At 65.5% G+C, this 57,269-nt stretch carries 55 protein-coding genes (2 of these 55 running past the window's edge); 12 read left to right on the forward strand and 43 right to left on the reverse strand.

Annotated features, from left to right (window positions below; translation table 11 throughout):
• From E3T31_RS12825 to hrcA, 4 genes are all read right to left on the reverse strand, one after another.
• A protein-coding gene (locus E3T31_RS12825) for an HIT domain-containing protein (RefSeq protein ID WP_134469023.1) crosses the window boundary here: on the reverse strand, positions 1-244 show its 5' portion. Its footprint begins 134 nt before the window's first position; the window shows 244 of its 378 coding nt (coding positions 1-244); the start codon lies at positions 242-244; its stop codon lies off the left edge, out of view.
• 51 nt (positions 245-295) lie between these two features.
• Positions 296-1,036, reverse strand: a complete 741-nt coding sequence (locus tag E3T31_RS12830) for a 16S rRNA (uracil(1498)-N(3))-methyltransferase (RefSeq protein ID WP_134469024.1) — start codon at positions 1,034-1,036, stop codon at positions 296-298.
• A gap of 1 nt (position 1,037) precedes the next feature.
• On the reverse strand, positions 1,038-2,144 hold the full coding sequence (gene dnaJ, locus E3T31_RS12835) for a molecular chaperone DnaJ (RefSeq protein WP_134469025.1): 1,107 nt from the start codon (positions 2,142-2,144) through the stop codon (positions 1,038-1,040).
• Between the two features lie 83 nt (positions 2,145-2,227).
• The gene (gene hrcA / locus E3T31_RS12840; RefSeq protein ID WP_134469355.1) at positions 2,228-3,247 is read right to left on the reverse strand and encodes a heat-inducible transcriptional repressor HrcA; all 1,020 of its coding nucleotides are present in this window, start codon (positions 3,245-3,247) and stop codon (positions 2,228-2,230) included.
• A gap of 238 nt (positions 3,248-3,485) precedes the next feature.
• Here hrcA and E3T31_RS12845 point away from each other — a divergent pair, with 238 nt between their 5' ends.
• Both E3T31_RS12845 and E3T31_RS12850 read left to right on the forward strand, forming a co-directional pair.
• Positions 3,486-3,959 carry a DUF4870 domain-containing protein gene (locus E3T31_RS12845; RefSeq protein WP_134469026.1) on the forward strand — a complete coding sequence of 158 codons (474 nt, stop codon included), beginning with the start codon at positions 3,486-3,488 and terminating at the stop codon, positions 3,957-3,959.
• A gap of 171 nt (positions 3,960-4,130) precedes the next feature.
• Positions 4,131-4,538, forward strand: a complete 408-nt coding sequence (locus E3T31_RS12850; RefSeq protein ID WP_241977891.1) for a DUF4870 domain-containing protein — start codon at positions 4,131-4,133, stop codon at positions 4,536-4,538.
• A gap of 9 nt (positions 4,539-4,547) precedes the next feature.
• Here E3T31_RS12850 and hemW read toward each other — a convergent pair whose 3' ends face one another.
• From hemW to lepA, 3 genes are read right to left on the reverse strand one after another with little or no spacing between them, the layout of a single operon-like run.
• On the reverse strand, positions 4,548-5,771 hold the full coding sequence (gene hemW, locus E3T31_RS12855) for a radical SAM family heme chaperone HemW (RefSeq protein ID WP_134469027.1): 1,224 nt from the start codon (positions 5,769-5,771) through the stop codon (positions 4,548-4,550).
• A gap of 20 nt (positions 5,772-5,791) precedes the next feature.
• Positions 5,792-6,442, reverse strand: a complete 651-nt coding sequence (locus tag E3T31_RS12860) for a DUF1990 family protein (protein WP_134469028.1) — start codon at positions 6,440-6,442, stop codon at positions 5,792-5,794.
• Between the two features lie 5 nt (positions 6,443-6,447).
• Positions 6,448-8,298 carry a translation elongation factor 4 gene (lepA, locus tag E3T31_RS12865; protein ID WP_092448495.1) on the reverse strand — a complete coding sequence of 617 codons (1,851 nt, stop codon included), beginning with the start codon at positions 8,296-8,298 and terminating at the stop codon, positions 6,448-6,450.
• A 102-nt stretch (positions 8,299-8,400) separates the two neighbouring features.
• On the opposite strand from lepA, the gene E3T31_RS12870 reads away from it, so the two are divergent.
• Both E3T31_RS12870 and E3T31_RS12875 read left to right on the forward strand, forming a co-directional pair.
• Positions 8,401-8,622, forward strand: coding sequence for a TraY domain-containing protein (locus tag E3T31_RS12870; RefSeq protein ID WP_134469029.1), 222 nt, complete (start codon positions 8,401-8,403; stop codon positions 8,620-8,622).
• A 10-nt stretch (positions 8,623-8,632) separates the two neighbouring features.
• Positions 8,633-8,905 (forward strand): type II toxin-antitoxin system RelE/ParE family toxin, encoded by a 273-nt coding sequence (locus E3T31_RS12875; protein WP_134469030.1) that lies wholly within the window; start codon positions 8,633-8,635, stop codon positions 8,903-8,905.
• Positions 8,906-8,918: 13 nt separating this feature from the next.
• Here E3T31_RS12875 and E3T31_RS12880 read toward each other — a convergent pair whose 3' ends face one another.
• Entirely contained in the window at positions 8,919-9,881 is a 963-nt protein-coding gene (locus E3T31_RS12880; protein ID WP_134469031.1) for an amidohydrolase family protein, read from the reverse strand.
• 50 nt (positions 9,882-9,931) lie between these two features.
• Between E3T31_RS12880 and E3T31_RS12885 the strand changes: the two genes are divergently transcribed.
• The gene (locus E3T31_RS12885; RefSeq protein WP_134469032.1) at positions 9,932-10,660 is read left to right on the forward strand and encodes an alpha/beta fold hydrolase; all 729 of its coding nucleotides are present in this window, start codon (positions 9,932-9,934) and stop codon (positions 10,658-10,660) included.
• A gap of 373 nt (positions 10,661-11,033) precedes the next feature.
• On the forward strand, positions 11,034-11,297 hold the full coding sequence (gene rpsT, locus E3T31_RS12890; protein WP_092448491.1) for a 30S ribosomal protein S20: 264 nt from the start codon (positions 11,034-11,036) through the stop codon (positions 11,295-11,297).
• Between the two features lie 262 nt (positions 11,298-11,559).
• On the opposite strand, the gene holA is transcribed toward rpsT, so the two are convergent.
• The 4 genes from holA to leuS form a co-directional block, all read right to left on the reverse strand.
• On the reverse strand, positions 11,560-12,615 hold the full coding sequence (holA, locus tag E3T31_RS12895; protein ID WP_241977893.1) for a DNA polymerase III subunit delta: 1,056 nt from the start codon (positions 12,613-12,615) through the stop codon (positions 11,560-11,562).
• Between the two features lie 39 nt (positions 12,616-12,654).
• On the reverse strand, positions 12,655-15,231 hold the full coding sequence (locus tag E3T31_RS12900) for a ComEC/Rec2 family competence protein (protein WP_134469034.1): 2,577 nt from the start codon (positions 15,229-15,231) through the stop codon (positions 12,655-12,657).
• On the reverse strand, positions 15,228-15,920 hold the full coding sequence (locus tag E3T31_RS12905; RefSeq protein WP_134469035.1) for a helix-hairpin-helix domain-containing protein: 693 nt from the start codon (positions 15,918-15,920) through the stop codon (positions 15,228-15,230). Before E3T31_RS12905 ends, E3T31_RS12900 begins: the two co-directional genes overlap by 4 nt.
• Positions 15,921-16,057: 137 nt before the next feature.
• On the reverse strand, positions 16,058-18,643 hold the full coding sequence (gene leuS, locus E3T31_RS12910; protein ID WP_370304575.1) for a leucine--tRNA ligase: 2,586 nt from the start codon (positions 18,641-18,643) through the stop codon (positions 16,058-16,060).
• 201 nt (positions 18,644-18,844) lie between these two features.
• Here leuS and E3T31_RS12915 point away from each other — a divergent pair, with 201 nt between their 5' ends.
• Positions 18,845-19,480, forward strand: a complete 636-nt coding sequence (locus tag E3T31_RS12915; RefSeq protein ID WP_092450475.1) for a DedA family protein — start codon at positions 18,845-18,847, stop codon at positions 19,478-19,480.
• Here the strand turns inward: E3T31_RS12915 and cydC are convergent.
• From cydC to E3T31_RS12935, 4 genes are all read right to left on the reverse strand, one after another.
• Entirely contained in the window at positions 19,477-21,168 is a 1,692-nt protein-coding gene (gene cydC, locus E3T31_RS12920; RefSeq protein ID WP_134469037.1) for a thiol reductant ABC exporter subunit CydC, read from the reverse strand. The two genes, E3T31_RS12915 and cydC, sit on opposite strands and share 4 nt — an antisense overlap.
• Positions 21,161-22,831 carry a thiol reductant ABC exporter subunit CydD gene (gene cydD, locus E3T31_RS12925; protein ID WP_134469038.1) on the reverse strand — a complete coding sequence of 557 codons (1,671 nt, stop codon included), beginning with the start codon at positions 22,829-22,831 and terminating at the stop codon, positions 21,161-21,163. Before cydD ends, cydC begins: the two co-directional genes overlap by 8 nt.
• A 65-nt stretch (positions 22,832-22,896) precedes the next feature.
• Entirely contained in the window at positions 22,897-23,901 is a 1,005-nt protein-coding gene (cydB, locus tag E3T31_RS12930; protein ID WP_134469039.1) for a cytochrome d ubiquinol oxidase subunit II, read from the reverse strand.
• A gap of 22 nt (positions 23,902-23,923) precedes the next feature.
• Complete coding sequence (locus E3T31_RS12935; protein WP_134469358.1) at positions 23,924-25,336, reverse strand: cytochrome ubiquinol oxidase subunit I; 1,413 nt, start codon at positions 25,334-25,336, stop codon at positions 23,924-23,926.
• A gap of 143 nt (positions 25,337-25,479) precedes the next feature.
• On the opposite strand from E3T31_RS12935, the gene E3T31_RS12940 reads away from it, so the two are divergent.
• Positions 25,480-25,866, forward strand: coding sequence for a BlaI/MecI/CopY family transcriptional regulator (locus E3T31_RS12940; RefSeq protein ID WP_134443094.1), 387 nt, complete (start codon positions 25,480-25,482; stop codon positions 25,864-25,866).
• A gap of 27 nt (positions 25,867-25,893) precedes the next feature.
• A complete protein-coding gene (locus E3T31_RS12945) occupies positions 25,894-26,844 on the forward strand; it encodes a M56 family metallopeptidase (protein WP_241977895.1) in 951 nt (316 codons plus the stop codon).
• Positions 26,845-26,909: 65 nt separating this feature from the next.
• Here E3T31_RS12945 and E3T31_RS12950 read toward each other — a convergent pair whose 3' ends face one another.
• The 5 genes from E3T31_RS12950 to E3T31_RS12970 form a co-directional block, all read right to left on the reverse strand.
• Complete coding sequence (locus E3T31_RS12950; protein WP_134469041.1) at positions 26,910-27,836, reverse strand: ABC transporter substrate-binding protein; 927 nt, start codon at positions 27,834-27,836, stop codon at positions 26,910-26,912.
• A gap of 29 nt (positions 27,837-27,865) precedes the next feature.
• On the reverse strand, positions 27,866-28,573 hold the full coding sequence (locus E3T31_RS12955; RefSeq protein ID WP_092450489.1) for an ABC transporter permease: 708 nt from the start codon (positions 28,571-28,573) through the stop codon (positions 27,866-27,868).
• Complete coding sequence (locus tag E3T31_RS12960; protein WP_134469042.1) at positions 28,570-29,256, reverse strand: ABC transporter permease; 687 nt, start codon at positions 29,254-29,256, stop codon at positions 28,570-28,572. Before E3T31_RS12960 ends, E3T31_RS12955 begins: the two co-directional genes overlap by 4 nt.
• Positions 29,253-30,167: an ABC transporter ATP-binding protein gene (locus E3T31_RS12965; protein WP_134469043.1), complete on the reverse strand. Its 915-nt coding sequence runs from the start codon at positions 30,165-30,167 to the stop codon at positions 29,253-29,255. Before E3T31_RS12965 ends, E3T31_RS12960 begins: the two co-directional genes overlap by 4 nt.
• Before the next feature lie 184 nt (positions 30,168-30,351).
• Positions 30,352-31,029: a TetR/AcrR family transcriptional regulator gene (locus E3T31_RS12970; RefSeq protein ID WP_134469044.1), complete on the reverse strand. Its 678-nt coding sequence runs from the start codon at positions 31,027-31,029 to the stop codon at positions 30,352-30,354.
• Between the two features lie 148 nt (positions 31,030-31,177).
• Between E3T31_RS12970 and E3T31_RS12975 the strand changes: the two genes are divergently transcribed.
• The gene (locus E3T31_RS12975) at positions 31,178-32,200 is read left to right on the forward strand and encodes an App1 family protein (protein ID WP_092450735.1); all 1,023 of its coding nucleotides are present in this window, start codon (positions 31,178-31,180) and stop codon (positions 32,198-32,200) included.
• A 54-nt stretch (positions 32,201-32,254) separates the two neighbouring features.
• Here the strand turns inward: E3T31_RS12975 and E3T31_RS12980 are convergent, their stop codons facing one another.
• The 7 genes from E3T31_RS12980 to hisD all read right to left on the reverse strand — a co-directional run bounded on the left by E3T31_RS12980 (position 32,255) and on the right by hisD (position 39,120).
• Positions 32,255-33,064, reverse strand: coding sequence for an ABC transporter permease (locus E3T31_RS12980; protein ID WP_134469045.1), 810 nt, complete (start codon positions 33,062-33,064; stop codon positions 32,255-32,257).
• Entirely contained in the window at positions 33,061-33,873 is an 813-nt protein-coding gene (locus E3T31_RS12985; protein ID WP_241977897.1) for an ABC transporter permease, read from the reverse strand. The genes E3T31_RS12980 and E3T31_RS12985 overlap by 4 nt, the downstream gene beginning before the upstream one ends.
• Positions 33,870-34,706 (reverse strand): ABC transporter ATP-binding protein, encoded by an 837-nt coding sequence (locus tag E3T31_RS12990; RefSeq protein ID WP_241977954.1) that lies wholly within the window; start codon positions 34,704-34,706, stop codon positions 33,870-33,872. The genes E3T31_RS12985 and E3T31_RS12990 overlap by 4 nt, the downstream gene beginning before the upstream one ends.
• A 125-nt stretch (positions 34,707-34,831) precedes the next feature.
• Positions 34,832-35,923 (reverse strand): ABC transporter substrate-binding protein, encoded by a 1,092-nt coding sequence (locus tag E3T31_RS12995; RefSeq protein WP_134469046.1) that lies wholly within the window; start codon positions 35,921-35,923, stop codon positions 34,832-34,834.
• 206 nt (positions 35,924-36,129) lie between these two features.
• Complete coding sequence (locus tag E3T31_RS13000) at positions 36,130-37,167, reverse strand: quinone-dependent dihydroorotate dehydrogenase (RefSeq protein WP_134469047.1); 1,038 nt, start codon at positions 37,165-37,167, stop codon at positions 36,130-36,132.
• Positions 37,168-37,186: 19 nt separating this feature from the next.
• Complete coding sequence (nrdR, locus tag E3T31_RS13005; RefSeq protein ID WP_134469048.1) at positions 37,187-37,729, reverse strand: transcriptional regulator NrdR; 543 nt, start codon at positions 37,727-37,729, stop codon at positions 37,187-37,189.
• 80 nt (positions 37,730-37,809) lie between these two features.
• A complete protein-coding gene (gene hisD / locus E3T31_RS13010) occupies positions 37,810-39,120 on the reverse strand; it encodes a histidinol dehydrogenase (protein WP_134469049.1) in 1,311 nt (436 codons plus the stop codon).
• A gap of 121 nt (positions 39,121-39,241) precedes the next feature.
• Here hisD and E3T31_RS13015 point away from each other — a divergent pair, with 121 nt between their 5' ends.
• Complete coding sequence (locus tag E3T31_RS13015; RefSeq protein WP_134469050.1) at positions 39,242-39,811, forward strand: flavin reductase family protein; 570 nt, start codon at positions 39,242-39,244, stop codon at positions 39,809-39,811.
• Between the two features lie 80 nt (positions 39,812-39,891).
• Here the strand turns inward: E3T31_RS13015 and E3T31_RS13020 are convergent, their stop codons facing one another.
• From E3T31_RS13020 to E3T31_RS13065, 10 genes are all read right to left on the reverse strand, one after another.
• On the reverse strand, positions 39,892-40,674 hold the full coding sequence (locus E3T31_RS13020; RefSeq protein ID WP_134469051.1) for a 1-acyl-sn-glycerol-3-phosphate acyltransferase: 783 nt from the start codon (positions 40,672-40,674) through the stop codon (positions 39,892-39,894).
• Between the two features lie 53 nt (positions 40,675-40,727).
• Positions 40,728-44,195, reverse strand: coding sequence for a DNA polymerase III subunit alpha (gene dnaE, locus E3T31_RS13025; RefSeq protein WP_134469364.1), 3,468 nt, complete (start codon positions 44,193-44,195; stop codon positions 40,728-40,730).
• Between the two features lie 142 nt (positions 44,196-44,337).
• The gene (locus E3T31_RS13030; RefSeq protein WP_134469052.1) at positions 44,338-45,270 is read right to left on the reverse strand and encodes an RluA family pseudouridine synthase; all 933 of its coding nucleotides are present in this window, start codon (positions 45,268-45,270) and stop codon (positions 44,338-44,340) included.
• Positions 45,267-45,902, reverse strand: a complete 636-nt coding sequence (gene lspA / locus E3T31_RS13035) for a signal peptidase II (RefSeq protein WP_134469053.1) — start codon at positions 45,900-45,902, stop codon at positions 45,267-45,269. Before lspA ends, E3T31_RS13030 begins: the two co-directional genes overlap by 4 nt.
• Positions 45,892-46,506, reverse strand: a complete 615-nt coding sequence (locus tag E3T31_RS13040; protein ID WP_134469054.1) for a DivIVA domain-containing protein — start codon at positions 46,504-46,506, stop codon at positions 45,892-45,894. The genes lspA and E3T31_RS13040 overlap by 11 nt, the downstream gene beginning before the upstream one ends.
• A gap of 189 nt (positions 46,507-46,695) precedes the next feature.
• Positions 46,696-46,989 (reverse strand): YggT family protein, encoded by a 294-nt coding sequence (locus E3T31_RS13045; protein WP_241977903.1) that lies wholly within the window; start codon positions 46,987-46,989, stop codon positions 46,696-46,698.
• Positions 46,990-46,997: 8 nt separating this feature from the next.
• The gene (locus E3T31_RS13050; RefSeq protein ID WP_134469055.1) at positions 46,998-47,531 is read right to left on the reverse strand and encodes a cell division protein SepF; all 534 of its coding nucleotides are present in this window, start codon (positions 47,529-47,531) and stop codon (positions 46,998-47,000) included.
• A gap of 32 nt (positions 47,532-47,563) precedes the next feature.
• Positions 47,564-48,262: a YggS family pyridoxal phosphate-dependent enzyme gene (locus E3T31_RS13055; RefSeq protein ID WP_134469056.1), complete on the reverse strand. Its 699-nt coding sequence runs from the start codon at positions 48,260-48,262 to the stop codon at positions 47,564-47,566.
• Between the two features lie 90 nt (positions 48,263-48,352).
• Positions 48,353-49,555 carry a cell division protein FtsZ gene (gene ftsZ, locus E3T31_RS13060; RefSeq protein WP_134443110.1) on the reverse strand — a complete coding sequence of 401 codons (1,203 nt, stop codon included), beginning with the start codon at positions 49,553-49,555 and terminating at the stop codon, positions 48,353-48,355.
• A gap of 311 nt (positions 49,556-49,866) precedes the next feature.
• The gene (locus E3T31_RS13065) at positions 49,867-50,694 is read right to left on the reverse strand and encodes an FtsQ-type POTRA domain-containing protein (RefSeq protein WP_134469057.1); all 828 of its coding nucleotides are present in this window, start codon (positions 50,692-50,694) and stop codon (positions 49,867-49,869) included.
• Between the two features lie 145 nt (positions 50,695-50,839).
• Here E3T31_RS13065 and E3T31_RS13070 point away from each other — a divergent pair, with 145 nt between their 5' ends.
• Positions 50,840-51,094: a hypothetical protein gene (locus E3T31_RS13070; RefSeq protein ID WP_134469058.1), complete on the forward strand. Its 255-nt coding sequence runs from the start codon at positions 50,840-50,842 to the stop codon at positions 51,092-51,094.
• Between the two features lie 147 nt (positions 51,095-51,241).
• Here the strand turns inward: E3T31_RS13070 and murC are convergent, their stop codons facing one another.
• The 5 genes from murC to mraY form a co-directional block, all read right to left on the reverse strand.
• Positions 51,242-52,663 carry a UDP-N-acetylmuramate--L-alanine ligase gene (gene murC / locus E3T31_RS13075; RefSeq protein ID WP_134469059.1) on the reverse strand — a complete coding sequence of 474 codons (1,422 nt, stop codon included), beginning with the start codon at positions 52,661-52,663 and terminating at the stop codon, positions 51,242-51,244.
• A gap of 74 nt (positions 52,664-52,737) precedes the next feature.
• A complete protein-coding gene (locus E3T31_RS13080; RefSeq protein ID WP_134469060.1) occupies positions 52,738-53,811 on the reverse strand; it encodes a glycosyltransferase in 1,074 nt (357 codons plus the stop codon).
• Positions 53,808-55,145, reverse strand: coding sequence for a putative lipid II flippase FtsW (ftsW, locus tag E3T31_RS13085; protein ID WP_134469061.1), 1,338 nt, complete (start codon positions 55,143-55,145; stop codon positions 53,808-53,810). Before ftsW ends, E3T31_RS13080 begins: the two co-directional genes overlap by 4 nt.
• A gap of 5 nt (positions 55,146-55,150) precedes the next feature.
• Complete coding sequence (murD, locus tag E3T31_RS13090; protein ID WP_241977907.1) at positions 55,151-56,665, reverse strand: UDP-N-acetylmuramoyl-L-alanine--D-glutamate ligase; 1,515 nt, start codon at positions 56,663-56,665, stop codon at positions 55,151-55,153.
• Positions 56,665-57,269, reverse strand: the 3' portion of a protein-coding gene (mraY, locus tag E3T31_RS13095; protein ID WP_092450543.1) for a phospho-N-acetylmuramoyl-pentapeptide-transferase. 487 nt of this gene lie beyond the right edge of the window; 605 of the gene's 1,092 nt are visible here — the last part of the coding sequence; its start codon lies off the right edge, out of view — the gene reads right to left on this strand; the stop codon is at positions 56,665-56,667. The genes murD and mraY overlap by 1 nt, the downstream gene beginning before the upstream one ends.

Here is a 57,269-nt window from a genome sequence, read left to right on the forward strand (position 1 = left end):
TGCGTTCGGCCGCGATCTGCTCGGCCACGGCGACGAGTTCGGCGAGCAGGGTGGGATTGCCGGCGGCGAGCTCGACCACGTTCTGATACTGAGGGTCTTTCGTGGTGACAACAACGTGCACCGGGGCTTTGGGTGCAATGTCGAGGAAGGCGATGATGTGCTCGGTTTCGGCCACGATCGTCGCCGGAATCTCACGCGCGATGATGCGGCTGAAAATGGTCGGTTGGGCGACGGAAGAAGACATACCTCTATCTTAAGCGGCGCTATCAGCGGCACGCACTACCAGCGGCACGCTCTACCAGCGACCCAAAGTCGCATTGAGGATTGCGAGGGCGGCTGGCCCCGCGGTCGATGTGCGCAGCACGGTGTCGCCGAGGCGTACCTGGCTCGCGCCGGCCTGCTCGAGCAGGAGCAGTTCGGCCGGCGTTATTCCGCCCTCGGGGCCGACGACGAGCAGAATGTCGCGGTCGTCGGTGGGGACGGCCACCTCGGTGAGGCGACCGGTCGCGGTCGGGTCGAGCAGCAGCATCCGTGTCGTGGCGGCCAAAACGGCCAGCTGCTTGGTGCTGGTCAGCTGGGCGACATCGGGCAGCCAAGCTCGGATCGACTGTTTGCTGGCCTCACGCACGATGCTGCTCCAGCGTTCGTGGCCTTTGGCGATCTTCGCGCCGTCCCACTTGGTGATGGAGCGGGCTGCGGACCACGGGATGACGCCGTCGACGCCGAGTTCGGTGGCGGCCTGAACGGCCAGTTCGTCCCGGTCACCCTTGGCGAGGGCCTGCACCAAGCGGATGCGCGGCGTCGCCGCCGCCGTCTCGCTCGCGTCATCGACGAGGAGGGTCAACTGCAGAGCGTCCGCCGTCAGCACGGCTCCCTCCAGCAGCAACCCGGCCCCATTACCCAGGCGGAGCCGGTCCCCGGGGCGCACCCGGCTCACCGTGACCGCGTGCCGCGCCTCGGCGCCGTCCACGGTGACCACCTGCCCCGGGCGGCACTGCGCCGCCCGGAGCGTTTCCTGCAGGTAGAAATGTGCCACGTCAGCCGAGGAACCGGTCGCGCAGCTTCGCGAACAAGCCCTGCTGGTACTGGCTCAGGGTCGGTGCCGGAGCCGCGTAGCGGGCTGCGAACTGTTCGATCAGGTCGCGTTCCTTGTGGTCGAGCTTGGTCGGAGTGAGCACGTGGATGCCGACCTTGAGGTCGCCGCGGCCACTGCCGCGCAGCTTAGTGATGCCGCGATCCTTGATCGTGAGTACCTCTGAGCTCTGCGATCCGGGGCGAATCTCCACCTCGATGTCACCGTCAAGAGCCTTGACGGTGACGGTGGTGCCGAGAATCGCACTGGTCATCGGCACGTCGAGCGAGCACATCAGGTCGTCGCCGTCACGGCTGAACACGTCGTGATGGCGCACCTTCATCTCGAGGTACAGGTCACCATTGGGACCGGCAGCCGGGCCGGCTTCGCCGCTGCCGGGCATCTGCAGGCGCAGGCCGGTGTCGACGCCGGCCGGAATGTCGACCGGAACGGTGCGGCGGGCGCGAATGCGGCCCTGACCGGAGCAGGTCATGCACGGGGTGGCGATGATGGTGCCGTAACCGCGGCAGGAACCGCACGGGCTTGACGTCATCACGTTCCCGAGCAGGGAGCGCACGGCGCGCTGGATGCTGCCCGTGCCGTGGCAGATGTCGCAGGTGATCGGCGAGGTGCCGGGCGCACAACAGGAGCCCTTGCAGGTCTCACAGACGATCGCCGTGTCGACCTCCAGGTCGCGGTGCGTGCCGAAGATGACCTCGTCGAGGTCGAGGTCGACTCGAATCAGGGCGTCCTGGCCGCGTTCGCGGCGCGAGCGCGGACCACGGCTGCTGCCGCCGCCGCCGCCGAAGAAGGTCTCGAAGATGTCGCCGAAGTTGCCGAAGTTCTGCCCGTCGAAGCCGCCGTTCTGGCCGCCGCCCTGGTCGTACTTTTGGCGCTGCTTGGCGTCGCTCAGCACGTCATAGGCGTGCGTGATGCTCTTGAACCGTTCGGATGCTTCGGCGCCGGGGTTCACGTCGGGGTGCAGCTCGCGGGCGAGGCGACGGTAGGCCTTCTTGATTTGGTCGGTGGTCGCGTCGCGGTCAACGCCAAGCGCTTCGTAATGGTCAGCCAAAGGTGGCTCTCCTTGATTTTTTGATGATGGTTGTTCGAAATGGCACAGAGCCTAAATGGCACAGAGTCTAAATGGCACAAAGTTCAGGTCTCGCCGAGCAGGCGGGAGAGGTACCGGGCGACGGCGCGTACGGCCGCCATATTGTTGGAATAGTCCATGCGGGTCGGCCCGAGCACGCCCAGCCGGGCCAGGTTGCCGCCTGCGGTATAGCCGCTGGTCAGCACGCTCGCTTCCGGCAGGCCGAAGGCCGCATTCTCCCGGCCAATACTCACCGAAACGCCGTGCTGGTCGGTCTCCATCTCGCCGAACAGCCGCAGCAGCACGACCTGTTCTTCGATAGCTTCGAGTACCGGATAGATGCTGCCGGAGAAGTCGTCTTCGGTGCGCACCAGGTTTGCGGCCCCGGCCATGACGAGCTTCTCCTGACGGTTGGCTCCGACCTGGTCGGCGACGGTTCGCGTGATCAGGTCGACGATCGGCTGCAGCGCCGGCGATCCCGGCCAGACGCTCGCGGCGAGGGCGACGCTCGCCTCGGCCATGCCCAGTCCAACGACCGTGACATTGAGTCGGGCGCGCAGTTCGCCGAGCGTCTGTTCGTCGAATGCCCGCGGCAGGTCGATGACCCGCTGCTCGACCCCGCCAGAATCGGTGATCAGCACCGACAGGATGCGCGTCTCGGTCAGCGGCACGAACTCGATGTGCCGAACCCTGGCGCGGGACAGCGAGGGGTATTGCACGAGCGCGACCTGGTGGGTGAGCTGCGAGAGCAAACGCACGCTGCGCACGAGGACCTCGTCGAGGTCGGCAGAGTGACCCAGGAAAGTTTCAATGGCCTGACGCTGGGCCGGGGTCAGCGGACGCAGGTCGGCCAGATGGTCGACGAAGACCCGATAGCCCTTATCGGTCGGGATACGCCCCGAGGAGGTGTGCGGCGCCGCGATCAGCTCTTCTTCTTCGAGCAGGGCCATGTCGTTGCGAATGGTCGCGGCGGAAACACCGAAGGAATGCCGGTCGACGATGGATTTGGAGCCGACGGGTTCGCGGGACGCGACGTAGTCCTGCACGATGACGCGCAGCACATCGAGCCCACGGTCGGAAACCATTTCGCCCGCCTTCCTCTTTTTCCGGTCCAGCTTCAATTGAGCGGATGCCCCGGGTCGGCGCGCCTCGAGCACGCCGGAACGCAGGTTTGCCGGCACGTCGTTGGCACTCGCATCCACTGACTGCCAATACTATCGCGACCGGCCGTGTTCCGGCTGAGCGCACCCATTGCCAGTATCGCGAACCGAGCGTTTAATTACCGCTATACGCTCCTTCCGGAGTTCAGTGAAAGGCACGATCATGAGCGATCCACAGGCACAACCTCCCGGTGATTCCAACTACCGTGACCCTAATGCTGGGCAGCCGCCGTATGGCCAGCAGCCCGGTACGGGCAGCCCATACGGCCCCCCTACAGCCGCAGCCCCACTCTCGGAGGCCGACGACCGGCAATGGGCCTCGTTTGCGCACCTCGGCGGCATCCTGAGCTTTCTTCCGTCGCTGATCATTTGGCTGGTCTTCAAGGACCGCGGCCGCCTCACCAATACCGAGGCGAAGGAGGCGCTTAACTTTCAGATCACCCTCGTGATCGGATACGTCGCAATAAATGTCGTCTCGTTCATCCTGGCGATCGTCACCTTCGGAATCGGCGGCCTGCTCATCGGCCTGACCTGGCTGCTCTGGGTGGCCGGAGTCATCTTTTCGATCATTGGGTTTCTGAAGGCCAAGGACGGCCAGAACTACCGGTATCCGGTCGCGATTCGCCTGATCAAGTAGCGCGCGGCCCGGTCCAATACGCATCTCGGACGGTTAGTCTGGAGGGGTCTGGCTTGGCTTGTCCGACCCCACACAGTGCTATTGCACGCAATGGTTCTTCCCTGGATGTCGTCGGCAACCCATCGCCAGATCCACCGCGTCCAGACCGACCACGCTCGAACAGGAGACCGCATGTCCGAGAACGATTCACGCACAAATCCGTATGAATCCACCCCGCCGCAAAACCCGTACGCGCAGAGCGTCCCGCCGACGCCGATGAGTCCGGCCGACGAGAAGATGTGGGCGACCCTGATTCACGTCGGCGGCATCCTCTTCGCCTTTGTTCCCGCACTCATCGGCTATCTCGTGCTGCGCGATCGTGGGCCGTTCGTTCGTGCCCACAGTGCGACGGCTTTGAACTTTCAGATCACCCTGATGATCGTCTATGTGGTGGGCACCGCGTTGACGGCGATCCTGATCGGCTACCTGATTGTGCCGGTGGCCTGGGTGCTCGGCATCATCTTCTCGATCCTCGCCGCACTCGCGGCCAACCGCGGCCAGGGGTATTCCTACCCGCTGACCATCAGATTTTTCAGCTAGCGCACGCTCTTAGTCGCTCAGCCGCCGCACCACGGCGTCGGCCAGAAGCCGTCCGCGCAGGGTCAGTTCAATGGTCCCGGCGAGGGCAGCTTTGGCGTTGACGAGCTCGTCCGCGATCAGGCCGGCCACCTCTCGGCGTCCGTCCGCTGACAGCGATGCGACCGGGATACCGGTGCGGATGCGGCTCTGCAACAGGATGCCCTCGAGTTCGCGGGTGGGCGCGTCGAGCGTTTCGCGACCGGCTGCCGGGGACAGGCCGCCGAGCATCCGCTCTGAATAGGCTGCGGGATGTTTGACGTTCCACCAGCGCACCCCGCCGATGTGGCTGTGGGCGCCGGGGCCGATGCCCCACCAGTCCTGGCCGGTCCAGTAGGCGAGGTTGTGGCGGGAGCGGTGCACGTCGCTCGTAGCCCAGTTGCTAACCTCGTACCAGTCATAGCCGGCGGCGGCGAGCAGTTCGTCGGCGAGTTCGTAGAAGTCGGCCTGTTGGTCGTCGTCGGTCGGGGCGATCTCGCCGCGGCGAATCTGCCGCGCGAGTTTGGTGCCGTCTTCGACGATGAGCGAATAGGCGCTGAGGTGGTCTGGGTGCAGGCTGAGCGCCTGTTCGAGGCTGGTGCGCCAGTCGGCGAGCGACTCTCCCGGCGTGCCGTAGATGAGGTCGAGGCTCACGTCGAGGCCGGCGGCGCGGGCCCAGTCCACCACGAGGGGCACCCGCTCCGGGTCGTGGGTGCGTTCCAGGGTCGCCAGCACGTGCGGCACCGCGGACTGCATGCCGAAGGACACCCGGGTGAAGCCGGCCTCGGCGAGGGCGCCGAGGTAGGCGGCATCGACCGAGTCGGGGTTCGCCTCGGTGGTCACTTCGGCGTCGTCGGTCAAGCCCCACTGGTCGCGCACGGCGCCGAGCATTTTCGCAAGGTCGGTGACCGGCAGCAGCGTGGGAGTGCCTCCCCCGAAGAACACCGTTGCCACCGGGCGTTCGGGCACGCCCGATGCGGTGAGGATGCGGCTGGCGGCCTCAACCTCGAGCACGGCTTGGCTGGCGTAGTCGCTCTGCTTGACGCCGCGCAGTTCGGTCGCGGTATAGGTGTTGAAATCGCAGTAGCCGCAGCGCACCCGGCAGAACGGCACGTGCAGGTAGACGCCGAAATCGCGTTCAGCGGCGTTGACGGCTGCCGAGGCCGGCAGAAGGCCGTCGTCGGGTGCCGGGTCGCCGATGGGGTGGGGTCCGGCCATGGGTGGTGCTCCAGTACGTTCTATTTGATCGCACCCGCGGGGTGCAAAGCCCGCAGATACAACTTGGTGAATTTGGCCTGCTGAAAGCGCAGCACCGGCCAGGCCAGTCGGTAATACCAGGTGCTCGGCCGCGAAAAGGAGCGGATCGTCAACCAAACCGAGTCGTCCTCACGGTGCTCGACGATGAACGATTCCTCACCACTCTCCGGGTGACCGGCCAGGGTACCGTAGGCGAACCCGATGCGGGCGGCCTCGTCGATCACGTAGACGACCCGCACCGGCGCGGTCACGTGGATCGGTCCAACCCGCATCTGGAGTGTGGCCGTCATACCGTTCGCAATATACGGGGTGCCATCCTCAGCGAAGGTCGCTTCATTGACCGGATGCTGCTGCCCACCCGCCGGCGTGCCGTCGGGTTGAAAAGTCACCGGCGTGTACTGCACGCCGGTTCCGTTTTCGAGGTCGGTCACCTCCATGCCGCTGCCGCGCTGGATTCCCCACGTCATCAGCAACTTCGTCGCGGCTTCAAAGCGTTCCGGCGAACTGCCGAGCCTGACGCTCTGCTCCATCGGCCGGTAGCCCTTGGGCGGATAGCTCATCAGGTCGGGCGCCAGCGTACCGCCGATGGCAGCGTAGCTGACGGCGGCGTCGGTGAAGGTGGCCCTGCGCATCCGCTTTACTTCTTGTCTTTGGTCTCGATGTCGCCGCTGAGCGCGGCGATGAAGGCTTCCTGCGGCACTTCGACCCGGCCGACCATCTTCATGCGTTTCTTGCCCTCTTTCTGCTTCTCCAGCAGCTTACGCTTGCGCGAGATGTCACCGCCGTAGCATTTGGCCAGCACGTCTTTACGCATCGCCGAGATACTTTCGCGGGCGATGATGTGCGCGCCGATCGCGGCCTGAATGGGCACCTCGAACTGCTGGCGCGGAATCAGCTTGCGCAGGCGCCCGGTCATCAGCGCGCCGTAGGCGTAGGCCTTGTCCCGATGCACGATGGCAGAAAACGCGTCGACCTGTTCGCCCTGCAGCAGAATGTCGACCTTGACCAGGTCGGCCTCCTGCTCGCCGGAGGGTTCGTAGTCGAGCGAGGCGTAGCCGGCGGTGCGGCCCTTGAGCATGTCGAAGAAGTCGAACACGATCTCACCGAGCGGCATCGAGTAGCGAATCTCGACCCGGTCTTCGCCGAGGTATTCCATACCGAGCAGGGTGCCACGGCGGCTCTGACAGAGCTCCATAATGACGCCGACGTAGTCTTTCGGCGCGAGAATCGCGGCCTTGACCATGGGTTCGAGCACCTTGGCGATTTTACCGGTGGGGTACTCGCTCGGGTTGGTCACCGTGATGGTGCGCTTGTCGTCGGTGGTGACCTCGTAGGGCACGCTCGGCGCCGTGGTGATGAGGTCGATGTTGAATTCACGTTCGAGGCGTTCGGTGATGATCTCGAGGTGCAGCAGGCCGAGAAACCCGCAGCGAAATCCGAAACCGAGGGCGACGGATGTCTCCGGCTCGTAGCCGAGGCTGGCGTCAGACAACTTGAGTTTGTCCAGTGCTTCGCGCAGCGCCGGATAATCGCTGCCGTCGATCGGGTACAGGCCGGAGAACACCATGGGCTGCGGTTCGTCGTAGCCGGGCAGCGCGTCGGTAGCCGGGCGCACAGCGGTCGTGATGGTGTCGCCGACCTTGGACTGGCGCACGTCTTTCACACCGGTGATCAGGTAGCCGACCTCGCCGACCTTGAGGCCCTTGCTCTCCACGGGTTCGGGCGAGATGACGCCGATCTCGAGGATCTCGTGGGTCGCCTTGGTCGACATCATCTGAATTTTTTCGTGGGCCTTGAGGTGGCCGTCGATCATGCGCACGTAGGTGACGACGCCGCGGTAGCTGTCGTAGACCGAGTCGAAAATCATGGCGCGAGCGGCGGCATCCGGGTTACCCTTCGGCGCCGGAATCATCGTCGTGGCGAGGTTCAGCAGCTCTTCAACACCGGCGCCGGTCTTGCCGGAGACACGCAGCACGTCTTCGGGGCGTCCGCCGATGAGGCTCGCGAGTTCGCGGGCGTACTTCTCCGGATCGGCGGCCGGCAGATCGATCTTGTTGAGCACCGGAATGATCGTGAGGTCGTTCTCGAGGGCGAGGTAGAGGTTGGCGAGGGTCTGGGCTTCGATGCCCTGGGCCGCGTCGACCAGCAGAATGGCGCCCTCGCAGGCGGCGAGGCTGCGGGAGACCTCGTAGGTGAAGTCAACGTGGCCGGGGGTGTCGATCATGTTGAGGGCGTAGGTGACGCCGTCCATTTCCCACGGCATGCGCACGGCCTGGCTCTTGATGGTGATGCCGCGTTCCCGCTCGATGTCCATGCGGTCCAGGTACTGGGCCCGCATGGAACGCTCGTCGACGACGCCGGTGATCTGCAGCATCCGGTCGGCGAGGGTCGACTTGCCGTGGTCGATGTGGGCAATGATGCAGAAGTTGCGGATGAACTCGGGGGCCGTGGCGGCCGGTTCCAGCGCGTGAAGGGCTCTCGGTGACATAGTTCGTCTATTCTTCCATGCTCGGCCGTGTTGTACCGTCTCCACACTGGTACCGGAGACATCCGACGCATACAATACATGTATCGCAGAGAGGATTTTTTCATGGCCATTTCGATCAGACTCTCACCCAAAGACGAAGCCCGGTTGCAGGCCCTCGCCACGAAGACCGGTCGCTCCAAGACCTTTTACGTGCGCGAAGCCATCCACGAGCACTTGGACGACCTCGAGGAGCGTTACTGGGCCGACGGGGTGATTCGAACATGGGAGGCGTCGGGCAGAGAAACGCGTCCGGCAGCCGAGCTCTGGGTTGAACTCGGCCTATGAGCCATCGCGCATGAAACGCTGGCGGCTGGAGACCACGCCGGAGTTTGACCGTGCAGCACGTAAAATCGACCGCCAGTCGCTCCGACGCATCAAGGACTACCTGGACGATATTCTCGAACTCGACGACCCGCGCGACCGCGGCAGGGGGCTGACCACGAATCTCTCTGGTTATTGGCGTTATCGAATCGGAGACTATCGAGTGATCGTCGAATTCCACGACGACGTGCTCGTCATCGTTGCGATCGGACTCGGTCACCGATCCGACATCTACCGAAACGACTGACCCTGGCCCCGGGTCAGGCTGAGGCGCGGTCGGCTCGTTCGACGACCTGGCCGAAGCCGTCGCTGTGCCGGTAGACCGGGGTGCCGTCGATGAGCACCAGTTCTGCGCGGGAGCCAAGGTCGAGCGGGTCGCCAGACCAGATCACGACGTCGGCGTCGAGGCCAACGGTGAGGGATCCGACCCGGGAGTCGAGCCCGAGAATCACGGCCGGGTTGACCGTGAGGGCCTCGAGCGCCGTCTGCGCCGGCAGCCCTTCCTTCACGGCCGGGGAGGCCTGGTGCACGTGCTGGTCCCAGGCGAGTTCCCCGGAGAGTACCCGGGCCAGGGCCTCCTGGCCGAGGTCGCGGGTGAAGGTATCGCCCTTTTCGGCGGCGGCATCGCGCGCCTGCACGTAGTTCCGGGCATCGACGACGGCCTGGCGGATGATCAGACTGACGCCGAGGCGGGTGCTCGGGGTCTGCTTCTTCTCACCGTAGATCCGCTTCGGGTTCTCTCCGCGGGCTCTCTTGATGCTCACCGAGTCGCTGATCACCTGCTCGTCGATGGTTCGACCGCCCGAGCTCTTGATTGCAACCGACTGGCCGCCGATCGGATTGCCGGAGCCGGGCTTGACCACGATCGTGCTGACTCCGCCGGAGATCGCGTCGCGAAAGCCCTCGTCATCGGTGTTGATGGCGTCGATGGCACGGACAGCGGTCATGTTCGGGCCGGTCATTTCGTTGGTGTCGTTGCCGGCCCATCCATTCGCCGCTTCGTGGATTCCCACGTGGCCGTGCGCCTCGATGAAGCCGGGCAGCACCCACCTGCCGGTCGCATCGATGACCTGCGCGCCGATTGGAACGGTCAGGTCGGCGCCGACAGCGCTGATGCGACCGTTCTCGATTAGCACGGTGCCGTTCGCGATCGTTTCGCCGATTACCGGCACGACGCGAGCATTGATGATGGCGGTCAACGTGGTCGTGAGTGCAGATGTCATCGCTCCAGCCTCGGCATGCGCTGTGATCGGGGCTGACTAGGCTCGCGGGCATGGAGATTCCCGAGTCACGCGTACCAATTTTGCTCGTTCACGGTATCCGTGCCTCGGCCACGATGTGGCGGTATCAGGAGAAGAAGCTGCGTGCCGCCGGGCACCGGGTTCTCGCGATTGATCTGCCCGGCCACGGGCAGCGGATGACGGAGCCGTTCACGGTGCCGGCCGCGCTCGCCGCCATCGACGACGGGGTGGCGGCGCTCGGTGGCAGTGTGCTGCTGGTCGGGCTCTCGCTCGGCGGCTACTACGCCGTCGCCTATGCCGCAGAGCACCCCGATCGAGTAGCCGGGCTGATCGCTGCCGGCTGTAGTGCAGTTCCCAGGGGCGCTTTGCTCGAGGGGTATCGGCTGCTGGCCCGAATGATTCACCGCCTGCCCGATCGGGGCTTGTGGCTGCACGAGGGTCTGGCGCGCCTCCTTCTACCTGCGGCCGGGGCGCGCGATGTACTCGCGGGCGGCGCCGCGCTCGACGTGATGGATTCCGGCCTGCAGGCGACCTCGACGCTGACTCCCCTGGCCAGCCTCGCGGCGTATCCCGGCCCGGTCTGGTTGGTCAACGGTGCGCTCGATCACTTTCGGCTGGACGAGCGGCGCTTTCTCTCCGCCTGCCGCAACGGGACGGTCGTCGTGGTGCCGGGAGCAACGCATCTGTCGAGCCTGGCCCAGCCGGAGCGCTTCACGGCGATCCTGTTGGGGGTCGCCGGACAGGTGTCGCGGGCAAACTGAGGCCGCGGCATCCGCTTGCCGCGGCATCCGCTTGCCGCGGCATCCGCTTGCCGCGGCCGAGCTGGGTGCCCGAATGCACTCATGGCACGCCGCACCCGCGTGAGCGCGCCCGATACCGGTGCGCGCTACGGCAACCGGCGTAGCGGTTACCCACATTGGGCGCGGTCATGCGCACGGAGGGTGCAGCGGCATCCGCTCGCGCGAGTGAAAAGGGGTTTCCACCGACCGGGCGGGTTTTGGGGCGGGGCGAATTGCTGGTAGCGTTAGTGGTTGGCTTGCGTGTTGGGTCCCACCCCGCACGATTTTCGCCGCAGAAGCGCCCTCTACCGCTGAGCGGCTGTCCGTACTAGAACCTAACGAAAGCGTAAAAAACGTGGCAAATATCAAGTCGCAGATCAAGCGAATTGGCACCAACAAGAAGGCCCAGGAGCGTAACAAGGCCGTCAAGAGCGAGTTTAAGTCCGCTATCCGCGCGACTCGTACCGCAATTGCCGCTGGTGACAAAGACAAGGCCGTCGTCGGTCTCGCCTTTGCCTCCAAGAAGCTCGACAAGGCCGTCAGCAAGGGTGTAATCCACCAGAACCAGGCTGCGAACAAGAAGTCCGCCATCGCGAAGGCTGTCGGCGCACTCGTCTAATCGACGCTGGATCCACCCGCACCTGGTGTCTGCGTCGGCTCGTGAGAGCGGATGCTGCACCTCGTGGCACATAAGCCCCCGCCCCTCGGCGGGGGTTTTTGTGTCCCTGGCAACCCGTCCGGGCAGCAGTGGCGCTGTCCCTGGGTCTCGAATTGACCACAAACTCTGTGACGCAGTGGTCCATTACTCGGCGTGTATTGCGGTCAACCGCGCAGGTTGAACCAGGCTCAGCAGCCCCGAGACCCGCTCGTTGCCGGTGGCGCTAGCCCTCGCCGCGGCGGGCGATCACGCCGATGAGTCGCTCGAGAGCGTAGACCGGGTCGCGACCCGCACCCTTCACCGCGGCATCCGTTTCGGCGAGCACGAGGATGCAACGGGCAAGGCCCTCGTCGCTCCAGCCGCGCAGGTCCTTCTGGGCGCGCTCCACCTGCCAGGGGGCCAGACCGAACTGGGCACCGAGCTGGGCAGAGCCGCCGCGGGCTCCGAAGACCTTCGCCATGGTGCGAATCTTCATGGCGAAGGCCGCGACGATCGGCACCGGATCGGCCCCGGAGGTGAGGGCGTGCCGCAGGGTGACGAGGGCCTCGCCATTGCGGCCGGCGATGGCCCAGTCTGCGACCTTGAAGGCGTTGGTTTCAACCCGACCGCCGTAGTAACGGTCGACCGTGGTTTCGGTGACCTCGCTCGTCGCGTCCGCGATGAGCTGCTGGCAGGCGGCGGAGAGTTCGGCCAGATCGTCGGAGAACGCGGCGACAAGCTGCCGCAGCGCACTCGCGGTGACGCGTTTGCCGGCTGCCTTGAACTCGTTCGACGCGAATTCGTACTTCTCGGTGTCTTTCTTGAGCTCGGTACAGACCACCTCGATGGCCCCACCGATTCCGCTGCGAATGGTGTCGAGCAGCTTCTTGCCCCGTACTCCCCCGCCGTGTCGCAGCACGACGTAGGTGTCGTCGGCCGGGTTCTCGAGGTAGTCGAGCGCCTCGGCGAGAAAGGTGTCGCTGCACTTCTCGACGTTGCTGACCCGAATCAGCCGCGGCTCGCCGAACAGGGACGGGCTCGCCAGGGTGAGCAGCTCACCGGGGGCGTAGCTGTCGGCCTGCACGTCGCTGATTTCAAGACTGGGATCTTCAAGTTTGAGAAAGTCGCGGAGCTGACGGATGGCGCGTTCCGCGAGAAACGTTTCGGTCCCCGAGACGAGCACGATCGGTGCCGGACGCACCTGGTGCCAGCCGAGCTGGGGAATGACGGTGCCCTTGGCCGCGCGGGCGGGGGCTGCCTTGCCGGAGCGGGAGCCGGTCGTGGCGGGTCGTGCGGCCAAAGCGCTCTCCTTGGGTGTCATGCGGGTGGTCGATCAAGCCTAACGCGCACGACTGACCCTCCCGGCAGCATCCGAGGCAGCCGTCGGCGGCGCGGGCGGCCCGCGGTCGGTGATCTTCTCCGTCCAGAGCACGAGGGTGCCGTTGTCCCCTGGCGCAACCACCGCCATCCCCTCCCGGTCGGTGCGCACGGTCACGGTTTTCACCGAAGCGAGAATGTTGAGCAGCGCGTCGGTGGGATGCCCGTAGGTGTTTGTCGCGCCGACCGAGATCAGCCCCACCCGGGCCCGCAGCTCGGCGTACAGCTCGGGGCTCTGATCGGCCGAGCCATGGTGGGCGACCTTCACGACGTCGACCCGGCCGGGCGGCGAGACCCGCCGCAAGGCATTCTGCGATTCCTCGCCGAGATCCCCGAGAAAAATCGAACGGATGCCCCGCCCTTCGAACACAATGGTGATGCTTCCCGGGTTGCCCGCCTGCATCGTCGTGGCTCCACGGACGGGCCAGAGTATGTTCCAGCGCAGTCCGCCCAGCGTGCCGGCATCACCCCGAGCCGTCTGACGCACGACGGCTCCACCAGCGGCGAGACGCTCGTGCAGGCGTTCGTCCTGCGCGTTCTCCGGCTGCCCGACCAGGGCGGTATCGACCTTGCCGATGACAGCATCCAGCCCGCCGATATGGTCGAGGTCGTAGTGGGTAAGTACGAGCAAATTGATGCGACTGATGCCAAGGGTCGCTAGGCAGCTCGCGAGCAGTTTCGGGTCGGGACCGACGTCAACCAGACCGTACCGATCACCGTCGCGCACGACGACGGCGTCGCCCTGCCCAATATCGCAGGCCGCAATCTGCCAGTTCGCCGGCAAGGAGGCGGCCCGGCCGATTCCGGTGCCGATCAGCGACCCGGCGTAACCTCCGAAGCCGACCAACAGCACGGCGAGGACCGCCGCCGGCCAGCGGGCGGGGCGAGCTGCCGGGCCGCGCAGGACGACCACGAGCGTGAGCAAGGTGACGACTGAGAGCAGCAATACGCCGGGCACTCCGCCGGGCCACGGCAGGCGGGTGCCCGGCAGCGTCGACGTGGTCTGGGCCACGGCGGCGATCCACGCCGATGGCAGCCAGGCCAGGGCGAGCAGGCCCGACGCTACGCCCGGGAGCACCGGCAGGGTCAGGCAGGCGATCAGCCCGACCACCGTGGCGACCGGCGCGGCGGGACCAGCGAGAATGTTGGCCGGCACCCCGTACAGCGGCAGGCTGGGGCTCAACAGAATGAGCACGGGCTGGCAGGCCAGTTGGGCGGCCAGGGGAATGGCAATGACGGCGGCTAAGGCCAGCGGCATCCACTGGCTGAGCAGCCGGCTGAGCGGACCGGCCAGAATGAGGAGCCCCGCGGTCGCGAGCACGGACAGCGCAAAGCCGTAGTTGCGGGCCAGCCACGGGTCGCTCGCGAGCAGTCCGATCACCACGATGAGCAGGGTGGGCACGCCTCGACCGGGCCGGCCGGCGCCGATCGACGCGAGAGTGAGGGTGGCCATGACCGCCGAGCGCAGCACGCTCGGCTCGGGTGTGACCAGCACGGTAAAGCCGAGCAGCGTCGCCAGTGACAGCAGAATGCGCCAGCTGCGACCGAGCCGCAGGTAGCCGCCGAGCAGCATGATCGAGGCGATGACGATGGCACAATTGGCGCCGGAAACGGCGGTCAAGTGGCTCAGGGAGCTGGTTTTCATGGCTTGATCGAGGTCGGGGCTGACCGCGCTCGTGTCGCCGATCGCCAGGCCGGGGAGCAGGTCTCCCCCGTCACCGGGGAGGCTCGTCGCGGCCGCCGCGAACCGAGCGCGGAGCTCGTTCGCCCACTGCAGCCACCAGGGCGGAGACTCGGCTACCTGAGCGGGGTCGGTGGCAAACAGCAAGGCAACCGCCGCGTCACCCGGATCCGTCGGGCGCAGGGTGCCGCGCAGGCGCAGGCTGGTGCCGATCTCGGGTTCGTCGCCTCCCCCGGCCGCCTCGGCGAACACCACCACCGGGGTCGACACCCTCGTCGATTCGCCGCGCAGGTCCAACTGCGTGAGCGTGGCCCGGTAGCGCACCCGCCCCGACGTACCGCCGCCGATGAAAGCTTTGGCTGGTACCGGAACCGACCAGACGGTGACCGCGACCGTGAGCGTCGCGTGCGACTCCGCGGCGGCGCGCACCTCCGGCGGCAGGCGCACCGGCGCCCATACCCCGACGGCAGTGGCGACAAGAGCCGCCGCCGCGCAGCAAAGCACGATGCTGCCGCCCAGCGTCTGCCAGCGGCCGCCCGGCCGAGGTGACGTTCCGGGGGTAGTACGACCCCGCCGACGGGACGCTGCATTCTGCTCCAGGACCCGCCGAGCAGCACGACCGCTGGCCAGCACAGCGCTCGCACGATCGGTTGCCGATCGAACTGGCTGCGGCGCATCGGCCCCCAGCACGACGGAATGCACCGGCATGCGTTTCATCACGAGGATGCCGGCCGTCACCCCGGCCGCTGCCCACAGGACCAGGGCGATGGACCAGGCGCCCTCTGGCGCTCCGATCAGCAGCCCTGCAGTGAGCCACGCGGCCAGGGCCGGAAGCGCCAGCCGCAGGTCGAGGCTCATACCGTAATGAGGTCTTTGAGCGCCTCGAACGTTTTATCGCCGATTCCCGTGACATCGCGCAGGCCGTCCACGCTGGTGAATCGCCCGTTAGCCGTGCGAAAGTCGATGATGCGCTGTGCCATGGTTGGGCCGATGCGGGGCAGGGAGTCGAGATCGGCGAGCGTCGCCGAGTTGAGGTTGACCTTGGCGGCGGGCGCGCCAGCTCCCCCGGAGACGGCCGCCGCTGGGACGCCCGGCGGCACCTCGCCCTGCCGCGGCACGTAGAATTGCTCGCCATCGCTCACGACCCGGGCAAGATTAACCCCGGCAGGGTCGGCCTCGGCGCTCAGCCCGCCGGCGGCGGCGATCGCATCCATGACCCGGGCGCCGTCCCGCAACTCGAACAGGCCGGGCCGGGCGACCGCCCCCAGAACGTGCACGAAGATGATCGCGTCCGTGGCAGAGTCATTCGGCGCTGTGCTCTCACCGGCATCAAACGGCTCGAGGCTGCCGCCCGTGGGGATCGATAGCGTTTCCGAGCCGACCGTGCGCTGCCCCGCCTGCTGGCCCACCGCCGACACGATGACGGCGACCACGAGGGCGAGCAGCAGGAGCACAACGGCCGCTCCCACGCCGACTCGCAGTCGGGGACGTCCCCGCGCGGCCGGAGCGAGGCGCTCCAGATCGAGGGGGAACCGGTCGGGCTGCATGCTCGCAGGCTAGGCCGCGCGACGCATCCGTTTCTGGTCGGATGCCCCATCTGTGCGCAGAGAAAGCAGGACGGGCCTGTGGAGAAGACCCCGGCCGATCCTGCGGGGGATCGACCGCGGCCCGATTTTGCCCCGGGCTATGGGCGGGTGACGAAGGAGACGAGCTTCGGCACGCGCACGATCACCTTGATGATCTCGCGATCACCGATCGAACGGATGACCGCGGCGGCTTCCCGCGCCATCTTCTCCAGGTCTTCGCTCGAGATTTTCGGCGATACCTCGAGGAGGGTGCGCATCTTGCCGTCGACCTGGACGACCGCGGTGACCGATTCCTGCACGAGCAGGGTCTGCTCGGCCTTGCGCCACGGCACGAGGGCTATGCACGGCTCGTAGCCGAGGTGCTCCCACATGTCCTCCGCGGCGTAGGGGGCGAACAGGTTCAGCGCCATGGCGGTGGCTTCGGCGGCTTCGCGCACGGCGGCATCCGCTGGCCCGGCACCGGTATCGATGACCTTGCGGGTCGCGTTGACGAGCTCCATCAGGCGGGCGACGACGACGTTGAACTTGAACGACTCCACCAGGCCGGGTGCGTCGGACAAGAACCGGTGGGTGACACGGCGCAGGGTGACGTCGCCCGTCTTCCACTCCACATCGGGCGCACTCGTGACGTCGCGGGCGACGCGCCAGGCGCGGGCCAGGAACTTGGCCGAGCCGACCGGGGAAACGTCAGACCAATCGATGTCGTCTTCGGGCGGGCCGGCGAAGGCCATCGTGAGGCGTACGGCGTCAACGCCGTGGCGTTCGATCTCCTCGGTGAAGTAGACCAGGTTGCCCTTGCTCTTGCTCATCTTGGCGCCGTCGAGAATCACCATGCCCTGGTTGAGCAGCGCGGTGAACGGCTCGGTGAAGCTCACATAGCCCTCGTCGAAGAGGAACTTCGTAATGAATCGCGCGTACAGCAGGTGCAGAATGGCGTGCTCGACGCCGCCGACGTACTGGTCAACCGGTGCCCACTTTTCGGCGTCCTTCGGGTCGAAGGCCTTGGTGTCATCACTCGGGTTCAGGAACCGCAAAAAGTACCAGGAGCTATCGACGAAGGTGTCCAAGGTGTCGGCGTCGCGTGTCGCCGGAGTGCCGTCTATCGGGTTCGGCACGTTGACCCAGTCGGTCGCGCCGCCGAGCGGCGACGTTCCCCGGGGCTTCAGGTCGAGGCCCTCTGCCGGCGGCAGCAGCACCGGCAGCTGGTCTTCGGGGACCGGGATCTCTGCGCCATCGGCGCCGTGGATGATCGGGATCGGAGCGCCCCAGTAACGCTGCCGGGAAACCAGCCAGTCGCGCAGACGATAGTTCTTAGCCGACCGGCCGAGCCCGTCGGCGGCGAGCTGCTCGACGATGCGCTTGATCGCGGTGATCTTGCTCAGGCCGTTGAGCGGACCGGAGTTGATGAGGCGGCCCTCGCCCGCCAGAGCGATGCCGGTACTGAGCGGGTCGAGCGCCGGCAGCTCTTCGGTGCCGTCGAGCATGCCCTGGGTGATCACCGGGATCATGCCGGTAGCCGGCGAGTTGGTATCGACGACGACGCGCACGGGCAGGTCGAAGGCGCGGGCGAAATCGAGGTCGCGCTGGTCGTGGGCCGGCACGGCCATGATCGCGCCGGTACCGTAGTCGGCAAGCACGTAGTCCGCCGCCCAGATCGGGAGGCGTTCCCCGTTGACCGGGTTGATCGCGTAGCGGCCGATGAACACGCCGGTCTTGGGCCGGTCGGTGGCCTGACGCTCGATCTCGGTGCTGCGCTGAACCTGCACGAGGTAATCCTGGAAGGCTTCCTGAACCTCGGGCGTCGCCTCGGCGACGAGTTCAGCGGCGAGGTCGCAATCCGGGGCGACGACCATGAACGTCGCGCCGAACAGCGTGTCCGGCCGGGTGGTGAACACGGTAACGCGTTCGGTGCGTCCCTCGACCTGGAAGTCGACATCCGCTCCGATGGAGCGGCCGATCCAGTTGCGCTGCATATTGAGCACCTTGGCCGGCCAGGTGCCCTCGAGCTGATTGAGGTCATCCAGCAGACGGTCGGCGTAGTCGGTGATCTTGAAGTACCACTGGGTGAGTTTCTTCTTCACGACGACGGCGCCGCTGCGGTCGCTCGTGCCGTCGGCCAGCACCTGCTCGTTGGCGAGTACGGTCTGGTCGATCGGGTCCCAGTTGACCCAGCTGTCCTTGCGGTAGGCCAGGCCCTTCTTGTACAGCTGCAGGAACAGCCACTGGGTCCACTTGTAATATTCGGGGTCGCTCGTATGCAGTTCGCGGTCCCAGTCGAAGCTGGTCGCGTAGAGCTTCATGCTCTTCTTCTGCTGCTTGATGTTGTCGTAGGTCCAGCCGCGCGGGTCGATACCCCGCTTGATGGCGGCGTTCTCGGCGGGCAGGCCGAAGGAATCCCAGCCGATCGGGTGCAGCACGTTGAAACCCTGGTGACGCCAGTAGCGGGCGACGACGTCGCCGAGCGCATAGACCTCGGCGTGGCCCATGTGCAGGTCGCCGGAGGGGTACGGGAACATATCGAGCACGTACTTGCGCGGGCGGGTGTCGCCCTCACCGCTCGTCTTGAACGGAGCGAGCTCCTCCCAGATGGGTTGCCACTTCGCCTGGATCGCGGCGAAGTCATACACTTCTTCGTCGCTCTCAACGCTCGAATCGATGCGGACGCTTTCGTGCTCGTGAACCACGTGACTCTCATTCATTGCAGGGGTTAGACATGATTGATACGAGGTGCACGCGCAACAAAGCGCCGGTGTACCCCCCCCCTTAGATTACTAGGACGCAGCGACTCCAAGGTCGCACGAGGCACGAAGCCTTCGCAGCTGGCCGCCCGGGCCGCCAGAGAGCCCGGCCTTGTTGATTCAGGCGTAGCACGTAGGCTGAGCGAAATGAATGACATCCTCACGTGGATCCTCGACACCGTATCCAGCGTCGACCCGGTCGTTCGAACACTCCTGGCCTTTTTGGGCATGCTGCTGGAAACTTCCGTGCTGGTCGGCCTGGTCGTTCCCGGCGACACCATAGTGATCGTCGCCAGCACGGCGGTCTCCGGCCCGGTCGAATTTGTCACGCTCGTGCTCGCCGTGATCGTCGGCGCCCTGGGCGGGGAGAGCATCGGCTTCGCGCTCGGCCACCACTTCGGACCGTTCATCCGTGCAAGCCGGCTGGGCCGCCGCATTGGCGAACACAACTGGATTCGCGCCGAGAACTACCTCGACCGGCGCGGTGGTTTGGCCGTGTTCATCTCCCGGTTTCTGCCGGTGCTGCACTCCCTCATTCCGGTCACCGTCGGAATGAGCCATATGCGCTACCGCACCTTCATGGCCTGGACCGTGCCCGCCTGCGTTATCTGGTCACTCGCCTATGTCACCGTCGGGTCGGCGGCGGCCGGCGGCTACCGCGAGCTCAGCGGCAGCCTGCACTTCGCCGGCTACCTGTTCGTCGGCGTGATCGCACTGTTCGTACTCGCGGTGTTCCTGATCAAGAAATGGCTGCACCGCCGCGAGCTGCGTCACATGGACTAAGCCCGGGCGGACAGGGTCACCCGGGCCGTCACCAGGTCGTCCGGCACCGGCGTGTGGGAGATGAGCAGCACGGCCCGGTGGGCGTCGGCCGCAGCTCTCAGCAGGTCGCGCACGAGGGCATCCGCCTGGGCACTGTCGACGTTCGCGGTGGGTTCGTCGACGATGAGCACCGGAAAATCGGCCAGCAGGGCCCTGGCCAGGGCAATCCGCTGAGCCTGTCCGCCGGAGACCAGAGCACCGCGCTCCCCGACCCGGGCATCGAGGCCGCCGCGCGCTGCGACCCATTCGGCCAGTCCGACGCGGGCCAGCACGGCCAACAACTCGGCGTCGGTGGCAGCATCGCGGGCAAACAGCAGATTTTGACGGATGCTGTCGTCAAATAACCACGGGCGCTGCTCGCACAGTCCGACCACCCGCCGCACGTCGGTCTGGGCGAGCAGGCGGGCTTCGACCCCGTTCAGACGGTACGAACCGGTGTAGTCCAGAAACCGCACCAGGGCCTGCGCGAGGGTGGTCTTGCCGGCACCACTCGGTCCGGCCAGGTGCACCCGGTCCCCCGGCGCGAGCCGAAGGGCCACACCGGCCACACCCGGTTCGGTCTGGCCGGGCCAGCTGGCCCCCAGGTCGGTCAGTTCGAGCACGACCGGGGTTGCCCGCAACGGCCGGGGGTTCGGAACATCGACGGGAATCTCAGCCGGTGGCGAAGCCGGAACAACCTCGGCGACGCGCCGCGCGCTCACCCGCACCTGGCGCCAGGCCGAGGCGGCGAGCGGAATCATTCCGAACACCTCGAATACGGCCAGCGGCACGAGCACGGCGACGATGAGGGTCGGGCCGAGCAGGTCCGGGCTGAGGAGTCCGCCGCCGCCATCGAGCGCGGGAATGCCGAAGTAGAGCGCGCCCAGCGTTGCCGCACCGGCAAACAGCGCAACGACGGCCGATTGCACACCCACTCCGACCGAGCGGCGCAAGGTGGCCCGACGCAGGCGCTCATCGGTGCGGGCGAGCGCGGCGAGACGCGGCCTGAGGGCGTCGAAGGCGGTGAGCACGTCGAGGTTTTCCACGATTTCGAGCACCTCATCGGCGAGGGTGCCGCGGAGCGGTGCGAGCTCCCCCTCCGCCCGGGCGGCCAGGCTGCCGGAGACGAGGGTGCCGAGCACTCCGGCCAACAGCAGGCAGACGAGCAGGGTGAGGCCGGCGGCCGGCACGATCAGCCAGATGCCGATCACGCTGAGCAGGGCGGTGATTCCCGCGACCAGCAGCGGTTGCACAACCCGCAGCGGCAGGTCTTGCAGGTCATCGACGTCGCGCACGAGGCGGGTGAGCAGATCGCCGCGCCCGGTCTGGGCCAGGCCGGCCGGGGCGACCGGAACGATACGACGAAAGATGCCCAGGCGTAGTTCGGCGAGTTGCCGGAATGCGGCATCGTGGCTGGTCAGGCGCTCCAGGTAGCGAAACACGGACCGAAAGATGGCGAAGGCACGCACGCCGACGACGGCCATGCCCAGATAGGCCAGGGACGGCATTTCGGCGGCGCGGGTAATGAGCCAGGCCGAGCAGGCCAGCAGCGCCACCGCCATGACGGCGCTCGTCACGCCGGCCAGCAGGCCTGGAGCAAACCAGCGCGGGCGCGGCTGGGCGAGCCGCAGTACGTCGCGCGCGGCCGGGGTCGGCGTCCGGTCAGACATGAATCAGCTCCTGCAGTTCGATCATATGGTCAGCTGCGGCCAGGACGCCCGGACGGTGGCTGACCACGATCACGACGCGGCCCTGATCGGCCAGTCGGCGCAGCCCGGCGAGCAGGCCGGCCTCGGCGTCGACGTCGAGCGCCGAGCTGGGTTCGTCCAGAATCACGACCTGGCACTCGGTCGCGAGGGCCCGGTAGATGGCCCGCGCGACGGCGACGCGCTGCGCCTGCCCGCCCGAAAGCCCGTCGCCGTTGACCCCGAGCACCGTGGCCGGTGAAACCTCAGCGGCCCCCGCCCAGTCGAGCGCCTGAGCGACCAGAGTGCCCGTGGGCGTGCCCAGGCCAGTGGATGCCGCCCCCAGCGCCACATTCTCGGCCACCGTTCCCCGGAACAGGCCGGGTCGCTGGCCGGCCCAGGCCAGCCACGGCCGACTCGGCCCGGCTGCCACGGCAACGCCGCCGAGCGTCACTGCGCCGGTCAGGGGAACGAAGCCGAGCAGGGCGGCGACGAGGGTGGATTTACCTACTCCGCTCACGCCGCGCAGCACGCTAATTTGCCCGGAGGCGAATTCGGCGTCCAGCCGGTCGATCACGACGGTGTCGCCGCGCCGAATAGACACGTCGACCAGGCGCAGCGCGCCGGCACCGAGGCCTCCCAGCGCGACCGGCGCAGCCGCAGGATCGACCGGCGCCGGGGCATCCGCTTTATTGAAGTCGTCGTCGAGAATCTTGAACAGCTCTTCGGCAGCGGCCAGGCCGTCGGCCGCGGCGTGAAATTGCGCTCCGACCTGGCGCACCGGCAGAAACGCCTCGGGGGCCAGCAGCAGAACGAACAGCCCGACGCCGAGCAGCAGCGTGCCGTCGATGAGCCGCAGGCCAATCGACACGGCGATGAGAGCGACCGAGAGACTCGCGGCCAGTTCGAGCACGAAGCCGCTCAGAAAGGAGACCCGCAGCACCTTAATGGTACGGGTGCGGTACTGCTCGGTGATGGAACGAATGCGATCAAACTGACGGCGTTCCCGGCCGTAGATCTTGAGGGTGCCGAGGCCGCCGACCACGTCGAGAAACCCGGTGGAGAGGCGTTGCAGTGCCTGCCACTGGTCCCGCTGTACCGACTGGGTGACCCGGCCGATGAGAATCATGAACACGGGGATGAGCGGGATCACGATGATGACGGTGAGGCCGCTGGGCAGGTCTTGCCAGAGCATTACCGCGATCAGAATCGGCGTGGCGATCGCGGTCAGCAACAGCTGCGGCAGATACCGCGCGAAGTAGTTGTCGAGTGCGTCGAGGCCGGTCGTGACAACGGTCGCCAGGCGTGCACTCTGCTGCGAGGCGACCCAGTCGGGGCCGCGCTCGGCGAGCTTGGCCATGACCTTGGCGCGCAGTTGACTCTTTACCTGCGCCGCACCGCGGTTGGCCGCGACTTCCAGCAACCAGATCAGCAGAGACCGCAGCACAATGACCGCGGCCAGGGCGACCAGCGTGGGTACGATCTCAGTGAGGGGCTCCCCCGCCACCAGGAGGGTGATTGCTCGGGTGAGAAACCATGCGAAGGCGACGACAACGAGGGTTTGTGCGAACCCGAGCAGCGCGCCAATGAGAAGAAACCGGCGCGCCGCTGAGGCATAACGAAGAAGGCGAGGATCCAGGGGGCGCACTGCCTTATTCTCCCACAGCGCGTGTCACGGGTGTGCTGGTCAACGGGGTACTCGTCAGGGGCGAGCTAGTGAACAGAGACCTCAATATGGGCCCGACCAATGCGCTTGCGGAACACCCAGTAGGTCCAACCCTGATAGAGCAGAATGACGGGCATTCCGATCAGTGCCGTCCAGCTCATCACACCCAGCGTGTATGCCGACGAGGAGGCGTTGGCGATGGTCAGGCTGTTGGCTGGGTCGTTACTCGCCGGCATGACCTCGGGAAACAGCGAAGCGAACAAGCTCAGCACGACCAACCCGATAGCGCCGGCCATCAAGCCGAATGCGAGCCGCTCGGCCCCGCGCAGGTTGGCGAGGAACGATGCGATGAGTGCACCAGCCGCCACGGCAGCCAGAAGAGCGGATGCCACGGTGCCGTAGGCAAAGATCGTCCACACCAGGAAGGTAGCCGCGACAACGAGCATCAGGATGCCGGCTTTGGTGGCGAGCTTGCGTGCCCGCAGTCTAATGTCACCCTCGGTCTTGAGCGAGATGAAGACCACACCGTGCACAAAGAACAGCAGCAGAGTGGTGACCCCACCGAGCAGGGCATACGGGTTGAGTAGGTCAAAGAAGGTACCGGTGTAGTTGTGGTTGACGTCGAGGTTCACGCCGCGCACGATGTTCGCGAAAGCCACACCCCAGAGCAATGCAGGAACGGCCGATCCGACGATAATCATGCCGTCAAACCATTTCTTCCACGAAGATTCGGGGCGTTGGTGCCGGTATTCAAACGACACCCCGCGCACGATCAGGGCCACCAGAATAAGCACGAGCGGGAGGTAGAAACCGCTGAACATCGTTGCGTACCATTCGGGGAACGCCGCGAACAATGACGCCCCAGCCACGATCACCCAGGTCTCGTTAAGGTCCCAAACCGGACCGATGGTGTTGATGAGAACGCGGCGATCGGTGTCGTCCCGGCCCAGGAATGGAAGAGACATGCCGACCCCAAAATCGAATCCATCGAGCACGAAGTACCCAACGAACATGACAGCGATGATCCAGAACCAAAGAATTGTGAGATCCATTTTGTATTCCCCTAGACCCGTCTTAATAGACCGTGGCGGTGTGCTTGACTTCGCCGGACTCGGCGTCGAGAACCGGAGCATCGTCCGGCCCTTTCTGAACGGCTTTCAGGATGAGTTTGAACTCGACCACCACGAGAATGCCGTAGAGCACCGTGAAGGCGATCAGGGAGATGAGAATTTCCACGCCGGTCACGCCGGGTGAAACGCCGTCCTGCGTTCTCAGCAGACCAAACACGAGCCACGGCTGGCGGCCCATTTCGGTGAATACCCAGCCGACCGTCATCGCGAGTAGCGAAGCGGGGAAGCTCCAAATAGCGAGCTTCCATACCCAATTCTGCTTCGGCATCCGTCCCTTGCGGGTGAGAAACAGCCCAACGACGGCCACGAGCATGTGTACGAGACCGAGAGCGATCATCCAGCGGAACGCCCAATAGGTGATCCAGATGGTGGGCGTGTAGTCGCCGGGGCCGTACGTCGAAACGTACTGGGCCTGCAAGTTGTTAATGCCCTGCACGGTGCCGTCGAAGGTGTGGGTCGAGAGGAACGAGAGCAGGTAAGGGATGCGGATCGAGAAGAGTTCGTGCACACCGTCGGGCGTGCCGAGTGTAAAGAGGGAGAACGACGCGTTGGCTCCGGTGGCCGTGTGGTAAAGCGCCTCGGCGGCTGCCATTTTCATCGGCTGCACCTCACCCATCACGAGGCTGAGCTGGTCGCCGGCGAGTGTTGTACCAATGCCGGCTAGGACCATCATCCACAGACCGAATTTGAGAGCTGGGCGCATGGTCTCAAAATGCTGGTTACGTGCCAGGTGCCAGGCCGCCACCGAAATGATCAGGCCTGCCGACACCATGAAACACGCGAAGATGGTGTGCGGGAACGCCGCCAGTGCGATCGGGTTGGTGAGCAGTTCCCCGATGCTAGTCAGCTCGGCCCGGCCCTTCTGCGCGTTGATGGTATACGCGATCGGGTTCTGCATGAAGGCGTTGGCCGCGAGGATGAAGTAAGCCGACGTGATGCTGCCCATCACGGTGAGCCAGATGGTGGCGAGATGCACCTTCTTCGGCAGTTTGTCCCAGCCAAAGATCCACAGGCCGATGAACGTCGCCTCGAGGAAGAAGGCAAGGATGCCCTCGAACGCGAGCGGGGCCCCGAACACGTCACCGACGAAGCGCGAGTAATCCGACCAGTTCATACCGAACTGAAACTCCTGCACGATTCCCGTCACGACGCCCATGGCGAAGTTGATCAGAAAGATTTTGCCGAAGAAGTGCGTCAGCTGCAAGTACTTGGCCTTGTCGGTGCGCACCCACGCCGTCTGGAAGATGGCGACCGTGAGGGCCATGCCAATGGTGAGAGGCACGAAGAGGAAATGGTAAACGGTCGTAAGACCGAACTGCCACCGTGAGAGGAGTAACGGATCCAACCACTCGTTCATATGCCCTCCAGCATTTATTCGCATCATGCATAATTTCTACGCTGTGTAGAACACTACACTTCTACGCTGTGTAGAAACCTGGGTACGACAGCAATTTTCTACGACACGTAGAAATTACAGTTCGACCGCGTAAGATGCTGCGTATGGCAAATTTGGGCGTGCTTGAGCGGCTTCTGATGGATGTCCTGTGGGACTCCCCTACACCGTTGACCGCCAACGATCTCAAGGATTCTTTGATGCGCCCGGGTCTTGCGACCAAGCCCACGAAGCCACTGGCGACCACAACCGTTCTGACGGTGTTGTCTCGACTTGAGACAAAGGGTTTCGTCACCCGCGACCGCAGCGTGCGCCCACACACGTACACCGCTGTTATGACCCGTGCGACCCACACGGCCGGGCTCATGCATGAGGTACTCGGGCAGGTGCCGGACCGCCAAGCGGCCCTCGTGCGGTTCATTGGAGGCGTCACCCCTCAGGAGGCAGACACACTGCGCCAGCTCCTCGGCGTTGCGACGACCGACAACCTCTAACTCCGCCAGACCTTAACTGCGATACCCGTGATCATCAGCGCCGCCCTGCTTGGCGTCATTGCCGTGATTCTCGCTTGGCCTTTTCCGTTGGTGCTGGCCCGCTCGGATTGGCCCGCGCGCTCCCCGGACGTCGCCCTCGTGCTCTGGCAGGCCATCGCCCTGTCCGGTGGCATGTCAATGATCGGCTCACTGCTGCTCTACGGTCTTGTTCCGTTCGGTAATGCTCTGCCACAGAGCGTCATCGCCCTCGGCTACAGCCTACGGTCCGGCACTCTTCCGGCCGATACGCGTTTCACCCACGTGCTCGCGCTCGGGGCAGCTATTCTGCTCAGCACTCACCTGCTCTTAAATTTGTTCGCCACTTTCGTGTGCGCCGAGCGACAGCGACGCCGCCACTACACTCTCATCGCCCTGCTCAGCGATCCTCTGAACGGCCAACCGGGAATGCGCGTCATCGACCATCCTGCCCCGGTCGCCTATTGCCTTCCCGGTGCTGGTCATTCCGCGACGGTGCTGTCTAAGGGATTGCTCCGCCTGCTCGACGCCGACCAGGTGCGTGCGGTGATCGCCCACGAACGAGCCCATCTGGTTCAGCAGCATCACCTGGTGTTACTGGCCTTCAAGAGTTGGCACAGCGCCCTACCCTGGTTTCCCATCGCCAATCGCGCCGAAAATGCCGTGGCGCTCTTGGTCGAAATGATCGCGGACGATCGCGCACGCCGCGACGTGGACGACCGAACACTTGCTACCGCTATCGCGCTCGTGGGGCTGGGGCAACAACCGGAGGTCCTCGCCGCGGCGGCGGATGGCGAGTCGGACGCGCCATGGATCTCGTCGCCGGAGCGTGCGCTCGTCGCTCCGCGGGTGTACCGGCTCATGAACCAGGCTCTTCCCCTGTCCCGCCTCGCCACCATGGCCGTCTTCGTGACCGCGATCGCGCTCGCCCTCGCTCCCGCCATCGTGCTGTTGCGGGCATAGACGCACAAAACCCTCACACGGCCCAAGACGGGGTCGTTATGAGGGTTTTGGGTGAAACGATACGGCTAGAAGAGGTTTGCCTTTTCGAGCCAGGCCGCCGCGATGGCCTCAGCGGACTTCTGGTCGTTGACGCTCTCGGAGTTGAGGCTCACCAGGTCCTCAGCGCTGAGGGCAGCACTGATCTTGTTCAGTACCGACGCGGCCTTGTCGGTGACCTTTTCGGAAACCAAAGGCACGACGTTGTCCGCGAAGAAGAGACCATCTGGGTCGCTCAGCGCCACGAGCTTGTCTGACTTGATATTGGGGCTTGCCGTATAAATGTTGGTCAACTGAATAGCGTTATCAACAAGAGCCTTAACGGTTAGCGGGCCACCACCATCCTCAATCGGGGTGAAACCGGCGGTTTCGATGCCGTACTTCGCCTTGAGGGCGGCCGGCCCATACGGACGTGTCTCCAGCACAGAGGTGCCACCAACCATGAGCGGTTCGGTGACATTCTTCAGTGACGCAATGTCCGTTAGGTTGTATTTTTCCGCGAAGGCTTGGGTCACGGTCCAGGAATTCTGGTCTGAGGCCGCCGCTTTGTCCAGGACGCGCAGGGTGGAGGGAAGCGCCGCTTGGAGCTCGGTGTAGATCGCGTCGCTCGTGCCACCGACAGCGTTCGGTTCGAGTGCCTGCAGCAGGCTACCGGTGTATTCGGGGAACACATCGACGCCGCCTGCTTCCAGCTCGGGCAGGTACACCTCACGCTGGCCTATCCGGAACGTGCGGTCGACGGTGAAACCGTTGGCCTCTAATGCCTGCGAGTAGATCTCGGCGATGATCTCGTTGGAATAGTAGTCCTGGGAACCCACAACGAGCGTGTCGGCAGCGCTTGTGGCGCCACTTCCACTGCCCAGGGGATCACCGGACGCGCACCCTGCAAGGGCTACTGCGGCCCCAACCGCGACCACACTGATGAGCGCGAGTCGGCCTTTTTTTGCTGTGAACATGCGTTTTCCTTTCATGATGGCGAATTCCATCACCGGGCCAGCTTGGTGAAACCGGCCCAGATGTCTGTGGGGCGTCCGGCCGCAACTCCGCGGGGAACAACCAATTTCTGAAGCACCGTAAAGATGCCCTCAAGCAGCAGCGCGAGCAGAATAACGAGAATGGACCCGCCCAGCATCTGCGCATAATCGAGATTTTTCAACCCCGTGAACAGGAAGCGACCCAGTCCGATGTCGGCCACGTAGGCAGCGAGTGTGGCGGTGGCCACGATTTGCAGCGTGGCCGAGCGCAACCCACCCATCAAGAGGGGAAGGCTGAGCGGAAGCTCCACTTTGCGCACAATCTGCCCCTCCGACATCCCCACGGCTCTGGCGGCATCGATGGTCGCCCGATCAATCGCTTCGAAGCCGGTGTATGCCCCCGCGAGAATGGGTGGGATCGCGAGCACTGTAAGGGCCGCGTAGGGTGCGGTCAGACCGATTCCCACCGACAGAGCGACAAGCGTGAGCAACCCCAGGGTCGGAATGGAACGGAAAGCGCCTGCAGTTCCGACGGCCAAGCCACGCCCGCGTCCGGTGTGTCCAATGAAGAAGCCCAGCGGTATGGCGATGACGGACGCAAAGACAAGTGTGAGCAAAGTAAAGCCCAGGTGTTCCAATACCCGGATGCCGATGGCATTCGATCCCACATAGTTGGTCGGATCGAACAGCCACGCGACTGCATCTGCAAAGAAGTTCATGCCACCGCCTCCTTGTCAGAGCGCATCGGGGCGCGCGCCGCCGCCGATGGCGCAGATCTCGTCCACGGCATGAGAAGGCGACCGAGAAGGACGAGAGCCCCATCCAGTGCCAGGGCGAGTACGACCGTGGCGATAATCCCGGCAATGATTTCTGCCTGGATGCCGCGCTGAAAACCGTCGGTGAACAGACTGCCCAGGCTCTGGGCACCAATGACAGCGCCCACCGTAGCGAGACTGACCGTGCTCACTGCGACGACCCGCAACCCGGCCAGCAGGACCGGCCCCGCGAGTGGAAACTCCACCCGCCAGAATTGGGTCCACTCGGAGAAGCCCACCGCCATCGCGGACTGTCGAACGTTCCTGTCAACGGAGGCGAGACCATCGGCCACCACTCGCACCATGAGCGCCACACCGTAGAGCGTCAGGGCGATGATGAGATTGAGCGGCGAACGAACGGTCGTTCCCACGATGAAAGGAAGCACGATGAAGAGTGGGAGCGAGGGTACGGCGTACAGCAGGCCTACGCCCGAGAGAATGATGCCACGGCCAACGCGGAAGCGGTATGCCAGCCAGCCGAGGGGAACAGCTAGGAGAAAACTGAGGATGATGGGCGGAACGCTCAGCACGACGTGATCGAGAGTGCGATCCCAGATGAGGTCCAGGTTTGACCATATCCAAGTCACCGGGGATCCCCACCCTGCGCCGGGGCACCCGATCCCGCGAACGGGCCGGCCTTTACTTCGGGGGCGGTCTTTTCTCCAGCGGCGGCACTCGGGGACGTTCCACCCGCGAGTACGCCGGCGAGCCGTCCATCGGCGTCGACAAGCACGTCGCCGTCCGAGTGGGACTCGAGGTGCAGCACGCGTTTGCCGCGGTCTGCTCCGACAAAGGTTGCCACAAAATCGTCTGCCGGATTGGCCAGGATCTCCGCCGGGGACCCCACCTGGGCGATCAGCCCGCCGGTACGCAGAATCACCACCTGGTCGCCGAGCAAAAAGGCCTCGTCAATGTCATGCGTCACAAACACGACCGTCTTTCCGAGTTCCCGCTGCAGGCGCAGCAACTCCTGCTGCAGTTCCGCCCGCACAATGGGGTCAACGGCGCCGAAGGGCTCATCCATGAGCAGAATGTTGGGATTGACCGCGAGGCCGCGTGCCACTCCGACTCTTTGCTGCTGGCCGCCGGAGAGCTGACTCGGGTACCGGTTGGCGAGTGATCGATCAAGACCGACCGTGTCGAGTAACTGCAGAGCCTCGCTGCGGGCTCTTTTCTTGGGAATCCCCGATAGCATCGGCACGGTGGCGACGTTGTCGATGACCTTGCGATGGGGAAGCAGCCCCGAGTTCTGCATGACGTAGCCGATCCCACGCCGCAGTTTGACCGGTTCGAGTGTGCCTATATCGGCTCCATCAATCTCGATGGACCCGCTCGACGGGTCGACCATCCGGTTGATCATGCGCAGCAGCGTTGTTTTTCCTGACCCCGAGGTTCCGACCAGAACGGTGGTTTTGCGCGAGGGCAGCACGAGGCTGAAGCCATCGACGGCAACCGTGCCGTCGGGGAACCGTTTGGTCACCGAGTGGAATTCAATCATCGTGGTGGCTCGCTCCTCGCATCAAGTCGGGTCAGACAAACCAGATGCTAACCCAACCACTTTTCTACGCGACAGGCAAAACAGATTGCGCAAAAAGAATTCATCCCGGAGCGAACAGGCAACCCACTGCCTCAAATTCCGACCACCCCACCGAGCAATGCATCGGCAGATCGACGCGCAGCCGCTACGACGCAGCGGCGAGGAGGCTGAGCGCCTGCGGGCTGTAATAGCGGTCGAGGTACTCACGCAACACCAGCCGACACTCGGCGATAAACCGTTCTTCACCGAGCGGCTCGCTGTGGAAAGCACGTGCCAATATTGCGTCGGCCATTTCGACAGCGACCTCGAGGCGAAAGATGAGCTCCGGGCCGGCGGGCAGATTGAACTCGTTCACGAGCACATCAGCCAGGCGGCGGGCGAAGAAATCAACGTCGGCCGCGGCATCCGCTGCCGGCACACCGTCTCGGTCATCGAAGTTGACGATGCGAAAGCCGGGCTCTGAACGGTACAGACCGACGAAGGCCGTGACGACACAGTCGACAGCGTCCCACCAGGTGGTAAGGGTGCTGGCGCCGAGCTCGTCGACGACGCGCTGCCGAAAACGCACGACGGCACGCTCGTGCAGGGCGTGCAGAACAGCCACCCGGTCGGGGTAATAGCGGTAGACCGTACCGATCGATGCACCGGCACGCTCAGCGATCATCGCCGTCGTGATGCGGTCGAAACCGACCTCGTCCACGACCGCAGCTGCGGCATCGAGCAAACCGGACAACCGTGCTGCACTGCGCTGCTGAATCGGCTCAGCGCGCACCTGCTGTAGTGCGGCGCCAGCGTCTTCACCCAATAGGCCATTAAGCGGCATTTATCCCCCTTGAAGATAAATCAACATCATACGGGGTAAAACCCCATTTATACATCTCTGATCGGGGGATGCACAGCAAGCATGGCAGAATAAGGGAGTGCCAGAGTCCCGAGACAACACGCCGAACGCGACCAGTCCCGTGCGAATCATGCACCGCGCCGCCCGGATCGAGGATTGGCTGCACGATCGGCGGGAACACTCCGCCCGTCGCCGCGGCTACCGACCGACCGTCATTCCGTATTCCGGCTATGGCTCCACCGGGTGGGTGCGCATTCTCTGCCGCGTTCTGCTGGCCAAGCCGGACAAGCCCGAAAAACGGCAAAAGCGTCCGAGAGCGGATGGCCGCGACGCCGGCATTCGAGGCTGGCGCAGCTTCACAAGCGTTCCGGTCAATGACGTCACGGTCACGATCGAGATCGATGGCCAGACCCATCACGTGCAGGCCGACCGGGGCGGGGTCGTCGACACCGTGGTGCCCGTGTCATTGCCCCCGGGGTGGCACGTCGCCCGACTGCACACCGAATTCTCCGACGTTCAGCACGCTCCCATCTTCATCGTTGCCCCAACGGTCGGCTACGGTGTCGTTTCTGATGTCGACGACACCGTCATGGTCACAACCCTCCCCCGGCCCCTGCTGGCAGCCTGGAACACGTTTGTGCTCGACGAGCATGCCCGGGTGCCGACCCCGGGGATGGCCGTGTTCCTCGAGCGTCTGGCGTCGTTCACGCCGGGTGCCCCCGTCATCTACCTTTCCACCGGCGCCTGGAATGTGGCGCCAACGCTGTCGCGCTTTCTCTCCCGCAACCTCTATCCGGCCGGGGCGCTGCTCCTGACAGACTGGGGCCCGACGCACGACCGCTGGTTTCGCAGCGGGAGTGCCCACAAACGCGACAACCTGCGGCGGCTCGCCGAACAGTTTCCGCAAATCCGCTGGATTCTGATCGGTGACGATGGCCAGCACGACGAAGCCATCTACAGCGACTTTCAGCGCGACTACCCCGGAAGCGTAGCCGCCGTGGCCATTCGCCAGCTCTCTGCGAGCGAGGCCGTGCTCGCCGGCGGCCGTTCCCGCGACGCCGTGCTCATCGAGGGCGGCCCTGAGGCCCCCTGGGTGTACGGCCCCGATGGGTCCAGCCTGTCCAGCCAGTTGGCCGAGCACGGCCTGATTTGAGCCCGGCCTGATCTGAGCGGCTTTGACACGACCAGCGATTGTGATCGCGTTGGGTTACCCCGCGGTGCTCTGCTCCATGCTCATGCGGCGCAGCACCAGGTTCTCGACGACCTGGGCCAGGCCGTAGAGGGCGAGCGAGACGGTGGTGATCACCACGACCGAGGCCCACACCTCGGAATTCTGCACCTTGGCGACGGCGGCGACGATCGAGTTGCCGAGGCCCTGGCCGGTGGTCAGCCACTCGGCCAAGAGTGCCCCGGTGATAGCGCCGGGCACCGAGATCTTCACCGCGGCGAAGAACGAGGGTAGGGAGCTCGGCAATGCCACCTTGCGCAGGGTCGTGACGGCGCTGCCGCCGTAGACCGTGATCACATCGCTGATCTGCGGTGAGGAGGACCGCAGGCCGAAGGCGATGTTCACGAGGGCGGGGAACAGCACGACGATGGCGCCCATCACGACCGCGGTGGTAAGTCCGCGCCCGGTGATGAGGCTGATGATCGGCACGAGAGCCACGAGCGGCACCGACCGCAGCAGCAGGGCGATGGGCATGAGGGCATGCTCGATACCCCGCGACAGGGTGAACACGACCGCGAGCAGCAGGGCACAGGTTAGCCCGGCGACGAACCCGAGAAAGGCGTCGCTCAGGGTCACCACGAGGTTGCCCAGAATGAGGGCCCGATTATCGGCGGCCTCGGGAACGGTGACGAGCCAGGTCCAGACGTCGAGGGGTCCCTTGGCCAAGAAGGGCGAAATGTCCAGCACGAGGAGCAGTGCCTGCCAGGCGAGCAGCACGAGAATGAGGGTGACGAGCCCGGTCAGCAGTCCGCGCAGTACGGTCGTGACTGCGACTCGTGCGAAGCTCATCGACTGCTCCGTCCGGTCGTCCACGGCGTGGCGAAACGCACTATGACGGCGAAAATCGCGTAGCCGAGCCCCGCGGTGACTCCTGCGACGAGCGCGAGGCTCCACACCCGGTCGACGTTGGCCGTTGAACCGGCCACGAGCATGGCGATGCCGAGGCCGCGGCTGACCCCGCCGAGGTACTCCCCCAGGATCGCCCCGATGAAGGCGGCCGGCGCGGCGATCTGCAGCGCCGTCAGCACACTGGGCAGCCCCGCGATCAGGCGCACCTTGCGCAGCTGCGTGAATCTGCTGCCGCCGTACACGGTGATGAGGTCGAGGCTCGCGGCATCCGCTGCCTTGAGACCGACCAGGGAACCGATCACGGTCGTGAAGAACACGGATATGGCCGCGAGAAAGACCGCCGTTCCCGCAGGGTCGCCGGCGCTCGGCGCGCCGATCACGATGTAGGCGATCGGGCCGATGGCGACGATCGGGATGCAGTAGGTGATCACGGCGATCTGCATGGCGATCTTCTCAATGCGCGGCAGTAGCAGCACGAGGCCGGCGAGGGCCAGGGCAAGCCCGTTGCCCCAGGCGAAGCCGATGAGCGCTTCGAGCACGGTGACGCTGACGTGCGGCAGGTAGAAGGCCGGCCCATCGCTGAACAGTTGGCGGAGCACATCGAGCGGGGTCGGCACCGCGCCGCCCGGCATCGAGCCGACCTCGGCCAAGACAGTGACGGCGCTGATCCACCACAGTGCGACAACGCCGGCGACCCCGATCAGCCCGGTCGCCCAGGCGGGCAGGGCGCGCAGCGAACTTCGAATCACTGGTCGTCGCCCTGCACGGCGGCATCGCTAAACAGCAGGTCGGAGGCACGGTCGTGCAGGGAGTGAAACTCGGGCGAACGCATCATCTCCGGCAACCGGGGCCGGGGCAGGTCGATGTCGATGACTTCCTTGACCCGACCGGGACGTGCGCTCATTACCGCGACATGGTCGGAGAGGAAGATCGCCTCGGCGATGCCGTGGGTGACCATGAGCGTGGTGGCCGGCTTCTGGGTCCAGATGCGCAGCAGCTCAAGGTTGAGACGCTGCCTGGTCATGTCGTCGAGGGCCCCGAAGGGTTCGTCGAGCAGCAGCACCGAGGGTTTGAGTACAAGCGACCGGGCGATGGACACGCGCTGCTTCATGCCGCCGGAGAGCTGCGCGGGCTTGGCCTTCTCAAAGCCCTGCAGTCCGACGAGGGCGATCAGTTCGTCGATGTAGGCATCGTCGACGGGAATGCGAGCGACTTCGAACGGCAGACGGATATTCGAGCGCACGCTGCGCCAGGGCAGGAGGGCGGAATCCTGGAAGGCGATGCCGAGCTGGTGCCCGCCACGCAGCTCCTGCGGGCTCTTGCCGTCCACCCTGGTCGTGCCGCTCGTTGGCTGCTCGAGCCCGGCGAGGATGCGCAGAATGGTGGATTTTCCACACCCGGACGGCCCGAGCAGGGAGAGAAAACTGCCCTTGTCGGTGTGCAGGTTGGCATTGTCGAGGGCGACGACCTCTTTGCGCCCGGCGGCGAAGACCTTGTGCAACTGGGAGATATGCAGGCCGGTTCCCGAAGCGGCCGCCTCGACCTCGGCGCGGACCACTGAATCACGAACACCGGCATCAATACTACTCACGTCTTCTTACTCCTTAGCGGCGACAGCGATTGGTTCTCGTCCGGTGCCCATTTTACGTTCCGGTCAGACCGGCTTGCGGAACGCTGACGCGCCCCGCAAGCTTGCCGACCGGGCTGCTACTTGCTGTACGCGAGCAGGTCGGGGTTCTCGGCGTAGACCTCGGCGAGCAGGGTGAGATCGAACAACTGGCTCGCCGTGATCGTCAGGCCGGTCGCTTCGAGCGTGTCGATGCTCTGCTGCTGCAGCTCAGAGCTGATCGTGAACAGCCCGTTGGCCAGGGTGTCCGCGCTCACCACGAGGTCGGTGGACTGAATCTCGGCCTGGCGGGTTTCCTTCTCGATGGTGAGATCGAAGGTCGGCCCGTAGGTGTCGACGGTGAGTTTCGCCGCGGCGGCCGGGTCGTTGATAGCGTCGGTCCAGCCACGGATCTCGGCGACCAGCAGGGCTTTGAGCTTCTCCCGGTCGTTCTTGATCGCGTCGTCGGTCACGGTGAGGGTTTCGGCGACGAACGGCAGGCCGAAGTCGGCCAGCGGCAGGTTGACCGGGTCGAGCCCGAGGAGCTCGGCGTCGATGGACTCGTTGGTCAGGTAGGAGAACCAACCGTCGACCTCACCGTTGAACAGCGGGGTCGGGTCGTACTGCACCGGAAGGGTGGTCAGGGAATCCTCGTCGATGTCGTTGATTTCGAGGAAGGCTTCCCACAGGCTCAGGTTGCTCGCCTGCACGCCGATGGTCTTGCCCTTCAGGTCGTCGAGACCGGCGATATTGCCCTTGTCGGCGAGCGAAAGAATCGTGAACGGGTTCTTCTGGTAGGTGGCGCCGATGATCTTCAGCGGAGCGCCCTCGTTGGCGATGATCGTTCCGGTGGAGATGGCGTTGCCGATGCCGACGTCGACGTTGCCCGAGATGACGGCAGCTTCAATGGACGCCGGACCCTCGATCATGTCCACGGCATCGAAACCGGCCTCGGCGAAGTAACCGTTCTGATCGGCGAGGTATTCGCCCATGAACTCGGCGTTCTTGATCCAGCTGAACTGGATGCTCGCGTCACCGAAGGAGGCACCCTCCCCGGCCGTACCCGCGGCATCCGGGGTATCGCTGCCCGCGCAGGCCGTCAGTGCCAAGGCCAGCACGGCGGCGGTGGCGACGCCCTTGACCACCCGGACAACCGCTCGATTATGGGTGGAAAAGCCTCTGGATGGTGTCATTGCGGGATTCCTCTCGAGGGTGCAAGGGCGCTGCGGTGGTACAGACGCTGTGGATCATGAATTTCCTGGGCAGAACAGCACCAGAAATCGCAGTGTAGGTGGGGCAGATATCGATTCGAGTTCGACTTTGTTTCGAACGGATGACTAAAAAAGAAGGGTTGCCTCCGCCAGCCCGGTTCTACGCCGCACTGGCCCGGCCCGGCCGCTCAGCCCGTAGGCGCCAGCAGGCGGTCGAGGCCGCGGTTGATCTGGCGAGCCCAGAGCGGACCGCGGTAGAGGAACGCTGTGTAGCCCTGCACGAGGGTGGCTCCGGCGGCGAGACGCTCGGCGACCTGGGCTGCCGTGTCGACGCCGCCAACCGAGATGACACAGAAACCGGCCGGCACGACAGCGCGAATCTGGTGCAGGATGGCGAGGGAGCGGGGGCCCAGCGGGGCGCCGGACAGGCCGCCGGCTCCGGCGGCGTCGGCGGTCGCCGCATCCGTTTTCAGGCCGGTGCGGGAGATCGTGGTGTTGGTCGCGATGATTCCGTCGAGGCCCAGTTCGACGGCGAGGGTGGCGATGCGGGCGACCTCGGCATCCGCTAGATCGGGGGCGATCTTCACGAGCAGCGGGGTATCGCCGGCAGCCTGTTTGACCGCGGTCAGCAGCGGGGCGAGCTGGTCAAGCTCTTGCAGGCCGCGCAGGCCTGGAGTGTTGGGCGAGCTGACGTTGACGACGAGATAGTCGGCGAGAGCGGCGAGGGTTTTAGCGCTCTGTAGGTAGTCGGCCGTCGCATTCTCGACGGCGGTGACACGGCTCTTGCCGATGTTGATGCCGAGCACGGGGCGCCCCGGCACGGCACGCACACGAGCGAGTCGATCGACAGCGGCCGCGGCGCCGTGGTTGTTGAAGCCCATGCGGTTAATGACGGCGCGGTCGGCCACCAACCGAAAGAGTCGCGGGGTCGGGTTGCCGGGCTGGGCGAGCGCGGTGAGGGTGCCGACCTCGACGTGCCCGAATCCGAGCTGGCCGAGTCCGATGACGGCCTCGCCGTCTTTATCGAACCCGGCGGCGACGCCGAACGGTGAGTCGAAGTGCAGGCCGAGGGTGTCGACGCCGAGGTCGGTGCGCGGCCGGGTGAAACGGTGCACGAGGCGGCCGATTCCAAAGCTCGGCAGGTGACGGATTACGATGAACGCGAGGTGGTGGGCGCGCTCGGGGTCCATCCTGGTAAGCACGAATTTGAAGAAAAGTGGATACATCGCGCCCTGGACCTTACGCCTACGGTTTAGTGGAACTGGTGGACGTGGACTCCGCTGACGCGGCCGTGGCGCCAGCAGCATCCGCTGGTTGCGCTCGTTTGCTGGACTGAGCAACCTTGTGCTCGGTACGCAACTGCGCGATGGCGCTTTCGAAGTCGTCGAGAGAATCAAAGCTCTGATACACACTCGCGAAGCGCAAGTATGCGACCTCGTCGAGGTCGCGTAGCGGCGGGAGGATGGCCAGGCCGATGTCGTTGGCCTCGATCTGTGCCGCCCCAGTCTGCCGAATCGTCTCTTCAACCTTCTGGGCCAGCATGGCCAGGTCGGAGTCGGTGACCGGTCTGCCTTGGCAGGCCTTGCGCACGCCGGTGACGATCTTCTCGCGGCTGAACGGCTCGACCACGCCGCTGCGCTTGATAATGTTCAGGCTCGCTGTTTCGGTGGTACTGAAGCGGCGACCGCATTCGGGGCACTGACGACGACGACGAATCGAGAGGCCGTCGTCGCTCGTGCGCGAGTCGATGACTCGGGAATCGGGGTGGCGACAGAACGGGCAAAACATTGTGCTGCCAGTCTACCTGTCCCGGCCTCCCCCGCTGCTCCGCTGCTCCGCGAGAGCAGGCCGCTCTCGCGCGACGGGGCCTACCGGGGAGCGAACCGCGCGGTCACGGCGTCGCCGTGCGCGGGGAGCGCCTCGGCGTTGGAGAGCGCCGCAATGTGACCGGCGACGCCCTGCAAGGCTTCGCGGCTGTAGCGAACGACCTGCTGCGGCCGGAGAAACGTGTAGGCGCCGAGTGCGGAGGAGAACCGGGCCTGTCCCCCGGTGGGCAGCACGTGGTTGGATCCGGCGACGTAGTCGCCGAGACTGACCGGCGAATACGGGCCAAGAAAGATTGCTCCGGCGTTTTCAATCTCGGCCAGCACGGCATCGGGGTCGCCGGTCTGAATTTCGAGGTGTTCCGGCCCGAAGGCATTGCTGAACGCGGCCGCGATCTGCAGGTTATCGACGAGCACGATCGCCGACTGGCGGCCGCCGAGCGCAGCACGAACCCGTTCGCTGTGGGTAGTGGATGCTGCCAGCACGGCGAGGCGCGCCGCCACGGCCTCGGCGAGGTCAAACGAGTCGGTCACGAGCACCGCCGCGGCGAGCTCGTCGTGCTCGGCCTGGCTGACCAGGTCGGCGGCGACGAGCAGCGGGTCGGCGGCGGCATCCGCTATCACGAGAATATCGGTGGGGCCAGCTTCGGAATCGATCCCAGCCTGGCCGCGAATGAGGCGTTTAGCGGCGGCAACGTAGACGTTGCCCGGTCCGGTGACGATCTGCACCGGGTCGAGGCCGATGTCTTCGACGCCGTAGGCGAGGGCGCCGATCGCGCCCGCGCCGCCCATGGCGTAGATCTCATCGACGCCGAGGAGCGAGGCGACGGCGAGGATGGTCGGGTGCACGCGGCCGTCGAAGTGGCTTTGCGGCGGCGATGCGAGCGCGATCGAGCGCACGCCGGAGACCTGCGCCGGTACGACGTTCATCACGACGCTGGACGGATAGACCGCCTTGCCGCCGGGAACGTAGAGGCCGACCCGGTTCACCGGCTGCCAGCGTTGAGTGACGGTGGCGCCGGCCTCGATCGTGGTGGTCACGTGCGGGGGCACCTGGGCGGCGCTGGCCAGGCGAACCCGGCGGATGGTCTCGGTGATGGCGGTGCGCACGGCCGGGTCGAGCCCGGCGATGGCGTCGGCAATGTGGCTGGCCGGAACGCGCACCTGCTCGGGGCGCACCCGGTCGAGACGTTCAGCCTGGTCGAGCAGGGCAGCCTCGCCGCGCTCGCGCACGTCGGCAATAAGCTCGGCAGCGATATCGGCGGCGACGGCGACACTGATCAGCGCGCGGGGTACGGACGCCAGGAGCTCGGCGGGGGTCGGCTCTGTGCCGCGAAGGTCAATAGTCTGGATCATCGTGTCCCAGCCTATCCGTGAACGCTGCGTGCCGACCGGCGCAGCAGCTCGGACTGCCGAACGCGCCGTGACACTCCGTGCCCGGGAATAGGCTGAAGGTGAAACAGATTGTTGGTTGAGTATGCAAAGCAACGTTGAACCCCAAGTCATTAGTGAAGCCGCTATTACTCTGCCCGCCGGCCCGCCGCTTGCAGCTGACCCGAATGCTCCCGATGACCTGGCGGCGTTCAAGCACGCGTTCCGCCGTCATGCCGCCGGGGTCGCCGCAGTCACGACGCTCGCGCCCGACGGTAGTCCGGTCGGCTTCACCGCCACCTCCCTCGCCTCACTCTCGGCCGTTCCGCCGCTGGCGACCTTCAATATGGCCCGGTCGGCCAGCTCCTGGGCTGCGATTGCTGTGGCCGAGCGCGTGGTCATCCACATGCTCGGGGCCCAGAACCGGGCGATTGCCGAGAAACTGGCCGGCCCAAATGCCGAACGCTTCGTCGGTGACCACTGGGAGCCGGGGCCCTATGGGCTTCCCGTGTTGACCGGGGTGACCAGCTGGATGATCGGCCGAATTGTCGAACGGGTATCGGTGCACAATAATGCCGTGGTGGTGGTGCAGATCGAAGGCGGCGGCATGGGCACCGACGATGAGGCCCTGCTCTACCACGAGCGCACCTACCGGGTACCGGGCGCCGCCGTCTAAAGCCGCCGTGGTTCCCTGTGGGTAGCGGCCGTGCCCGCCAGCGCGGGCACCTTTGGTCCGGGCCTGGTCGAGCCGCGCGGCTACTTTTGGGCGGCTAACTTTGCGGCCGCTTTGCGGCGACGACGTTCGGCTTCGACAGTGGCGGCCTCGGCCGGGGTCGGCGCGGTTCCGCCGAGGTGCGCGGGTTGCCACCACTGGCCAGAGCCCGGCACCGCATACTCCGACTGCACGGCATCGACCAGGGACTGCAGGGCCGCGTGGAGCCGAAGGGTGGCGACCGCGGCGTCACCGTCCTGGCCGGCAGCATCCGTTTGAAACGGCGTGCCGAAGCGGATGCTGACCGGAACGCCGACCCGTTGCCGCAGCGTCGAGCGGTGGTTCTTGGTCATTAGGCGATGACCACCCCACACGGCCACCGGGATGATCGGTACGTTCGCGGCCTGGGCCATGCGCACCGCGCCGGTCTTCAGCTGGCGCACGGTGAACGAGGCGTTGACGCCGCCCTCGGGAAACACGCCAAGCAGTTCGCCCGCGCGGAGCGCGGTCACTGCCTGCCCGTAAGCCTCGCCGCCGCTCTCCATATCGACGGAGATGTGCTTCATGCCACGCAGCAGCCGCCCGACCACCGGCTGGTCGAAGGCGCCCTTCTTGACCATGAAGCGGATGTGTCGGCGATTGTGCAGCCAGGTGACCCACTCGACCAAGGCGAAGTCCAGGTAGCCGAAGTGGGTGATCGCGAGCACGGCGCCGCCGGTGGCGGGCAGTTGCTCCAGCCCGGTCACGTTCTGGCGTACCCGGAGCACGCCGAACAGGGCGCGTCCGGCGCTGATAGCGGTCGAGTAGATCGGCTCTCGCTTGTGCATGTGTCCAGCCTAAGCGGGCATCCTGTCAGTCATCTGCAGCCCAGTGCAGCGGGTCAGGTCAGGCAGTTGGGCCCGAGGATGCTCTTCAGCTCGCCGAACAGGTCGGCGCTCACCTTCACCCGGTGCGGCAACTCGAACACCCGCGCCACATCACCCTTGACCAGTTTGAGGCGCACCTCGGCGTCGCCGGCGTGGCGCTGGAGAATCTCGCCGAGCGCGCTCACCGTGTCGGTCGTCGCCCGCGCCTCCCCCACCGTGATCGCGACCATACTCTGGTCCGAACCTTGGCCGAGTTCGGGCTGGAACACGCTGAAGGCGTGCAGGTTCATGCCGTCGTCGCGCAGGCTCACCCGGCCGCGCACCACGACGACCGAGTCGCTGATCAGCTCCGGCGCGAACTCCAGATAGGCCTTGCCCATGAACATCGCGGTGATCTCGCCGCCGAAGTCCTCGACCTGAATCATGCCGTACTGGTTGCCCGACTTCTTCGCGATGCGATGCTGCACGCTCGTAATCAGGCCAGCCACGGTCACCGTGTCGCCGTCCTCTGTCGACTCCGACGCGATCAGGTCGGCGATCGTGGTGCTGGCGTGCTTGGCGAGCGGTATCTCCAGCCCGGCGAGCGGATGGTCGGACACGTACAGTCCGAGCATGTCACGTTCGTAGGCGAGTTTCTCTTTCTTGCTCCACTCCGGCCGGTCTGGCACCTGTTCGGTGTCCTGCGGCTCGTCGAACAGGCTGTCAAAGTCAAACCCGATATTGCCGTTGCTCTCTTCGCGCTTGATCTTGACGGCCGACTCGACGGCCGACTCGTGAATCTCGACCATGCCCCGGCGGGTGGCGCCGAGCGAGTCGAACGCCCCGGCCTTGACCAGTGATTCAATCGTGCGCTTATTGGCCACCGGCAGCGGCACCTTGCGCAGAAAGTCGTGGAACGATTCGAAGCGCCCCTTCTCCTCGCGGGCGCCGCGAATGGCCTCCACCACGTTGAAACCGACGTTACGCACAGCTCCCAGACCAAACCGGATGTCCGTACCCACTGCCGCAAAGAAGCCGATCGACTCGTTCACGTCGGGCGCTAGCACCTGGATGCCCATGCGGCGGCACTCGTTGAGGTACAGCGCGAGCTTGTCCCGCGAGTCGCCGACGCTCGTGAGCAGGGCCGCCATGTACTCGGCCGGGTAGACGGCCTTGAGGTAGGCGGTCCAATAGGAGAGCACGCCGTACGCGGCCGAGTGCGCCTTGTTGAAGGCGTAGTCGGAGAACGGAAGCAGAATATTCCAGACCGTGGTGACGGCATCCATGGAATAGCCGCGGTCTTGCATGCCCTTGGAGAAGCCCTCGAACTGCTTGTCCAGCTCGGACTTCTTCTTCTTACCCATGGCCCGGCGCAGCAGGTCGGCTTCACCGAGCGTGAAGCCGGCGAGCACCTGCGCGATCGACATGACCTGCTCCTGGTACACGATCAGGCCGTAGGTGGTGCCGATGACCTCCTTGAGGGGCTCTTCGAGCTCCTTGTGAATCGGGATGATCTCCTGCACGCCGGTTTTGCGCAGCGCGTAGTTGGTGTGCGAGTTGGCGCCCATGGGCCCCGGGCGGTACAGCGCGATGACGGCCGAGATGTCCTCGAAGTTGTCGGGTTTCATGAGCCGCAGCAGCGCACGCATCGGGCCGCCGTCGAGCTGGAAGACACCCAGCGTGTCGCCGCGGGCGAGCAGTTCGTAGGCGGCGGGGTCTTCGAGGCCGAGGTCTTCGAGCACGGGCCGGTGGCCGCGGTTCACGGCGATGTTGTCGAGGGTGTCGTCGATAATGGTGAGGTTGCGCAGCCCCAAAAAGTCCATCTTGATCAGTCCGAGGGCTTCGGAAGCCGGGTAATCGAATTGCGTGACGACCTGGCCATCCGCTTCACGCTTCATGATCGGAATAATGTCGATCAGGGGGTCGCTCGACATGATCACGCCAGCCGCGTGCACACCCCACTGGCGTTTGAGGTTTTCCAGGCCGAGCGCGGTGTCGAAGACGGTGCGGGCCTCTGGATCGCTTTCGATCACGGCCCGAAAATCAGCCGCTTCGCGGTAGCGCGGGTGGTCCTTATCGAACATGCCAGTCAGCGGCACGTCCTTGCCCATGATGGCCGGCGGCATGGCCTTGGTGAGCTTGTCGCCCATTCCGAACGGAAAGCCGAGCACGCGCGAGGCGTCTTTCAGGGCCTGCTTGGCCTTGATCGTGCCGTAGGTGACGATCTGGGCGACGCGTTCCTCGCCGTACTTCTCGGTGACGTACTTGATGACCTCACCGCGGCGACGCTCGTCGAAGTCGACGTCGAAGTCGGGCATGGAGACGCGGTCGGGGTTGAGGAACCGTTCGAAGATGAGTCCGTGCACGAGCGGGTCGAGGTCGGTGATGCCCATCGCGTAGGCGACCATCGAGCCGGCGCCCGAGCCACGGCCAGGGCCGACGCGGATGCCCTGCTGCTTGGACCACATGATGAAGTCGGCGACGACGAGAAAGTAGCCGGGAAAGCCCATCTGCACGATGATGCCGATTTCGTAGTCCGCGCGCTTGCGCACGTCATCGGGGATGCCCTTCGGGTAGCGTTTGGCCAACCCGATCTCGTTCTCCTTGATGAACCAGCTTTCCTCGTTCTCGCCCTCCGGGCAGGGAAAACGGGGCATGTAGTTGGCTTTGGTGTTGAATTCCACCTCGCAGCGCTCGGCGATGAGCAGCGTGTTGTCGCAGGATTCGGGGTGGTCCCGAAACATATGCCGCATCTGCGCCGCGGTCTTCAGGTAGAACTCGTTGGAGTCGAACTTGAACCGGTTCGGGTCGTCCAAAGTGGATGCCGACTGTACGCAGAGCAGCGCCGCGTGGGCGGTCGCATCGTGCGCGTGGGTGTAGTGCAGGTCGTTGGTGGCCAGCAGCGGAAGGTCAAGTTCCTTGGCGAGCTTGAGCAGGTCGGTCATGGTGCGGCGTTCGATGTCGATGCCGTGGTCCATGATCTCGCAGAAGAAATTCTCTTTGCCGAAGATGTCCTGAAAGTCGCCGGCGGCCTTCTTGGCCTCTTCATACTGGCCGAGGCGCAGCCGGGTCTGAACCTCGCCACCGACGCAGCCGGTGGTGCCGATCAGTCCTTTGGAGAACTGGCTGAGCAGTTCGCGGTCCATGCGCGGTTTGAAGTAGTAGCCCTCGAGGCTCGCCTTCGACGAGAGTCGGAACAGGTTGTGCATGCCCTCGGTGTTTTCGGAGAGCAGCGTCATGTGGGTGTACGAACCGGCGCCACCGACGTCGTCCCGGTTTTGGCCGCTCGTGCCCCAGCGCACCCGGGTCTTGTCCCGGCGATCGGTGCCGGGCGTAATGTACGCCTCGGTGCCGATAATCGGCTTGATACCGGCGTCGGTCGCGCTCTTCCAGAAGTCGAACGCACCAAACACGTTACCGTGGTCGGTGATCGCGACCGCCGGCATCCCCTCGTCGACGGCCGCCTTGATCAGCGGTTTCACCCGGGCCGCTCCGTCGAGCATGGAATATTCACTGTGCACGTGCAGATGCACGAACGAGTCGGTCGCGCTGGCCGGGTTACTCACGATTGCTCCGAGCAGTTGATGGAACGGTGTTCGATGGGGTCGATCGCCTGGCTTGATTCTGGGCTAGCGGAGGCTGCGGCTAATCTCCGCGCAGCACGCCGAGGGCGTGCGAGAGGTCGGCCGGGTAGTCGGCGTTGTAGGTGACCCATTCGTGACTGTCCGGGTGGGTGAAAGCCAGCTGCTTGGCGTGCAGCCATTGCCGTTTCAGGCCGAGTCGGGCGGTGATCGATGGATCGGCGCCGTACATGGCGTCGCCGACACACGGATGCCGCTGCGCCGTCATGTGCACCCGAATCTGGTGGGTGCGCCCCGTCTCCAGGTGTACCTCGAGCAGGGAACCGTAGGGGAAAGCTTCGAGGGTCTCGTAGTGGGTGATCGACGGCTTGCCATCGGCCATGACCGCGAACTTCCAGTCCGACCGCGGGTGGCGACCGATCGGGGCGTCGATCGTTCCGGTCAGCGGGTCGGGATGGCCCTGCACGACGGTGTGGTAGATCTTCTGCACCTCGCGGTCGTGGAAGGCCTTCTTGAGCGCCGTGTAGGCCGTCTCCGACTTGGCCACGACCATGAGTCCGCTGGTGCCGACGTCAAGGCGGTGCACGATGCCGGCGCGTTCGGCCGCGCCGGAGGTCGCGATGCGGAATCCAGCCGCCGCGAGGGCGCCCGGAACGGTCGGCCCGGTCCAGCCGACGCTCGCGTGCGCGGCGACCCCGGCGGGCTTGTTGATGACGACGATGCTCTCGTCGTCGTGCACGATCGTCAGGTCAGGTACGGCGATGGGGACGATGCGCAGCGGCTGCTTGGGCTGCCAGGTGACTTCGATCCAGGCTCCGGCTCGCAGCCGGTCGGACTTGCCGACGACAGTGCCGTCGAGCACGACGCCGCCGGCTTCGGAGACCTCGGCGGCGAAGCTGCGGGAGAATCCGAACAGCTTGGCCAGACCGGCGTCAACGCGCACGCCTTCCAGCCCGTCGGGCAGGGGCAGGGAGCGACTCTCCGAGTTGCCGGTCATGGGCGCGGCTCGGTGGTCGGTGTCTCGGCCGGTGCAGCTGCGGTTGGTGCGGTGGTGGGTGTTACCGGAGTCACAGCATCCGTTTGTTTCAAGGTTGACGCAGTCTTCTTGTTTTCGGCCACGACCTTGTTGCCATCGAGGCCGATGCCGCGGATGGTCAGGATCATGAAGATGGCCATGCTGGTCACGATGGCCATGTCGGCCACGTTGTAGATCGCCGGCAGCATCCAGGGCGTTGAGATGAAGTCGATGACGTGGCCGAGCCCGAAACCGGGCTCGCGCAGTACGCGATCGGTCAGGTTGCCGAGCACACCGCCGAGCAGCAGGCCGAAGACGAGTCCCCAGGCGAGCGAGCGGATGCGCCGGGCGAACCAGATAATGAACACCACGACGGCCGCGGCGATGATCGAAAAGATCCAGGTGGATCCGCTCGCGAGGGAGAACGCGGCCCCCGGGTTCCGAACGAAGTGCAGTTGCAGCACGTCGTTCAGAACCCGGATGACGGAGCCCTCCGTCATCGACGCGACGACGAGGTACTTACTGATTTGATCGAGCGCGTAAACGCCGAGCGCGACGAGGGCTAGAACGATAAGCGCTCGCGAACGCTTCTTCGTTCGGGCCCTAGGCTCCAAAGCCCTGGAAGCTGGGCTTCGAGCTCGAGTCGGACGACGGCGAGTCGACCGAGCTCGCGTCGAGGTCGTTCAGCTGACCCTCGATGTAGCTCTTGAGCTTGAGGCGGTACTCGCGCTCGAACGTGCGCAGGCCATCGATCTTGCCCTCGAGCGCCGTGCGCTCCAGGTCGAGCTTCTGCAGCTGAACGCGCTGCTGTGTCTCGGCTTCGGCGATGACGCGAGCGGCGGTGGCGTGACCTTCAGCGATCAGGGCATCGCGCTTCTCGGCGCCTTCCTTGACGTGTTCCTCGTGCAGGCGGCGAGCCAGCTGCAGCAGGTTGGTCGTGCCGGCGGTCTCGTCGATCGGCGTCGGTACGATCACCGCAGCCGCGGCCACGGGGGCAGCGACGGCAACCGGTTCGGCGACCACTGCGGCAACCGGAGCGGATTCGGCTGCGGGGACCTCGCCGGCCTCGCCGCGCAGTTCTTCGTTTTCCTTGGTCAGGCGACGCAGTTCGACGACGACCTCATCGAGGAAGTCATCGACCTCATCCTGGTCGTATCCCTCACGGAACTTGGTCGACTGGAACCTTTTATTGACTACATCTTCCGGAGTTAGCGCCATGGCTTTTCACCCTCAAAACTAATATTTGTTGCGAACATTTGACTTACTCGAGCAATTGATTGCTTCGAGCATATGAATGACTTGAGCAGTTGAATGACTGGGTCCTATGAACGACCCGAGCTGCCGACGAGCGAGTACGGGCTCACGGCGAACCATCATCGGACAAGGATACATGCCCCGGTGGGGCTATTACAGTAAGCCCGACAGAGACATGCCCACGATGCAGCACAGCATCGTCAGTGTGAAACCGAAATCCAACGCGATGGGACCGATCCGAAGCGGCGGTACCAGTTTTCGAAAGAACTGCACCGGCGGATCGGTCAGCGTGTAAACGAGCTCCACCAGCACGAGCAAGAAGCCCTGCGGCCGCCACGAACGATTCACGCCGCGCACAAGGTCAATGATGAATCGACCCCACAGCACTAGGAAGTACATAAAGAACAGGAAGTAGAAGAGATTCCCGAGAATCGGTATACCAGTCACAGTTCAGTTTAGCCTTGCGCGAAGAAGGAGCTGTCCTCAGCGCCCTCTTCGGTCGTGCTGTCGCCGGAGACGACGACGTGGGACGGCGACAGCAGGAAGACCTTGGCGGTGACCCGCTCGATCTTGCCGTACAGTCCCTGCGACAGGCCGCTGGCGAAGTCAATGAGGCGGCGAGCGTCGCCGTCGCTCATCTGCGACAGGTTGATAATGACCGGAATACCGTCACGGAAGGATTCGGCGATGACCTGGGCGTCCTTGTAAGCGCGCGGGTGAACGGTGAGAATTTCATTCATTTCGGACGCAGCCACATTCTGGGGGGTCGAAGTCTTGCGCAGGGGGGTGACCGGTGCACGACCGGCGGTGTTCTGGGCTGCGCTGGAGTACGCGGCGGTACCGTGGGGCGTGTTGTCGTGCCCACGGGCCGGCACCGCGCTCACGTGGTTCGTGTTGGCAGCACCTTGGGCGCCGGCGGGCGCCTGGTACTCCAGCTCTTCGTCTGCCAGACCCAGGTAGACCATGGTTTTCTTGAGCGGGTTGGACATGTCGACCTCCGTGTTGGTTTGCTTCTTCGAGATTAACTGAACGCCGGACGATTACCGGTGATTGCGGTGCCAATTCTTAGGTGTGTCGCCCCTTCGAGCACGGCAGCGGCGTAATCCTGGCTCATACCCATCGACAGCGCCGTGGCCGCGGGGGCCTGGCTGCGAATCTGCTCACTGAGCTCGCGCACGCGCGCAAACGCGCGGCGTGGTTCCTCCGCCAGCGGCGCAACGGCCATGAGCCCCAGCAGGTGCACGCCGGGCACGGCGAGAACGGTGTCGACCAGGGCCGGCAGGTTCGCGGGATCCACGCCACCGCGAGCCGCATCATCCGTTAAATTGACCTGAATGAAGCAGTCGATGGTCGATTCCGCCGAGGCGAGTGCGGCCACGAGCGAGTCCCGATCAACCGAGTGGATGACGTCGGCGTAGGCGCGCACCTGGCGCGCCTTCTTGCCCTGCACCTGTCCGACAAAATGCCAGGTCAGGTCGAGCTCGGCGAGCTCAGCGGCCTTGGACTGCGCCTCCTGGTGTCGATTCTCCCCCACGTCGCGCACCCCGAGGGCGTACAACGCTTCGATCAGCGACACCGGATGGAACTTGGTGACGACGATCGTCGTGACCTCGGCCGCATCGCGACCGGCCTCGCGGGCGGCGTCGGTCACACCAGCGCGCACGGTTTCGAGACGGGTGGCCAGATCGACCGGTGCCGCGCCTGGAGATACCATGCTCATGATGTTCGGTTCGTTTCGTTTCGTTTCGTTTCAGGCGATTAAGGCACGATACCCGGGGCCGACTGAGTCGGCCCCGGGAGGAGTCTCGTCCTACTTGAGGAAGTCGGGGATGTCCAGGTCGTCGGCCTCTTCTTCGAAGGCCGGGTCGGCCACGGTGACGCCGTTCGCGGAGTCGGAACCACCCCAGACTGAGGCCGCAAGCTCGCCATCGCTGTAGCTGCCCGAGTCAGTGGCCGGCGCGCCGGCTGCTCCAGCGGATGCCGCTCCGGCTGCCGTACCGGCACCGGCCGCGATGCCGGCAGCGACGAGGTCGGCACGCCGCACCTCGACCGCCTTGGCGCCGGGCTCGCCGCCATCAAAGCCGGCGGCGATAACAGTGACGCGTACCTCGTCGCCGAGGGTGTCATCGATGACGGCACCGAAGATGATGTTCGCTTCGGGGTGCACGGCTTCCTGCACGAGGCGGGCCGCGTCGTTGATCTCGAAGATTCCCAGGTTGGAGCCACCCTGGATCGACAGCAGCACGCCGTGCGCGCCATCGATCGAGGCCTCAAGCAACGGCGAGGCCACGGCCAGTTCGGCAGCTTTGATGGCACGGTCGGCGCCGCGAGCGGAGCCGATACCCATGAGGGCGGATCCTGCGCCCTGCATGACCGACTTGACGTCGGCGAAGTCGAGGTTGATCAGGCCGGGGGTGGTGATCAGGTCGGTGATGCCCTGCACGCCGGCGAGGAGCACCTGGTCGGCGGTCGCGAAGGCCTCGAGCATGCTGATGCCGCGGTCGCTGATCTCGAGCAGGCGATCGTTGGGCACGACGATGAGGGTGTCGACCTCGTTCTTGAGCGAGGCAACGCCGGTCTCGGCCTGAGCCTGACGACGCTTGCCCTCGAAGCCGAACGGCTTAGTGACGACACCGATGGTGAGGGCACCGATCGACTTGGCGATGCGGGCGACGACGGGGGCACCACCGGTTCCGGTGCCACCACCCTCGCCAGCGGTGACGAAGACCATGTCGGCCCCGGCGAGGGCTTCCTCGATCTCTTCCGCGTGATCCTCGGCGGCGCGGCGACCCACCTCGGGGTCCGCGCCGGCACCGAGGCCGCGGGTGAGGTCACGACCGACGTCGAGCTTGACGTCGGCGTCGCTCATGAGCAGAGCCTGGGCATCCGTATTGATGGCGATGAACTCGACACCGCGGAGGCCCAGTTCGATCATGCGGTTGACGGCGTTGACGCCACCACCGCCGATGCCGACAACCTTGATGACGGCTAGATAATTTTGATTGTTTGACACGTCCGGCCTCCGGGTGGAACCCTAAACCTCTAGTCGAGGTTTAAAGTTATGCTGAGTATGCAATTCCTGATTACGAAAGTATGCGGGCGAGGCGCGCGAATGGGGAGGCACGCCCGCGTGTCGCGAAGTACACGCAGAATCCGTTGCCGCGACCCTCCGCACGGCTCCTTGCGAGCCGCTTGGCCGTCTATTTTGCGCCTCATGCGCCAACGCTGCTCGCGACCGCGACCGCGACCGCGCCCGAAGCGGATGACCGCTGCTGCGGTTACCGTAACTGCTTCCCAAATCGGTCGCGGTGGGCTCACGGCGACCTAGCGCAGCACGGCGCTGTCGGGCGAGGAAACGTCGTACTCGTTGACCGTGCCGGCCGGGTGGCCGACCAGCAGAGCGGCGAGCACGACGGCCTTGTACTCCGACTTCTCCGCGCTGCCCCAGACCACCCGTTCGCCGCCGAGCAGGCTGAGCGTGACGTCATCCGTAGTGACGGCGGTGACGGAATCCAATTGCGTGCGGATACTTTCGGGCAACACGGCGAGCACGGCGGCGGCGGCGATGAATCCGGCGCTGTCGACGCCATCCGGAGCTTCGATGAGCGGGTAGCCGACGGCGCGCTCCGGCGTTGTTTCCACAACGACGCCGGCGGCATCGACGAGGTCGAAGCCAGTCGCACCAGCGAGGACGCCCACCGGAACCCGTTCGATGACCCGCACCACGAGCGTGCCCGGCGGGCGACTCTCGGTGACATAACTTTGAATGAGCTTGAACTGGGAGAGTTCGGTCTTGACATCGTCGGCGTCGAGGAGCGGCAACGGAGTACCGAGCTGGTCGGCGAGGGCTGCCGCGACGTCGCCAGCGGGAATGCGGCTGGTGCCGACAACCTCGATCGTGCGCAGCGCCATGAGCGGCGAGTAGGCGGCGCCGATGATGAGACCAAAGGCGAGAGCGACGCTGCCGCCCCCGACGATCCAGGCGATACGACGGCGCCGGGTACGCCCGGTGAACCGACGCACCTCCGCGCGTTCGAAGCGTTTGCGGGCGCGCTGAGCTGCCCGCAAGACCGACCGTGCTGCGCGGACCCCCGCGGTTCCGCCGCTCGGCAGCCCGGCTGGCGCGGCCGTCGTCGACGTCCGCCGGGTCATGGGCGTCGCCGGGGTTGCGGCGCCCGTCGTTGACCTGGGGGTCGTGAGTGCGGCCAGGTCTGCCGCGGTGACAGGCCCGCTCAGATCTGCTGAAACCGGTGAACCGGATGCCCCTGCCCCCGGGACGACTATCGGCTCCGTCGTCGTGTCGGAGCCATCGAACGACCTTGCGGACGGTGTCGACGAGTTCTGGGGCAACGGCTTCGAGGACGGCTTTACGAACGGTGTCGACGACACCGTCGAGGGGTCATTCGACCCGCTCTTCCCGCCGGTGCCTCCACGGGGGAACGCCTTCGGGGCCGTCACCGAACCCGCGGCGGCGCCGGTCGGGCCGTCGGATTTCTGGTTCGGCTGCGCCTGCGGCCGGGCGCGCGAGGGCTTCGCCGCTGGAGTCGCCTGAGCCGACGACTTAGAGCGAGCCGGTTTCGCCGCTGGAGCGGGCTGAGCGGTCGACGGAGCGTCCGACTGAACCCGAGTCGGTTTCGCCGCTGGGGTCGGGGTCGCCTTGGCCGGGCGCTCGAAGCCGGCCGGCCGCCTCACCGCCACCTCATCCGCGTGCCTGTTCGAGTGCGGCGAGCAGCTGGGGAACGATGCGGTTCACGTCACCACAGCCAAGGGTGACCACGAAGTCGCCCTCGCGGGCGATGCTGGCGAGATAATCAGCGGCATCCTGCCAGTCCGGCACGTAAGCGACGTGCGACGGGTCGCGGAACCGCTCGGACACGAGCGCTCCGGTCACGCCGGGCTCCGGGTCTTCGCGGGCGCCGTACACCGCGAGCACGATGGTCTGATCGGCAAAGTTCTCGAGCACGTAGGCGAATTCCTGGGCGAACAGGCGGGTGCGACTGTACAGGTGCGGTTGGTGCACCGCGATGATGCGGCCCTCCCCCACGACGGTGCGCGCGGCCGCGAGGGCTGCGGCGACCTCGGTCGGGTGGTGGGCGTAATCATCGAAGACGCTGACGCCGCCGACGGTGCCGTGCAGTTCGAACCGGCGTTGGGTACCGCCGAAGCCGGCGATCGCGTCGAGGCTCGCCGCAGGTTCGAAGCCGAGCCCGACCAGCACGGCGAAGGCGCCGGCCGCGTTGATGGCGTTGTGCTTGCCGGGAATGCGCAGGGTGGCGCTGTAATCCTGACCCTGCCAGGCGACGCTGAAGCTCACCGGACCGGTCGTGGTGATGGAGTGCACGCGAACGGTGGACTCGGGGTGCTCGCCGAACGTGATCACGCGCGCGGCGGCATCCGCTTCGGTCCGGCCGGCGGTGATCGTTGCGGTGACCCGCACTGCGCCGACATCGTCGGAGGAGATGACGACGAGCTCGCTGGCCTTGGTGCTGAACTGGACGAACGCGGCCTCGAACGCTTCGAGCGAGCCGTAGTGGTCGAGGTGGTCGGGGTCGACGTTTGTGACCAGGGCTACCGCCGTGTGGTACAGCAGGAAGGAGCCGTCGGACTCGTCGGCTTCGACCACGAACAGGTCGTCGGCTCCGCTGGCGGAACTCACCCCGAGGGATTCGATCACGCCGCCGTTGACGAAGCTCGGGTCCTGGCCGAGGCCGAGCAGCCCGGTGACGATCATTCCGGTGGAGGTGGTCTTGCCGTGGGCGCCCGCGACGGAAACGAGGCGGTGCTCGCGAATGAGCCAGGCGAGGGCCTGCGCGCGGTGCAGCACCGGCAGGCCGCGCTCATTGGCGAGCACGTACTCCGGGTTGTCCTGCCAGAGCGCGCCGGTGACGACGAGGGTGTCGGCCGCGCCGACATTAGCCGCATCGTGACCGATGAACACGCTCGCACCGAGTTCCCGCAGCGCCTGCACGTTGGGCGAATCCTTGGCGTCGGAGCCGGTGACCGTATAGCCCTGGTTCAGGAACAAGCGTGCGATTCCGCTCATTCCGGAGCCTCCGATGCCCACGAAGTGCACACGTCCGAGGTTCTCGGGAATGGTCAGGGTGAGGTCTGGTTTGATCACGGTGGTGCGCTCTTCTCGATCGAAGCAAATAAAACAGTTCGTGCGGGCACTAGGTTACGCGTGCCGACCGACACTCAGGTCGTGAGCGCCCCGTGCACCAGGTCGAGCATGCGGGCCGTGCCGTCCAGCACACCGACGGATGCCGCCCCCCGCCCCATCTTCGCCAGCTGCGGCCGGTCACCCAACAGGGTCACCAGCTCGCTGCGAACCCAGGCCGGCACGAAGTCCGCGTCATCGATCAGCACACCGCCGCCGACGGCCAGCACCGGCGCGGCATTAAAGCGCTGCTCGCCGTTACCGACCGGATACGGCACGTATACGGCCGGAATGCCGAGCGCGCAGAGTTCGCTGACCGTTGCCGCTCCCGCCCGGGTCACGGCGCAATCGGCTGCGGCGAGGGCGAGGTCCATGCGATCGCAATAGGCGACCAGGTGGTAGTTCGGCACGCCGGGGTCGACGATCTCGGAATTGGACCCGGTGATATGCAGCACCTGCCAGCCGGCGGCCACGAGCGCGGGCGCCGAGGCCAGAATGGTCGCGTTGAGCTTGCGCGCGCCGAGCGATCCCCCGGTGACCAGCAGCACGGGACGATCGGCCTCGAGCGAGAAGAACGCGAGGGCCTCGGCGCGGACGGCCGACCGGTCGAGCTGTTCGATTTCGGGCCGGAGCGGCATTCCGACGAAGCGGGCGTGCCGAATCGGGGTGCCGGCGAAAGCGACACCGACGTACTCGGTCAGGCGGGCGCCGAGTTTGTTGGCCAGGCCCGGCTTGGCGTTGGCCTCGTGGATGACAATCGGCACCCCCGCACGCCGGGCCGCGAGGTAGGCCGGCGTGGAGACATACCCGCCGAAGCCCACGACAACGTCGACCTTGCGAGAGCGAATGACCGCGGCCACCCCGCGCACGGCCGCGCTAAAGCGTGGCAGAAAGGCCAGGGCCGCCCGGTTCGGCCGGCGCGGAAACGGCACCCGGGGAACGACGATGAGTTCGTAGCCGCGGGCGGGAACCAGGCGCGCCTCGAGACCTTCGGCGGTGCCGAGAACCAACACCGTGGCATCCGCTTCGCTGGCGCGGATGCGGTCGGCGACGGCGAGCAGGGGGTTGACGTGGCCGGCGGTGCCGCCGCCCGCCAGAAGGTAAGTAGTCATGCTCGGTCAGCCTCAACAAGATTGGTGTCGTCAAAGGCGCTCTCGGCGTCGCTCGAGCGGTCGCCGCGGGCGAAGGAGAGCACGATGCCGATCGCGACGAGGGTGGTGAGCAGGGCGGTACCACCGGCCGAGATGAGCGGCAGCGGCACACCCAACACGGGGAATACCCCGAGCACCACGCCGATATTGACGAAGGCCTGTCCGATGATCCAGACCATGGCGGCGGCGGTGGAGACCTTGGCCTGCACGGTCGTGGCCGCGCGCATAATGCGCAAAAAAGCGAAGGCCAGCAGAATGAACATGCCGAGAACGACGATGCAGCCGATCAGGCCGAGTTCTTCGCCGATGATGGCGAAGATGTAGTCGTTGTCGGCGGCCGGCAACCAGGACCATTTGGCCTTGGAGTTTCCGAGGCCGACGCCGAAGATTCCTCCGTTGGCCAGGGCCCAGGTGCCGTGCAGCGGCTGCCAGCAACTTGAGGAGATCTCCCCGACCAGTTCCGTGCAGCCCTCGTTGAGAAAGCTCGTGATGCGAGTCAGCCGGTTGGGGCTCGCGATGGCCAGCACGACCGCTGCGCCGACGCCGACCAGCAGCGGTACGGCGAGCAGGCGCAGTTTGACGCCGGCGAAGAACAGCGCACCGAACAGAATGCCGGCCATGATCATCGTGGTTCCGAGGTCACCGCCGAGCATGACGAGAAATGCTGCGCCGCCGCCGACACCGAAGACTGGAATGAACACGTGCTTCCAGTCGTGCAGCTGGTGCTGCTTCTTTGAGAGGATCACGCCGAGCCAGATGACCAGGGCAACCTTGATGCCCTCGGACGGCTGAAACTGAATGCCGAAGACGTTCAGCCAGTTGGTGTTGCCGCCGGTGCCGACACCAAGGCCGGTGGCCACGACCAGAAACTGAAAGAAGCAGGTGATCAGCATCGCCGGCCAGGCCACGCGACGCCAAAAAGCGAGCGGCAGCCGGCTCACGACGAGCATGAGCGGAATGCCGATCAGAGCGAACATACCCTGGCGCAGGATCCCGCCGAAGAAGCCCATATCGGCCAGAAAAGAATCGACGGACGACGACGACAGCACCATGATGAGACCGAAAACCACCAGGAACAGGGTGGTGCCGAGCAGCAGAAAATAGTTGCCACCCTCGGCCTTGAACACCCGACCGAGATTGATTCGGACCTGTGCACCGCCCGCCGCCTGTTCGGGAATCCGCGCCGGGCGCCCGGGGCGCGCCCCCGGATTGGGGCGTTTTCCGGGTGTGGCGCCCGTGCTGCCCGGGTTCTGCCCGGCCGGGCGAGAGGCGGGGTTGCGAGGCACCTGTACCATCCGCGTCACCTGCCCAAGAAGTCGTGTACTGCCTGATTGAAAAGCCGGCCGCGTTCGGCATAGCTCTCGAACTGATCCATCGATGCGGCGGCCGGTGCGAGCAGAACGGTGTCGCCGGCCTGCGCGATCGAGGCTGCCAGCCGCACCGCAGCCGTCATCACCTGTTCGCCGCCGTTGGATACAGTGTCGTTCGCGTCAATCTCAAACACGGTCAGGTTGGGGGCGTGTCGCGCGAATGCTTCGCGGACTGCCACCCGGTCGACGCCGATGATGACGGCGCCGCGTAGTCGGCCAATGTGCTTCTGCACAAGCTCGGCGATGTCGACGCCCTTGAGCAGCCCGCCGACCACCCACACGACTGACTCATAGGCCGCCAGCGAGGCATCGGCGGCATGCGGGTTGGTAGCTTTGGAATCGTCGATCCACTCCACATCGTCGGCGATCGCAACCGTTTCGATGCGGTGTGCGTCGAGGTGGAAGGTTTCGAGCGCGCGATGGATGGTCGCCGGCTCGACCCCGAACGACCGGGCCAGGGAGCTCGCGGCGAGCACGTCCATGATCACGTGCGGGGCGCCGAGCCCGGCCGCGACCAGGTGCGGCACGGTGGTCAGTTCCAGGGCCCGTTCGAAGCGGTCCTCGAGAAAGGCCCGGTCGCAGACGATGCCGTCGACGATACCCAATTCGCTCGGTCCGGGCACGCCGAGACCGAAACCGATCGCGCGGGCGCCGTCCTGCACATCGGCGTCCTGCACCATCGCGAGGGTCGCGGCATCCGCTGTGTTGTAGACACAGGCCACCGCGGTGTTCAGATAGACCTTCGCCTTGGCCGCGCGGTAGGCCGCAGCGGAGCCGTGCCAGTCGAGGTGATCATCGGCGATGTTGAGGCAGAGGCTGGCCCAGGGACGTAGGGCGCCCGGGCCGCTTGCGGGCAGGTGGTGCAGTTGGTAGCTCGACAATTCGACGACGAGCACGTCCCAGCCCTGCGGGTCACGAATGGCGTCAAGTACGGGCACGCCAATATTGCCGCAGGGGGCGACCCGGCTGCCGTGCGCGGCAAGCATCGTGGCGGTCAGCTGTACCGTGGTGGTCTTGCCGTTGGTGCCGGTGACGAGCATCCACTCGGCCGGAGTGCCGACTTTGTCGCGAAGCCGCCAGGCCAACTCGATGTCGCCCCAGACCGGCACGTTGTGCTCCACCGCCCAGAGCAGCAGGGGGTGATCTGGGTGAAATCCCGGAGAGACGATGATCAATTCCGGTAGCTGCGCCGCCAGCTCAGCCGGCACCTCACGCAGGTCAGCCTGCACGAACGGTACCCCGAGCACCCCGAGCAGGTCGAAGCGTTCGTCGGCGCCCGGCGAGGCGAGCACGAGCACGTCGGCGCCCAGTTCCGCGAGGGTATCGGCGGCGGCAAAGCCGGTCACGCCGAGACCGAGCACGGCGACGCGCAGGCCTCGCCAGTCGGCGTGCCAGCTGACCAGCCCGTTCAGGCGGTCGCCGGTAGCGGGGGTTTCAGAGTTCACTATTGCGACAGCCATTCGAGGTAGAACGAGCCGACACCGGCGGCGACGAGCAGGCCGCCGATGATCCAGAACCGCACGACGACCGTGACTTCGGCCCAGCCCTTGAGCTCAAAGTGATGATGGACCGGACTCATCAGGAAGATGCGTTTACCGTGGGTGATCTTGAAGTACGCGCGTTGCACGATGACCGAGCCGGCTTCCATCACGAACAGGCCACCGATGAGCACGAGGAGCAGTTCGGTGCGGCTGAGAATGGCGAGGGCGGCCAGCGCCCCGCCGAGGGCGAGCGAGCCGGTGTCGCCGAGAAAGATCTTGGCCGGTGAGGTGTTCCACCAGAGAAACCCGATCAGGCCGCCGACGATGGTTGCGGCGACGATGGCGAGGTCGAAGGAGTCCGGGCCGAGGTAGCACTTGTACTGGTCGGCGGCATCCGCTCCCCCGAAGCAGCTCTGGTTGGACTGCCAGAACCCGATCACGACGAAGGATCCAATGGCGAAAATGGATGCTCCGGTGGCGAGGCCATCGAGACCGTCGGTGACGTTCACTCCGTTCGAGGTCGCGGCCACGATCAGGCAGATCCAGAGCAGGAACACGGCGATGCCGA

The organism is Cryobacterium sp. TMS1-13-1, assembly GCF_004403125.1.
In the GTDB taxonomy this organism is placed as follows: domain Bacteria; phylum Actinomycetota; class Actinomycetes; order Actinomycetales; family Microbacteriaceae; genus Cryobacterium; species Cryobacterium levicorallinum.

Coding starts and splice junctions, on each gene's coding strand:
- hrcA (WP_134469355.1), bottom strand. CDS start 3,247: ATGGTTTCCGACCGTGGGCTCGATGTGCTGCGCGTCATCGTGCAGGAC.
- E3T31_RS12845 (WP_134469026.1), top strand. CDS start 3,486: ATGAGCGATCCACAGGCACAACCTCCCGGTGATTCCAACTACCGTGAC.
- E3T31_RS12850 (WP_241977891.1), top strand. CDS start 4,131: ATGTCCGAGAACGATTCACGCACAAATCCGTATGAATCCACCCCGCCG.
- hemW (WP_134469027.1), bottom strand. CDS start 5,771: ATGGCCGGACCCCACCCCATCGGCGACCCGGCACCCGACGACGGCCTT.
- E3T31_RS12860 (WP_134469028.1), bottom strand. CDS start 6,442: ATGCGCAGGGCCACCTTCACCGACGCCGCCGTCAGCTACGCTGCCATC.
- lepA (WP_092448495.1), bottom strand. CDS start 8,298: ATGTCACCGAGAGCCCTTCACGCGCTGGAACCGGCCGCCACGGCCCCC.
- E3T31_RS12870 (WP_134469029.1), top strand. CDS start 8,401: ATGGCCATTTCGATCAGACTCTCACCCAAAGACGAAGCCCGGTTGCAG.
- E3T31_RS12875 (WP_134469030.1), top strand. CDS start 8,633: ATGAAACGCTGGCGGCTGGAGACCACGCCGGAGTTTGACCGTGCAGCA.
- E3T31_RS12880 (WP_134469031.1), bottom strand. CDS start 9,881: ATGACATCTGCACTCACGACCACGTTGACCGCCATCATCAATGCTCGC.
- E3T31_RS12885 (WP_134469032.1), top strand. CDS start 9,932: ATGGAGATTCCCGAGTCACGCGTACCAATTTTGCTCGTTCACGGTATC.
- E3T31_RS12900 (WP_134469034.1), bottom strand. CDS start 15,231: ATGAGCCTCGACCTGCGGCTGGCGCTTCCGGCCCTGGCCGCGTGGCTC.
- E3T31_RS12905 (WP_134469035.1), bottom strand. CDS start 15,920: ATGCAGCCCGACCGGTTCCCCCTCGATCTGGAGCGCCTCGCTCCGGCC.
- E3T31_RS12915 (WP_092450475.1), top strand. CDS start 18,845: ATGAATGACATCCTCACGTGGATCCTCGACACCGTATCCAGCGTCGAC.
- cydC (WP_134469037.1), bottom strand. CDS start 21,168: ATGTCTGACCGGACGCCGACCCCGGCCGCGCGCGACGTACTGCGGCTC.
- cydB (WP_134469039.1), bottom strand. CDS start 23,901: ATGGATCTCACAATTCTTTGGTTCTGGATCATCGCTGTCATGTTCGTT.
- E3T31_RS12935 (WP_134469358.1), bottom strand. CDS start 25,336: ATGAACGAGTGGTTGGATCCGTTACTCCTCTCACGGTGGCAGTTCGGT.
- E3T31_RS12940 (WP_134443094.1), top strand. CDS start 25,480: ATGGCAAATTTGGGCGTGCTTGAGCGGCTTCTGATGGATGTCCTGTGG.
- E3T31_RS12950 (WP_134469041.1), bottom strand. CDS start 27,836: ATGTTCACAGCAAAAAAAGGCCGACTCGCGCTCATCAGTGTGGTCGCG.
- E3T31_RS12955 (WP_092450489.1), bottom strand. CDS start 28,573: ATGAACTTCTTTGCAGATGCAGTCGCGTGGCTGTTCGATCCGACCAAC.
- E3T31_RS12965 (WP_134469043.1), bottom strand. CDS start 30,167: ATGATTGAATTCCACTCGGTGACCAAACGGTTCCCCGACGGCACGGTT.
- E3T31_RS12970 (WP_134469044.1), bottom strand. CDS start 31,029: ATGCCGCTTAATGGCCTATTGGGTGAAGACGCTGGCGCCGCACTACAG.
- E3T31_RS12975 (WP_092450735.1), top strand. CDS start 31,178: ATGCACCGCGCCGCCCGGATCGAGGATTGGCTGCACGATCGGCGGGAA.
- E3T31_RS12980 (WP_134469045.1), bottom strand. CDS start 33,064: ATGAGCTTCGCACGAGTCGCAGTCACGACCGTACTGCGCGGACTGCTG.
- E3T31_RS12995 (WP_134469046.1), bottom strand. CDS start 35,923: ATGACACCATCCAGAGGCTTTTCCACCCATAATCGAGCGGTTGTCCGG.
- E3T31_RS13000 (WP_134469047.1), bottom strand. CDS start 37,167: ATGTATCCACTTTTCTTCAAATTCGTGCTTACCAGGATGGACCCCGAG.
- nrdR (WP_134469048.1), bottom strand. CDS start 37,729: ATGTTTTGCCCGTTCTGTCGCCACCCCGATTCCCGAGTCATCGACTCG.
- hisD (WP_134469049.1), bottom strand. CDS start 39,120: ATGATCCAGACTATTGACCTTCGCGGCACAGAGCCGACCCCCGCCGAG.
- E3T31_RS13015 (WP_134469050.1), top strand. CDS start 39,242: ATGCAAAGCAACGTTGAACCCCAAGTCATTAGTGAAGCCGCTATTACT.
- E3T31_RS13020 (WP_134469051.1), bottom strand. CDS start 40,674: ATGCACAAGCGAGAGCCGATCTACTCGACCGCTATCAGCGCCGGACGC.
- dnaE (WP_134469364.1), bottom strand. CDS start 44,195: ATGCTCGACGGAGCGGCCCGGGTGAAACCGCTGATCAAGGCGGCCGTC.
- E3T31_RS13030 (WP_134469052.1), bottom strand. CDS start 45,270: ATGACCGGCAACTCGGAGAGTCGCTCCCTGCCCCTGCCCGACGGGCTG.
- E3T31_RS13040 (WP_134469054.1), bottom strand. CDS start 46,506: ATGGCGCTAACTCCGGAAGATGTAGTCAATAAAAGGTTCCAGTCGACC.
- E3T31_RS13050 (WP_134469055.1), bottom strand. CDS start 47,531: ATGTCCAACCCGCTCAAGAAAACCATGGTCTACCTGGGTCTGGCAGAC.
- E3T31_RS13055 (WP_134469056.1), bottom strand. CDS start 48,262: ATGAGCATGGTATCTCCAGGCGCGGCACCGGTCGATCTGGCCACCCGT.
- E3T31_RS13065 (WP_134469057.1), bottom strand. CDS start 50,694: ATGACCCGGCGGACGTCGACGACGGCCGCGCCAGCCGGGCTGCCGAGC.
- E3T31_RS13080 (WP_134469060.1), bottom strand. CDS start 53,811: ATGACTACTTACCTTCTGGCGGGCGGCGGCACCGCCGGCCACGTCAAC.
- ftsW (WP_134469061.1), bottom strand. CDS start 55,145: ATGGTACAGGTGCCTCGCAACCCCGCCTCTCGCCCGGCCGGGCAGAAC.